The 57,671-nt window shown below is 48.9% G+C and carries 47 protein-coding genes and 1 pseudogene (2 of these 48 running past the window's edge); 31 read left to right on the top strand and 17 right to left on the bottom strand.

The window, feature by feature from the left end; all coding sequences use genetic code 11:
* The 6 genes from ACSR9A_RS15130 to ACSR9A_RS15105 form a co-directional block, all read left to right on the top strand.
* Positions 1 to 2,162, top strand: the 3' portion of a protein-coding gene (locus ACSR9A_RS15130) for a helix-turn-helix domain-containing protein (protein WP_473757973.1). Its footprint begins 100 nt before the window's first position; only the last 2,162 of its 2,262 coding nucleotides appear in the window; the start codon falls outside the window, past its left edge; the stop codon is at positions 2,160 to 2,162.
* 284 nt (positions 2,163 to 2,446) lie between these two features.
* A complete protein-coding gene (locus tag ACSR9A_RS15125; RefSeq protein ID WP_473757971.1) occupies positions 2,447 to 4,045 on the top strand; it encodes an extracellular solute-binding protein in 1,599 nt (532 codons plus the stop codon).
* 125 nt (positions 4,046 to 4,170) lie between these two features.
* Positions 4,171 to 5,073, top strand: a complete 903-nt coding sequence (locus tag ACSR9A_RS15120; RefSeq protein ID WP_473757969.1) for an ABC transporter permease — start codon at positions 4,171 to 4,173, stop codon at positions 5,071 to 5,073.
* Between the two features lie 26 nt (positions 5,074 to 5,099).
* Entirely contained in the window at positions 5,100 to 5,975 is an 876-nt protein-coding gene (locus ACSR9A_RS15115; protein ID WP_473757967.1) for a carbohydrate ABC transporter permease, read from the top strand.
* Between the two features lie 11 nt (positions 5,976 to 5,986).
* Positions 5,987 to 7,150 (top strand): MFS transporter, encoded by a 1,164-nt coding sequence (locus tag ACSR9A_RS15110; RefSeq protein ID WP_473757965.1) that lies wholly within the window; start codon positions 5,987 to 5,989, stop codon positions 7,148 to 7,150.
* Positions 7,151 to 7,204: 54 nt separating this feature from the next.
* On the top strand, positions 7,205 to 8,896 hold the full coding sequence (locus tag ACSR9A_RS15105) for a hypothetical protein (protein ID WP_473757963.1): 1,692 nt from the start codon (positions 7,205 to 7,207) through the stop codon (positions 8,894 to 8,896).
* A gap of 170 nt (positions 8,897 to 9,066) precedes the next feature.
* Here the strand turns inward: ACSR9A_RS15105 and ACSR9A_RS15100 are convergent, their stop codons facing one another.
* The 8 genes from ACSR9A_RS15100 to ACSR9A_RS15065 all read right to left on the bottom strand — a co-directional run bounded on the left by ACSR9A_RS15100 (position 9,067) and on the right by ACSR9A_RS15065 (position 17,871).
* A complete protein-coding gene (locus ACSR9A_RS15100) occupies positions 9,067 to 10,221 on the bottom strand; it encodes a PQQ-dependent sugar dehydrogenase (RefSeq protein WP_473757961.1) in 1,155 nt (384 codons plus the stop codon).
* 261 nt (positions 10,222 to 10,482) lie between these two features.
* On the bottom strand, positions 10,483 to 11,292 hold the full coding sequence (locus ACSR9A_RS15095) for an alpha/beta fold hydrolase (RefSeq protein WP_473757960.1): 810 nt from the start codon (positions 11,290 to 11,292) through the stop codon (positions 10,483 to 10,485).
* 206 nt (positions 11,293 to 11,498) lie between these two features.
* Complete coding sequence (locus ACSR9A_RS15090; RefSeq protein ID WP_473757958.1) at positions 11,499 to 12,902, bottom strand: discoidin domain-containing protein; 1,404 nt, start codon at positions 12,900 to 12,902, stop codon at positions 11,499 to 11,501.
* A 283-nt stretch (positions 12,903 to 13,185) separates the two neighbouring features.
* Positions 13,186 to 14,319: a hypothetical protein gene (locus ACSR9A_RS15085; protein ID WP_473757957.1), complete on the bottom strand. Its 1,134-nt coding sequence runs from the start codon at positions 14,317 to 14,319 to the stop codon at positions 13,186 to 13,188.
* 35 nt (positions 14,320 to 14,354) lie between these two features.
* Positions 14,355 to 15,644 (bottom strand): hypothetical protein, encoded by a 1,290-nt coding sequence (locus tag ACSR9A_RS15080; RefSeq protein WP_473757956.1) that lies wholly within the window; start codon positions 15,642 to 15,644, stop codon positions 14,355 to 14,357.
* Positions 15,641 to 16,522 (bottom strand): ABC transporter ATP-binding protein, encoded by an 882-nt coding sequence (locus tag ACSR9A_RS15075; protein WP_473757955.1) that lies wholly within the window; start codon positions 16,520 to 16,522, stop codon positions 15,641 to 15,643. Before ACSR9A_RS15075 ends, ACSR9A_RS15080 begins: the two co-directional genes overlap by 4 nt.
* A gap of 1 nt (position 16,523) precedes the next feature.
* Positions 16,524 to 17,288: a hypothetical protein gene (locus tag ACSR9A_RS15070; protein WP_473757954.1), complete on the bottom strand. Its 765-nt coding sequence runs from the start codon at positions 17,286 to 17,288 to the stop codon at positions 16,524 to 16,526.
* A complete protein-coding gene (locus ACSR9A_RS15065; protein WP_473757953.1) occupies positions 17,275 to 17,871 on the bottom strand; it encodes an RNA polymerase sigma factor in 597 nt (198 codons plus the stop codon). Before ACSR9A_RS15065 ends, ACSR9A_RS15070 begins: the two co-directional genes overlap by 14 nt.
* Positions 17,872 to 18,059: 188 nt before the next feature.
* Between ACSR9A_RS15065 and ACSR9A_RS15060 the strand changes: the two genes are divergently transcribed.
* The 8 genes from ACSR9A_RS15060 (at position 18,060) to ACSR9A_RS15025 (ending at position 26,047) form a co-directional block, all read left to right on the top strand.
* Entirely contained in the window at positions 18,060 to 18,707 is a 648-nt protein-coding gene (locus ACSR9A_RS15060; protein WP_473757952.1) for a hypothetical protein, read from the top strand.
* A 243-nt stretch (positions 18,708 to 18,950) separates the two neighbouring features.
* Positions 18,951 to 19,493, top strand: coding sequence for a glycerol-3-phosphate responsive antiterminator (locus ACSR9A_RS15055; RefSeq protein ID WP_473757951.1), 543 nt, complete (start codon positions 18,951 to 18,953; stop codon positions 19,491 to 19,493).
* Between the two features lie 50 nt (positions 19,494 to 19,543).
* The gene (gene glpK, locus ACSR9A_RS15050; RefSeq protein WP_473757949.1) at positions 19,544 to 21,034 is read left to right on the top strand and encodes a glycerol kinase GlpK; all 1,491 of its coding nucleotides are present in this window, start codon (positions 19,544 to 19,546) and stop codon (positions 21,032 to 21,034) included.
* A 550-nt stretch (positions 21,035 to 21,584) separates the two neighbouring features.
* A complete protein-coding gene (locus tag ACSR9A_RS15045; protein ID WP_473758026.1) occupies positions 21,585 to 21,956 on the top strand; it encodes an ArsR/SmtB family transcription factor in 372 nt (123 codons plus the stop codon).
* Positions 21,949 to 22,446 (top strand): SRPBCC family protein, encoded by a 498-nt coding sequence (locus ACSR9A_RS15040; RefSeq protein ID WP_473757948.1) that lies wholly within the window; start codon positions 21,949 to 21,951, stop codon positions 22,444 to 22,446. The genes ACSR9A_RS15045 and ACSR9A_RS15040 overlap by 8 nt, the downstream gene beginning before the upstream one ends.
* Positions 22,447 to 22,719: 273 nt before the next feature.
* Entirely contained in the window at positions 22,720 to 23,718 is a 999-nt protein-coding gene (gene bioB, locus ACSR9A_RS15035; RefSeq protein WP_473758024.1) for a biotin synthase BioB, read from the top strand.
* A gap of 195 nt (positions 23,719 to 23,913) precedes the next feature.
* Entirely contained in the window at positions 23,914 to 25,281 is a 1,368-nt protein-coding gene (locus ACSR9A_RS15030) for a hypothetical protein (protein WP_473757947.1), read from the top strand.
* 34 nt (positions 25,282 to 25,315) lie between these two features.
* Positions 25,316 to 26,047, top strand: a complete 732-nt coding sequence (locus ACSR9A_RS15025) for a spermidine synthase (RefSeq protein WP_473758022.1) — start codon at positions 25,316 to 25,318, stop codon at positions 26,045 to 26,047.
* 209 nt (positions 26,048 to 26,256) lie between these two features.
* On the opposite strand, the gene ACSR9A_RS15020 is transcribed toward ACSR9A_RS15025, so the two are convergent.
* Entirely contained in the window at positions 26,257 to 28,089 is a 1,833-nt protein-coding gene (locus ACSR9A_RS15020; RefSeq protein ID WP_473757945.1) for a UbiD family decarboxylase, read from the bottom strand.
* A 405-nt stretch (positions 28,090 to 28,494) separates the two neighbouring features.
* Here ACSR9A_RS15020 and ACSR9A_RS15015 point away from each other — a divergent pair, with 405 nt between their 5' ends.
* From ACSR9A_RS15015 to ACSR9A_RS14990, 6 genes are all read left to right on the top strand, one after another.
* Positions 28,495 to 29,652, top strand: a complete 1,158-nt coding sequence (locus tag ACSR9A_RS15015) for a glycosyltransferase family 2 protein (protein ID WP_056029856.1) — start codon at positions 28,495 to 28,497, stop codon at positions 29,650 to 29,652.
* 24 nt (positions 29,653 to 29,676) lie between these two features.
* Positions 29,677 to 30,948 (top strand): aminotransferase class III-fold pyridoxal phosphate-dependent enzyme, encoded by a 1,272-nt coding sequence (locus tag ACSR9A_RS15010; protein WP_473757943.1) that lies wholly within the window; start codon positions 29,677 to 29,679, stop codon positions 30,946 to 30,948.
* A gap of 35 nt (positions 30,949 to 30,983) precedes the next feature.
* The gene (locus ACSR9A_RS15005; RefSeq protein WP_341278577.1) at positions 30,984 to 32,015 is read left to right on the top strand and encodes a zinc-dependent alcohol dehydrogenase; all 1,032 of its coding nucleotides are present in this window, start codon (positions 30,984 to 30,986) and stop codon (positions 32,013 to 32,015) included.
* 96 nt (positions 32,016 to 32,111) lie between these two features.
* On the top strand, positions 32,112 to 33,356 hold the full coding sequence (locus tag ACSR9A_RS15000; RefSeq protein WP_341278576.1) for an MFS transporter: 1,245 nt from the start codon (positions 32,112 to 32,114) through the stop codon (positions 33,354 to 33,356).
* A gap of 278 nt (positions 33,357 to 33,634) precedes the next feature.
* Positions 33,635 to 34,228 carry a DUF1349 domain-containing protein gene (locus tag ACSR9A_RS14995; protein WP_473757941.1) on the top strand — a complete coding sequence of 198 codons (594 nt, stop codon included), beginning with the start codon at positions 33,635 to 33,637 and terminating at the stop codon, positions 34,226 to 34,228.
* Between the two features lie 66 nt (positions 34,229 to 34,294).
* On the top strand, positions 34,295 to 34,948 hold the full coding sequence (locus ACSR9A_RS14990) for an HAD family hydrolase (RefSeq protein WP_473757939.1): 654 nt from the start codon (positions 34,295 to 34,297) through the stop codon (positions 34,946 to 34,948).
* On the opposite strand, the gene ACSR9A_RS14985 is transcribed toward ACSR9A_RS14990, so the two are convergent.
* Positions 34,903 to 35,751 carry a helix-turn-helix transcriptional regulator gene (locus tag ACSR9A_RS14985; RefSeq protein ID WP_473758021.1) on the bottom strand — a complete coding sequence of 283 codons (849 nt, stop codon included), beginning with the start codon at positions 35,749 to 35,751 and terminating at the stop codon, positions 34,903 to 34,905. The two genes, ACSR9A_RS14990 and ACSR9A_RS14985, sit on opposite strands and share 46 nt — an antisense overlap.
* 335 nt (positions 35,752 to 36,086) lie before the next feature.
* Between ACSR9A_RS14985 and ACSR9A_RS14980 the strand changes: the two genes are divergently transcribed.
* Complete coding sequence (locus ACSR9A_RS14980) at positions 36,087 to 36,914, top strand: uroporphyrinogen-III synthase (protein ID WP_473757938.1); 828 nt, start codon at positions 36,087 to 36,089, stop codon at positions 36,912 to 36,914.
* A 102-nt stretch (positions 36,915 to 37,016) separates the two neighbouring features.
* On the top strand, positions 37,017 to 37,985 hold the full coding sequence (locus ACSR9A_RS14975; protein ID WP_473757937.1) for a hypothetical protein: 969 nt from the start codon (positions 37,017 to 37,019) through the stop codon (positions 37,983 to 37,985).
* 47 nt (positions 37,986 to 38,032) lie between these two features.
* Here ACSR9A_RS14975 and nagZ read toward each other — a convergent pair whose 3' ends face one another.
* Positions 38,033 to 39,349, bottom strand: coding sequence for a beta-N-acetylhexosaminidase (gene nagZ / locus ACSR9A_RS14970; protein WP_473757936.1), 1,317 nt, complete (start codon positions 39,347 to 39,349; stop codon positions 38,033 to 38,035).
* Between the two features lie 199 nt (positions 39,350 to 39,548).
* Here nagZ and ACSR9A_RS14965 point away from each other — a divergent pair, with 199 nt between their 5' ends.
* Positions 39,549 to 40,196 (top strand): GntR family transcriptional regulator, encoded by a 648-nt coding sequence (locus ACSR9A_RS14965; protein ID WP_473757935.1) that lies wholly within the window; start codon positions 39,549 to 39,551, stop codon positions 40,194 to 40,196.
* A gap of 63 nt (positions 40,197 to 40,259) precedes the next feature.
* The gene (locus tag ACSR9A_RS14960) at positions 40,260 to 41,435 is read left to right on the top strand and encodes a helix-turn-helix domain-containing protein (protein WP_473757934.1); all 1,176 of its coding nucleotides are present in this window, start codon (positions 40,260 to 40,262) and stop codon (positions 41,433 to 41,435) included.
* Between the two features lie 103 nt (positions 41,436 to 41,538).
* Here ACSR9A_RS14960 and ACSR9A_RS14955 read toward each other — a convergent pair.
* Positions 41,539 to 42,256, bottom strand: a pseudogene (locus ACSR9A_RS14955) (Rpn family recombination-promoting nuclease/putative transposase).
* Between the two features lie 390 nt (positions 42,257 to 42,646).
* Positions 42,647 to 43,552, bottom strand: coding sequence for an RraA family protein (locus ACSR9A_RS14950; RefSeq protein WP_473757932.1), 906 nt, complete (start codon positions 43,550 to 43,552; stop codon positions 42,647 to 42,649).
* A gap of 259 nt (positions 43,553 to 43,811) precedes the next feature.
* On the opposite strand from ACSR9A_RS14950, the gene ACSR9A_RS14945 reads away from it, so the two are divergent.
* Genes ACSR9A_RS14945 through ACSR9A_RS14930 form a run of 4 tightly spaced genes read left to right on the top strand, consistent with a single transcriptional unit; the run spans position 43,812 to position 48,022 of the window.
* On the top strand, positions 43,812 to 44,714 hold the full coding sequence (locus ACSR9A_RS14945; RefSeq protein ID WP_341278566.1) for a carbohydrate ABC transporter permease: 903 nt from the start codon (positions 43,812 to 43,814) through the stop codon (positions 44,712 to 44,714).
* Positions 44,711 to 45,541 (top strand): carbohydrate ABC transporter permease, encoded by an 831-nt coding sequence (locus ACSR9A_RS14940; RefSeq protein WP_341278565.1) that lies wholly within the window; start codon positions 44,711 to 44,713, stop codon positions 45,539 to 45,541. Before ACSR9A_RS14945 ends, ACSR9A_RS14940 begins: the two co-directional genes overlap by 4 nt.
* A 60-nt stretch (positions 45,542 to 45,601) precedes the next feature.
* Positions 45,602 to 46,951, top strand: coding sequence for an ABC transporter substrate-binding protein (locus ACSR9A_RS14935; RefSeq protein WP_473757930.1), 1,350 nt, complete (start codon positions 45,602 to 45,604; stop codon positions 46,949 to 46,951).
* A 48-nt stretch (positions 46,952 to 46,999) separates the two neighbouring features.
* Positions 47,000 to 48,022 carry a mannonate dehydratase gene (locus ACSR9A_RS14930; protein WP_473757929.1) on the top strand — a complete coding sequence of 341 codons (1,023 nt, stop codon included), beginning with the start codon at positions 47,000 to 47,002 and terminating at the stop codon, positions 48,020 to 48,022.
* Positions 48,023 to 48,168: 146 nt separating this feature from the next.
* On the opposite strand, the gene ACSR9A_RS14925 is transcribed toward ACSR9A_RS14930, so the two are convergent.
* The 4 genes from ACSR9A_RS14925 to ACSR9A_RS14910 form a co-directional block, all read right to left on the bottom strand.
* Complete coding sequence (locus ACSR9A_RS14925; RefSeq protein ID WP_473757927.1) at positions 48,169 to 49,044, bottom strand: aldose epimerase family protein; 876 nt, start codon at positions 49,042 to 49,044, stop codon at positions 48,169 to 48,171.
* 271 nt (positions 49,045 to 49,315) lie between these two features.
* Positions 49,316 to 50,704, bottom strand: a complete 1,389-nt coding sequence (locus ACSR9A_RS14920; protein WP_046230069.1) for a mandelate racemase/muconate lactonizing enzyme family protein — start codon at positions 50,702 to 50,704, stop codon at positions 49,316 to 49,318.
* A gap of 45 nt (positions 50,705 to 50,749) precedes the next feature.
* The gene (locus tag ACSR9A_RS14915; RefSeq protein WP_473757926.1) at positions 50,750 to 51,565 is read right to left on the bottom strand and encodes an SDR family NAD(P)-dependent oxidoreductase; all 816 of its coding nucleotides are present in this window, start codon (positions 51,563 to 51,565) and stop codon (positions 50,750 to 50,752) included.
* A gap of 2 nt (positions 51,566 to 51,567) precedes the next feature.
* Positions 51,568 to 52,380: an SDR family NAD(P)-dependent oxidoreductase gene (locus ACSR9A_RS14910; RefSeq protein ID WP_473757925.1), complete on the bottom strand. Its 813-nt coding sequence runs from the start codon at positions 52,378 to 52,380 to the stop codon at positions 51,568 to 51,570.
* A gap of 295 nt (positions 52,381 to 52,675) precedes the next feature.
* Here ACSR9A_RS14910 and ACSR9A_RS14905 point away from each other — a divergent pair, with 295 nt between their 5' ends.
* The 3 genes from ACSR9A_RS14905 to ACSR9A_RS14895 all read left to right on the top strand — a co-directional run.
* On the top strand, positions 52,676 to 53,704 hold the full coding sequence (locus ACSR9A_RS14905; RefSeq protein ID WP_473757923.1) for an AI-2E family transporter: 1,029 nt from the start codon (positions 52,676 to 52,678) through the stop codon (positions 53,702 to 53,704).
* 324 nt (positions 53,705 to 54,028) lie between these two features.
* On the top strand, positions 54,029 to 55,315 hold the full coding sequence (locus ACSR9A_RS14900) for an S-layer homology domain-containing protein (protein ID WP_473757921.1): 1,287 nt from the start codon (positions 54,029 to 54,031) through the stop codon (positions 55,313 to 55,315).
* Between the two features lie 12 nt (positions 55,316 to 55,327).
* Positions 55,328 to 57,671 carry the 5' portion of a DUF5704 domain-containing protein gene (locus tag ACSR9A_RS14895; protein ID WP_473757919.1) on the top strand. It continues 1,043 nt past the right edge of the window, so only the first 2,344 of its 3,387 coding nucleotides appear in the window; the start codon lies at positions 55,328 to 55,330; its stop codon lies off the right edge, out of view.

Genomic DNA, 57,671 nt, shown 5'->3' with positions numbered 1-57,671 from the left:
AGATTTCACGGAACGAAACGGAGAAGGCGAATCGCATTTCCACTTCCTATGTCGTCGATAGTCTCGACAGAGCGGTCAATCAAGTGGAGATGGAAATATTGCGCCAAATGGAAAATGACCCGGTTTACGGACAATTTCTCGCGGGTGATGTGGAGAAGGGAAGTCCCGAATTTTTGGAGCTCGCCAAAAAGCTGTGGGTCATGGAAAGCAATAATGAACTGCTGGATTCCATGTATATATACCGTCTGTCCGATCAGCGTATCGTTAGTAAATATGGGTTTACGACGCAGGAGGTGTTTGCTGATCGCGCTTATTTGGAGCAGGCGCTGGATGAGCCAGCTTTCCAGCGCTGGTCGCAAATCCGTTCCTTCAAGCTGCTGGAATCCGATAAGCCGGAGGAAGTGATCAGCATGCATAAGCGGCTGCCGCTTCCCTTCGGTCAGGAAGGCGTTTTAGTCATAAATCTCGGCGCCTATCCTCTAGGCCGAATGATAGATGATATGACGCGCAGCAACGTTTCCTTTCTTCATGTAACGGGCCAGAAAGGAGAAACTATTTTTCCTAAAGGTAATTTAGGGCTGGGTAGTATCGACGAGAAAGGCAATGTGTTAACGACGCTAGTGTCGCCAAAGCTGGGCTGGACGTTCAGCAGCGGTCTCCGCGCGGGTCAACTGTTCGCCTGGGTATCTGTCATTTCTTATGTATGGATTATTATTGGGCTGGCTACCTTGTTGTTAGCCGTCCTCTACATCATTTATATTACCCGCAAAAACTATAGGCCGATTCAAGTCATGATGAACCGAATTCAGGCGCTTCCCGTGCGCTCCTCCGATGTCACGACTAGAGATGAGCTGGCGTTAATCGATCATGCGCTGGAGCAGCTTATCCAGCAGACAGCAGATTATGAGCAGCAGCATCATGAGAATTTGCTTATACGCAGGCGGCAGTTTTTTATCGATTTAATCGATGGTCATGCTGAGGCTCAAGTGGAGAGGGCTAAAAAATGCCACTCCTTAGCCGTACTGCAAGCGTCGGAGCATGCTGTGCACGCCGCAGTCGTTATTGCGGAAATGCATGATTTTGAGGTCGCCTACGGCGACTTCTCTCATCAGGATCAGCAAACGTTCCGTTTGACGCTCATGAATCTTTTTCAGGAGCTGGCACGGGAAAGAGAACTGGACAGCTGGGCCGAATGGATAAGCAGCAGCCAGTTGGGCATTATTTTTACAAGTGGTGCCGCAGAGGAAGAAGTCGAAAATTTCAAAAAGAGGCTGCGCTTGGCCGTCAGGAGCTCTCACCAGTGGGCAGCAAGCCAATTTGAGCTGACGATGCAATTCGGTATTGGCATTGTGACGAATCTGGACGGCAGCTTAAAGGAATCCTACCAATCTGCTGGATCAGCGCTGCAATATGTTTTGTCTCTGGGTGAAAATGAAATGGTGTTTGGCTCAGATGTGCCGCTGCAGCCGAATATGGAGTCTTATAAATATTTCCCTATCATGGCTGGCATCGTCAAAATGTTTCGCTTGACCAATCAGGAATGGCGGGAGCAGGTGCACACGCTGTTTCAAAGGGTCGGCTCCGAGCTGCTTGCGGATCAGGACATCCGAATGCTTATTCATTGGCTGCGCCAAATGCTGGGCAGAGAGCTGATGGATCTCTCTGATAATCTGAAGGATTACTTTGTGGGCGAGCAGGCACAGCTGTGGCGGGCGGAGCTGGATAAGGCGCAGCGGCTGCCCGAGATGGAAGCCTTGCTGCTGGAAATGATGAACGAGGTTTACCGGGTGTATGTATCGACCAATGAAAATAAAAGCTACCGGGCGATGATTAGTGAGATGAAAGCTTACATTGAAGAGCATTACACGAATCCGGATCTGTCCCTTACGATATTGAGCGATCGGTTTCAAGTGTCTGCGAAATATGCGAGCCATTTGTTCAAGGAAGAGTTCAATACAAAATTCGTTGATTTTCTGGCGCAGCTGCGCGTTGTGCACGCCCAAAATTTACTGAGCCAAACCGACGAGGTTATCCAGCAAATCGCTTTGCAGGTCGGCTACGCCAATTCTGTTACCTTCGGACGGGTGTTTAAAAGAATAGTCGGTGTCACACCGGGAGACTATAGAAAATATGAAATGAAGCCAGAACCTGCAAGTGAATAAGCTGAAGCTAGAAGGTGGCTCCCGAACAAATTCGGGGGCTTTTTTGATGGCCAATTCAAGCGGATCGGAAAAAGGTATGTTTACAGGAATAGCGTCACATCAGCCGAAATACGGGGCTTGCGACGATTTTCCACCCGATTTTTGAGGTGGAATTCTGTTTATTGTCAGATTTCCTGTCATCGTGTCATACTTGGCTCATCTCCACAAGCGGCATCGTCAACAAGAGGTTAGGAAAGCTCACCTCAATAGACGAGGCAAACCAAACAAAAAGGGGCTGTGAACAAATGAAGCGTAGCAAAGGTAAAATGGCGGTCAGAAAATGGATGGCGGGTACGTTCGCATTAACTGTATTGGTTACGGGCTGTTCAAACGGAGGCGGAGAAACACCTGGCGCAAGCTCAAGCTCGAATGCAGGCGGCGCAGCGGCTTCTTCATTAAAAGTAGAGATTTTCGACCGCGGCAATACGCCGCAGGGCTACACGATTACAGACAGCTACTTAACCCGTTACGTGAAAGACAACTTCAGCAAAACGAGCAACATTGATGTTCAATTCGTGCCGATCCCCCGTTCAGAGGAAATTGCCAAGCTGAACGTACTGATGGCAAGCGGAGATGATGTGCCGGATATCGTATTTACGTATGATCAAGCGACATTCGAACGTTATGCGGAGCAAGGTGGTCTTACCGACTTGACGGACTTATTAAATGAGCATGGACAAAACCTTAAGACGTTTCTGGGCGACGATACATTGGAATATGGACAAGTCGAAGGCAAGCAATTTGCTGTTCCGGGCAAAAGAACGATAACGGCTAGATATTCCTCATGGATCCGCCAAGACTGGCTTGATGCGCTGGGCATGCCGATGCCGGCAACGACGGATGAACTCTACGAAACGCTTAAAGCGTTTAAAGAGAAGGATCCGGGTGAAACGGGAGGCAGCGTCATTCCGCTCGGCATGACCATTGAGCCTGGACAGCTGGAGCCATTGCTCTGGTCATTCGTTCAGCCGCAAAGCAGCCTGACGACGGACGAGCAGCTCGCCAACCGTGATTATTTGCCAGTACTGCCGGGCTTCAAGGAAGGCTTGCGCTTCATGAACAAGCTGTACAACGAAGGGCTGATGAGCAAGGATTTTGGGCTTGACCAAGATAAGAAGCAGCTGACCCAGGACATTCAAAGCGGTAAAATCGGCATGTTCAGCGATGACTACGACAACATCTATTATAACGATGCGGCCTATGAGAACTTGCAGGCCAATAATCCGAAAGCGGTTCTCTCTCCAATTGATACGTATACGAATGCGGAAGGACTGCATGCAAAACCTGAATATGCTTCCAACGGCCTTTACATCATGATTCCTAAATCAAGCAAGCACGCTGTAGAAGCGGTTAAATATTTGGATTGGATGTCCTCGACCAATGTGCTAATCGATATGCAAAACGGCGTTGTAGGCGAAAACTACGCGCTGAAGGATGGCATTCCAGTCGTACTGGAAAATGCGTCGCAGGAAGCGAAGGACCGAATTTATAACCTCGGCGATATTGTAATCGTAGCTAATGGCAGAATCGCAGGCGATGATGAGAAAAATAAAGAAGCCTTTATTTACGGGATGCCGACTAAATATCAAGAAGGTGTCCGCCAATCGATGGAATTTGCCGATACGGATACGATCGCACCGGTCAAATTTGCCCGTCCGATCAAGAGCAAGACGAAATATGGCACGTCACTCGAAGGCAAGCTGGATGAAATGATCGTGAAAACAACGATGGCGGCTACAGATAAATTCGACAGCACTTTCGATACGGCATTGGAAGATTATATGTCCCGTGGCGGCAAGGAAGTAATGGACGAGCGTACGAAAGCTTACACAGAGGCGAAGTAAAGCAGCATGCGTTTTGAATGATAGGCAGGTAAGTGGAAGGCAGTGGGACAGGGGGACACTGAACCGGTATAGGCGGGGCTCCCTCTGCGCCAACTGCATATGAAGGGAAGAAGGGGCGAACAACATTGAGCACAAACATTTATTTTCGCAGGTATTGGCAGCTATACGCGCTGATTTCACTCCCGCTCCTTTATTTTCTAGTGTTCAAATATGGACCGATGTGGGGCGTGCAAATCGCATTCAAGGATTTTAACCTGTTTCAAGGCATTTCGGGCAGTGAGTGGATTGGATTCGATGCTTTTGTTGAAGTTTTCAAAATGAAGGATTTTTATTTGACGCTTCGAAATACGTTAATGCTTAATATTTTGGATTTAATCGTATCCTTCCCGGCTCCATTGATTTTAGCGATCATGCTATATGAAGCGAAATGGGTTTGGTTCAAAAAAATATCGCAAACGATTTTGTATATTCCCCATTTTATCTCATGGGTCATTATAGGCGGCATTGTTTATCAAGTGTTTGGCACGCAATCCGGCATGATTAACAATGTATTAAGCTCGCTTGGCTTTGATGCGATCCCGTTTCTGACGGATAAAAAGGATTGGCTCGTTACGTATTTGGCAACTGGCGTGTGGCAAAGCGCAGGCTGGGGAACGATTTTATATTTGGCTGCATTGACGGGCATCAATCGCGAGCTGTTCGAAGCGGCGGAGGTTGATGGAGCGGGACGCTTTAAACGGATTTGGCATATTACACTCCCGGGCCTCAAAACGACAATTGTAACGCTGCTCATTATCAATCTTGGCAATATGATTACTATAGGCTTTGAACGGCCGTATATTATAGGTAATTTGGCGGTTCGCGAATATTCGGATGTGCTCAGCACCTTCGTGTACCGCGTCGGTATTCAGTCTGGCGAATATACGCTGGCGACAGTCGTCGGCTTGTTTCAGGCTATTGTAGGACTGATCTTCGTCCTCGGTGCCAATTATGCATCTAAAAAACTAACAGATGAGAGCATATTATAGCTCTTACGGAAAGGTGCGGAGGATCAATGAATGAACGTACGGCTAACCGCGTATTTGACACGGTAAATATGATTTTGCTTACATTGGCAGTTGTTGTTTGTATTTTGCCGTTTCTGCATATTATTGCGGTATCGCTCAGCTCCAACCTAGCGATTACATCGGGTAAGGTCACCCTCTTCCCGGTTGGGTTCAACTGGGATGCATATGGCAAGGTTTTTTCGGATATGACGATGATTCGCTCGTTAGGCTTTACTGTATTCCTGACGGCGCTGTGCGCAGCGCTATGCATGGTGATGACGATTGTTGCTGCCTATCCGCTAACGAAATCGCAGCTTAAAGGACGTAAGGTGTTTATGATTTTAATCGTCATTACGATGTTTTTCACAGGCGGCATCATTCCTGAATATATCCTCGTGCGTGACCTGAATTTGCTCAATACCGTGTGGGCGCTTGTGCTGCCGGGTCTGATTAGCCCATTTTATCTGATTATTCTGATTTCTTTCTTTAATGGCATTCCGCAAAGCTTGGAGGAAGCGGCTGAAATTGATGGCAGCTCGCATTTTGGAACGCTGATGCGCATCATATTGCCGCTGTCCCTGCCCGTTATGGCGACGCTTTGCCTCTTTTACGCCGTCGGGCGCTGGAATGGCTTTCAGGATACGCTCATGTATATTTCCAAGCCGGAGCTTTATCCGATTCAGCTGAAGCTGTATCAAATGATTCAAAACAATATGGTTTCCGAGCTGGCAAGCCTTGAAGGCAACAGCGGTGGACCGAAAATTACGCCAGAAAGCTTGAAATCAGCGAGTGTTATTTTTGCTACTGTTCCGATTTTGCTCGTATACCCATGGCTGCAGCGTTATTTTGTCAGCGGCGTCATGCTTGGAGCAGTGAAAGGATAATCAACCTCATCATGAATGACGCGAAAAAAATGCTGCTAAAGCTGCGAGCCTTGTACTTGTTTACAGGGCTCGCTGGCGGTTTATTCAACCCTTATTTAACGACGCTGCTCGTTCATCAAGGCATGTCGGCGGGGCAGGTAGGCATGATGATGTCGCTTGGCACGCTGCTGTCCATCATCGTTCAGCCGTTCTGGGGCTATATGGTGGACCGTTACCGCCAGACAAAGCTGGTACTCATATGCAGCATCGGCATGCCCGCTGTGCTTGCTTACTTTTACAATGTTCAACTATTTGCGCTGCTCGTCATCGTGTATACAACGTCGATTATTTTCAGCGTAACGCAAAGCCCGATTGCCGATTCCTATGCCGTTACCGCTGCCCGCGAAGGACACACCTCCTATGGCACGATTCGCAGCCTCGGGAGTTTAGGAACGGCGCTTGGCGGTTATGCGGGCGGCTTGTATTTATCTTTTTTTTACATTACCCAGCTATGGCTGCCGTTTTTTATATTCAGTGCGGCTGGAGTGGCAATGGTGCTGACGCTTTCGAATAAGTCGGATAGTTATCGAACGACGGTGAGCTTGACCGAAGGGTTCAAAAAAATGCTCAGCAATCGCAATTTCCTCTGGTTTCTCGTGGCCTGCTTTTTTGTCAATCAGACGCTGACCGCCTACAATTCCTTTTTTGTGCTTTCCTTTCAGGAGGCGGGTGGAAGCTTCTCCATGGTTGGCTTTGCGCTGCTGCTTGCTTCCATGACCAATGTGCCCTCGATGCTGCTTGCCGCTAAAATTATTGCCAAGCTTGGCAGGGAACGAACGCTCGTCATTGCCGCTTTTGCTTATGCTCTGCGCTGGGCTGTGCAATGGCTGTTTCCGTACCCGCCTGTCATGATCGGCATCCAAGCATTGCATGGCCTGTCGTTCGGACTCTTTTATGTCGCAGCGGTCGAGTATGTAGCGAACGTGTCGGGCAAGGAAATGCAGGCAACCGGACAAAGTGTATTTAATATGGTTTTTGTCGGGCTGGGAGGCATTATTGGCAACCTGCTTAATGGATTTTTGTACAATGCGGGTGGCGCACAATTGATGTATCTGGCATGCACGGTCAGTGCTATAATGGGCTTGTTGCTGTTATATGGCGTGAATAAAAGAAGCCGTTCTGTGCCTGGGCATTAATTTAGGTATGGAAGCAGGGCAGTAAATGGCGGAACTTCTAGGGGGAGAAAGGGCATGGCATTGAATGAGTGGAGCCAGTTGTCGGAGGAGCGCCGTTATTTGGTCGATCAAGCGCTGGCATATATGGATGCAAAGTATGATGAGAAGGCTAAGCTGATTGGCGACAGCGAGGAGCACGGCAAGCATGGCACGAGGGGCAGCGGACATTACGCGCTTGGACTGCTGCTGCGAGGCGAGCCGGGCGACGTAGAGCGGGCTTGCGAAGTGCTCCATAAAATTATCGATTTGCAGCTTGATGCGCCAGATGAAATTTACCATGGCACCTTCAAAAGCGCCCTGCAGTCGATCGACCCGCCAGCCGGCAACTATCCTTGGAAAAGCTTAGGGCCGGGCCATGCTTATTTTTTGGCGCAAACCTTTGAAAAAATAACGCAGCGCTTGGTAAGCGGCATAGAAGGCGAGCAAGCGAAGAAGGAATGGACGGACCGGCTTGTGACGGCTATAGATGAAGTGCTGCCTCCTGTCTGGAAAAGCTACGATCCGAACTGGCGGGAGTTCATCAGCTGTATTTTTGCGGTCATCCTGGAGCATTTCGAAGGCAAGCTGCCGCAGCCGCTGCTTGGGCGCATGGAGCAGTCGATGATCAAGGCTGTTACCGGCTCTATTGAGCGCCGATTGTCGGATGTCGTTCCGATGAATTCCAATATTGAGCTGATGCATACGTTTATTACCCATTACTACGGAACGCGCTTGCAGCGCAGCGATTGGATGGAGCATGCCGACCGCGAGGCGGAGAAGCTTCACGCCCGTTATGCGGAGTTTGGTTCCCTATCCGAATTCAATACGACAACCTATTACGGCGTCGATCTGACAGTGCTTGGTTTATGGCGGCAATATGGCAAGACGGCAGCCTTCCAGCAGCTCGGCCATGCAATGGAGAAGGGGCTTTGGTCCAACATCGCCGACTTTTATAATCCTTATATCGAAAATCTTTCCGGCCCGTTTGCCCGTGCCTACGAAATGGAAATGACCGCTCACAGCTCGCTGGGCGTTATGCTGTATTTGGCACTCGGCAAAGGCTATGAGCAATTTACCGCGATAAATTGCGAGACGGAGCATGATATTATGATCGCCCTTGTCGGCGTAGACGTGCCGAAGGAATGGCTTCCACACCTTGCCGAGCATCAGCGCGACCGGCTTGTGGAGCAGTCGTTCCGGGAGTTGTGTGAGCGGGATCAGCCGGATGTAAATACAAATTTATGTACAGCGAGAGCCTGGATTGAGAAAGAGATCATGATGGGTGCCATGTCAGGCAGTAAAAATACGAACGGCCAGCTGCATCCCGCCACGATTCATTGGAAAACGGCGGATGGGCATAAATACGATCTCCGGCTCATTCGGCGCGAAGTTGGCAAGCATTGGAACACCCATTTGCGAGGTGTCTATTATGAAGCGGCAGTGAACGAACGCCAGCTTGAGATAGAGGTTCAGAGCAGCGCCGCCGTCGACATTGAATTTTATTTTGAAATTACGGGGCAAGGGGTAGACGCGCGCGGTATTTCAGCCAATCGCTGGATGCTGCCGGGGCTAACGCTTGGAGTGGAGGCGGATGCTCCGGTTCCTGTTGTACAAGCTTTTGACAATCGTCTGGAAATCATCTATTTGGCACAGGCGAAGCATGCAACAGCGACTCCGGCGACTCCAGCTACTCCTACTACGATGAAATTTTTGCTCAGCCGAATGTAACGGTAGTAAAATGATTTTTCTTAGTCTAATTCTATATTTAGCACAGTCCCCCCGTTCAGTTAGAAACGGGGGGACTGTGCTTCGTCCGCCAAGCGGCGGGTTATTGCTGACAGTTCTGCTGCGTCACTTCAGCTATTCTCTCCGCCCGAGCAAAAAGCAGCTCTGTACGTTTACTTAATTCCGTTCACGATCAGCAAGCGATCATCTGTATTTGAAGGATTTCCTCTGCCATCGGTATTATTGGTGATGACATATACGAGGCCATCCTTCATCTTTACATCGCGGAGTCGTCCCTCTCCATCAAAGACGACAGACATATCCTTTGTCGCCGGGTCATAGCGATACAGCGCACTGCCCACGAGCGTAGCAATCAGCATCCGATTCTGGCCGTCGATTGCCGCACCGGAAGGGGCGATAGCCGGCTCGCCGGTATGATAGACAGGCGGAATCAAACCGCTCCCCGTCTGATTGCCGTATACATTCGGCCATCCATAATTGCCGCCAGGCTCAATGACGTTAATTTCATCATGTCCACCAGGCGAGCCCGATGGGCCATGCTCCGTAACAAGCATGACGCCTTTATCTGTCCAGGCCAGTCCCTGCGGATTGCGGTGCCCATACGAATAAACGTAGGAGTCCGGGAATGGATTGTCTGCCGGTACTTTGCCATCGAGCGTCATGCGCAGTATTTTGCCTGCCAGACTGCCTTTATCCTGTGATAGCTCAGGCTGTTGAGCATCGCCTGTCGTAATATACAGCAGCTTGTCCGGTCCATAGGCCATTCTTCCGCCATCATGATTATAGGCGCCTGGAATACCCTCCAGCAATGCATATGTCTCATCCCAGCTCTCGCCCGTAAACTTCAGCTGCACGACGCGGTTAAGCATTTTTCCATCTTCCTCATAAGTATGGTAAGCATAAGCCTGCTGCGACTGTTCGAAATCCGGCGCAAGCAAGAAGCCCAGAAATCCGCTCTCGCCGCCCCCCTGAACCGATTTAGTCAAATTAACGGTTTGTCTCGTTTTTTGCTCGCCATCGATTTGGACGACATTGCCTTCCCGCTCACTAACGTAAATAACGTCACCGGAAAACGCAATGACCCATGGCGCTCGCAGCTCCTCTGCAACAACCTCATACGCTTCTGTTGATTCAGCGTTTGCTTCCGGTGCAGCCGTTGCCTCAGTTGCAGCTGTATCCGACGTCGCTTCTGGTGATGCAGTCGTGGAGGGCGGTAATGCCCCCGGATCTTCATTTTGCCCACAGGCCGTGAGCAATCCTATGCATACGCTCAGCGTAAGCACAGTCGATATTCGTTTCAAGCTCAAAATAGGCTCCCCCTTTTGTTCAAATATAAGAATTTATAAGTTTCACACTTATAAATTCTTATATTTCTCGGAATGAAACGAGCCGCTCCGCCAGAGGACGGCGACAGCCGTTTCACCTTGGTCTATCACCTATTATTACGCCTCGGACACATCGCCGAAACATCAAAGGGGATACTTCAAATCATACGTAATGGAAAGTTGCATAGTTGCAGTCTTTCTTCGCTGATTTCTTTGCAGCATGAGCATTGGAAAGTCTCATGCTCAACACGATATAGACGTGATAAAACGCTCCAATATGCGATTAAACGACTCTGGCGCATCAAGCTGGGCGCAATGGCCAGCACCGGGCAGCAGCACGAGCTGCGAAAGGGTTTCTGCCATGTGCCAATTGCGTGCGTTATCCAAAAGCACCTTCAAATCTTTATCCCCGTATACGATTAGCATTTGGTAGGGTACGGGCGACTCTTTCTTCGTGAAAAAATCGCCCAGACCCGTCATCGCTGCGAAAGAGCGCCGATTAAACAGCTTCGCGCCTTGGGCAAATATATCTCGGCCATAGCCGCTGGCGCAGGAAAAGCTAGTCACATGGCGGCGAAACCGCCCCATGGAAAATAAAAAATAAAACAGCCAACGCAGCCCCTCACGCTTCTGCTCCTTCCAAATTTCTGCATGTTCGCGATGAATGGAGTAGCCTCCGACGATTGTAACAGAATGCACCCGCTCGTTATAACGTTCTGCGAAAGCTTGGGCTGCTAGTGAGCCGAGGGAAACGCCGACCACATGGCAGGCGGCAATGTTATGCTTAGCTAAAACCCCAGCTGCAATGTGCGGCATGTCTTTTAACGTCACTTTGGTGCCTTGAACTTGGCTGCGTCCATGCCCTGGCATATCAACAGCTATCACCTGGTAGCCGGACTTGAAATAGCTTATCTGCCTGCAAAAGACCCGATGATCCGCGAACGCTGGATGGAGAAACAGCAGCGTTTGTTTGGCGGGGTTGGGCATGAATTGATAAAAAATGCTGCTATTGCGATACCGCAGGCGACGGTCAATTACTAGGAGCTCGTTCATTGAATAGGCCTCCACATTAGGATGCTTATCAGTATATTCGATCGATTAAGCCGTCATGTCAATAGCATGCAAGATGGAGGGGAGGTTAGCAGCTCTTTTAGAAGGCGACGATTATAGAAGGTAAAAAAGAACGCCGAAAGGAGGATAGTCTCCTTTGGCGTTCCTTTTATACTAATGCTGTTTTGCTTAGTATGCAGTGTATAATGCTAGCTGGAAGCTTTGACCTTCCACTCTAAAATGCCGGTGGATGCCGGGTTTTTAGATACCATTTCGATTCGCAGCGATGTCGTTGTTACGGGAGTAAACGTTGTTGTGTTGTATTGGTTGATGCTCGTTCCGAGGCCAACGGCGTTTTGGACGTCTACCCAGGCGCTGCCAGTCCAATATTTAATTTTATATGAGCTTGGCACGTCGATGCCGCCATTGTCCTTGAACCAGTAAACATCGGATTGTGTAACAGTGTAGCTTTTATTAAATGTATATTGGACCCATTGCGTACCCGTTTCCGGCCAGTTTCCATAAACAGCATGGTTGCGGTCGTTGGAATGAATGGGATCAAAGCCGTCATTTAGCGCACTAATGCTTTCCCAAGGAGACACATAAGAGGACGTAACGGACGCGTTTAGCGCAATGTTGCTCAAATTTGTATTGCCATTATCGGTCGTAGCCGGGAAGCGGGAAGCATCCTTTTTAATTTGGCTCCACGTATATCGCAGCATCCAAATGTCCCAGCTCGTAATCGTTGGTGAATTTCCTGCCCACATAATCGTTGGCACTGGGAAGCCGCCTGGAGGACGCTCGTTCGCTTCATAAAAGTCTGTTAAACCGAAGCCATGGCCGATTTCATGCTCTGTAATTTGAATTTCATTGGAGTTGACGGTGCTCAAAATGTAATCGTCGGACATACGCTGTCCCCAATCGCCGCCTGCTCCGCCGCCAAAGCCTGACGTTGCCCACAAATACATATCAAAGCGCTTGTCGAGTCCGCCCGGATAAACATAGTTGGGGTTCGTAAAATGATCAAAGCGCGACAAGGCGCTCGGTGCGACAGGAAGCTTCGATGGAATAGCAGGATTAGAGGTGCTCAGTTGGTCCGTTATATAGTCTGTATAGATGATTTCATCTGCTTGCTTGTCTAAAATTTGTGCGGAATTGGCTACGGCCCAGCCAACGATTTTCACTTGAATGTCTCCGTATGGCCAGCCGTCATAATCTTTCAAATGCTTCGTCCAGTTATTCATCTGGCGCTGCAGCATGGCGGCAAGGTCCTTGCGCTGCTGGAGCGTCAAGTTTTTGCCTGATTGCCAGCGCACGACGTAATTAATCGTGCCTTTTCCAGCAAATATTTGATCGAAAATCAAGTTTTTGCGAGTCGTCGAGCCTTCCGTTACCATGCGATTGGTCCATACCCATTCAATGGAGCTTTTGAGATTGGCAGGCATATCGGCAAGCGTAATGCCGCTGACCGCCGCGGCTGAAGCTTGATAAGCAACCGCTGGCGACATCGTTGGAGCTGCTGAGGCTGCGCCTGCTGTGACTGTAAGACTGCTTGCAAGCAGGGAAGTCGAGAGCAAGAAGGAAGTCAAGGTGAGGCTGGTTTTCTTTAACATTTGTATTCCTCCATATTCTGAAATTAGATTTGCTTTAAAACGCTAGTTGATCCTCCCCCCCCTCGTATACTTTGATTTTGAAATTATGGATACATCTAGGAAAATATCATTTCGTCTATCATTTTACAATAGATTAAAAAAATGGGAAAGTATTATTTTGTAAATTACTGCTGGAAATTGTGGATAACTGTCGAATGGTGCTCCTAGCGGAAATAATAAAAGGCTTGGCTTCCTGGAAGACAGGAGCCAAGCCTTTGTTGCTGTTCGATCCTTAAAACATGTATTATAGGAGCAAATCTCCTTTTCGTTCCCGATGCCACCGGTACGCGAGCAAGCAAGCGACGATGGCGAAAAACAACCCATAAGCGAGTGGCTGTACGTACTTTGGTCTATACAACATAATGAGCTCCTCAATCAGCACGCGGGAAAGTGGTTGCGTAATGAGGTAAATATAAGGGATTTGCAGCGCAACGAGCGCCATGTAATTTGCCGAGATGCTGGAGAAGAAAGCTGCCGCCAGAGCGGTAATCAAGCCTAGTAGATAGAGGACGGCAACCGTCAGCATCATAAACTGGACAAACGTAAGATCATACCAGAAGTAGGGGAAATTAAAGGCCGAATTAATGGGCGCATCATAAAATAAATCAATGTCTGGCTGCTGACTGTACAATAGAAAAAAGCAGCCGAGCTGTAAGGAAATAATGAGCACAGCAGACAGCATTGCCGCAATCAGCTTACTGCGGAATAGGCTGCGCCCGATACGCGAGGCGTGCTGGAGATGAACGACCCGGCTGCGCCTGTCGCGCAAAAAAATCGGAGATACGATTAGCAAAATGCTGATTATGCTTATCGCATAAACATAAAACATCACATTTTTAAAATTGATATAGATCATCGATGGAAAAATCGTATTCAGCGTGCCAGACGCCACCATTTCATCCATCCGCTGTAGAGTCGCCGCATCCTCATTTGAAAGATTTGCATAGGGTCGCTCCAGCCTGCGTTCATAATTCTCGATTAAATACGCTCTGCCTTGCAGCTCCCAGAACAGATCGATGCCGGGGTTGAACATGGCGTAGCTGTTCAATTCATTCCATTCCTTATTGCCGCTGAACACGTCCATTGCACGAAAAGCCTCATAAGTAGAAATGCCGGCCTTCTTAAACTGTGGGTCATTAAGCATAAGCTGCTCGGCTTCCTGAACCCTTTCGCGATAGCTCAGCTTGAACTGTTCGAACTCCGCTTCATCAAGCTCCAGCCCATATTGCTGCTGCATCTCAATGACAACCTTATACGTATCTTTATCGGGCCTGCCGTTCGGGAAATATTCAAAATAAAACTGGATGTACATCAAATAAAAAAGGACGTTCAGCACACTGACTAAAACGATCATTTTCAGGCTAAAAAGCTTTTTCATCTCGTGAAGGACGATCCTCACAGCTGCACCTCCGATTAATGAATATTTTGGCGTTTAAATTGCTTTAGGCATATGCAGCAGAGGGCAGCAAGCATGGCGGCCCAGCCGCCGGCTGTCATCCATTCCCAATCCCGGATCATATTGAACGCACCGCCTGCGGTGAACCAGATATGTGGATTGAGCATGAGGTGAAATGGAGTAAAGCTCGCATAAAATAAAAGCTCCGAGCTCGCGGGTACGACTCTCCCTAGCAGCAGCAGGCTGCCGAATAGCACGGCAAAGCTTCCATATACAAGGTAGCTGCTGCGGATAAAAGAGCCGAGTACAAAGGCCAAGGCAGCGAAAATCAGCTGAAGCCCATACATAAGTGCTACAGCGCAGCCAAAATACTCGCCGAACGTAAGATTGCGCCAGGTCAGAAACGGAAAGAGCATGCCGGGCTCCCAGGTGAAAAAGCTGCTAATCGGCACCTCCCACAGTCCCTTGTAGCTGAATGTGAGAAAGTAGGCGGAAAGGGTAACCCCAGCCACTATAGTTGTGAATACTGCTGTAGAAGCAAGCGCGGCAAGCAGCTTGTCCAATTGCAGCTTTCGCCCATGCTTGGTTGCATAAAATAATAAATGCGTATGCTGCTCAAATTCATTTTTACTCAAAAAGACGGAAAGGAGCACCGCTATAATCATAAGCTCGAACAGCAGCGTTCGAAACAGGCTTTTAAACAGCATAGAATGCGTGCCATACACCTGGCCATCGAAAAATAAATGCTTATGTTCGCCGCTTGCCTCGAGCTGCTGCAGCCGTGTGTCCATCTTGGCATATCGCGCTATCAAGGCATCAGCCGCTTGCCCGCTAAGGCCGTACAATTGAATTTGGCCTTCAGCCAACTGGCTCGTATCCAGCTTGGCATAAGCTTCATTGATGCTCTGCATTCTCGCAGCATAATGCTGAACAAGGCTCAGCCGATGAAAGCGGGCAATTTCCTGCTCCAGAAATAGGCCCGGCTGCTCATAAACGACCTCGTTGAAATTATCATAGATGAAGAAATCATCGGCCTGTGCATATATTTTTCCCGCACGTTCCTTGGTCAGCGCGTTCATTTCCGCGAGCTGCGACTGATCAAAACGCTCAAGCTTGGCCTGCATCTGATCGGTTATCTGTACGCCGAACTGCTCTACCATTGCATTCAACACGGTCATATCTGGTCGTTTATGAAGCTGCTGGACAATGAGCAGCAAATTGAATGCGATGAAGAGAGCTAGCAGCGCTAAAAGGACGGGGGACAGCAGCGCTTTTCTTAGCTCATATCGCCAGATGACTGACCTCATGGTGTTTCATCCGCCTGCGCCTCATCCTGGTAAATATAAATAAACACGTCCTCCAAATTGGGAATAGCTATCGTCCAATCCGGCTGCGGCTCGCCGCTGCTGATAAAACGGATTTTTAGCCTTCCTTGCTCCTGCCGCTCCGAGATGGACAAATATTTGCCGCGAAAGTGATCAGCTTCCTCATAATCGACAGTCGTTTCGTATACCATTCCCGCAAGCAAGCGGCAAATGTCCGCGATCGGGCGTTTGTGCAGCACACGCTTGTCCTTGATCATAATAATTTCATCGGCAATCGATTCCACATCAGAGACGATATGGGTCGATAAAATGACGATGCGATTGCGCGCCAGCTGCGCCAGCATATTGCGGAAACGGACGCGCTCCTTCGGATCAAGCCCCGCGGTTGGCTCGTCAAGGATGAGAATGCGCGGATCATTCAGCATCGCCTGTGCAATGCCCACGCGCTGTATCATGCCACCGGAAAACTTGCGCATCTTTTTATCCATGACATCCTCCAGCGCAACGAGCTTCAGCAGCTCGGCAATTCGCGGTTTGGCGTCTGCTGTGCGCATGCCTTTCAGGGCAGCGATATACAGCAAATAGTTGCGCGGGCTGTAGTGCTTGTAATAGCCGAATTGCTGCGGAAGATAGCCGAGCTGCTCGCGATAGCGCTCATCCGCTTTAATAATATTTTCACCGTTGTATAAAATTTCGCCTTCGCTTGGAAACAGCAGTGTGACGAGCATTTTAATGAGCGTTGTTTTGCCAGCGCCATTTGGAGCAAGCAGCCCATATACGCCATTGGTAAATTCGAGATTAATGTCCTCCAGCGCGCTAAAGCTGCCGAAGCGTTTGGAAACCTGCTGTACAGTCAGCATCTTAAATCGCTCCTTCCGGATTTTGCAATTTTCGCAATTGGTTTAGGCTTTTGATATATAACGCCCCGCAGACAGCTGTTAAAAGCAAATAAACGGAGACAGGTATCGTTTGAAGCAGCTGCATATAACCTGTGCTGTACAAAGCTTTCAAGCCGATATTGCCAGCGAACCAGAGCGAAATCAGCACATATTTCATCATGTCCGAGCGAATGCGGAGAACGATATAGAGAAAAAAAACGGAAAACAGAAACAGCGACGAGGCTGACAGCGCCAGTGCAAACAGCAATTGAATTTGCTGAAACATGGCGGAAGCGGCAAGCACGAGCGCTGCATTTAGCGCCAGACAGATTATGCTAAAAGCCAGCATCCGCAGCGAAGCAAGCTGATACACATTGTATTTGCACACCATTTCCGTCTCATACGTTTCGCTATGCTTAGGGCGGATGAAGAAGAGGGTGGATACAAGGAGGTAGAGGACGGGCGACCCCATAAAGATAGCTGCATAAACATCCTCAATCATGACCTGTGAATGGCTTGATTTCACATATAGGGCGAATAGCATAAGCAGGGAGCCGGCAGCGAGCGCAAAGACAATTTCCGACCAGTCATGAAATATATAGCGAAAGCCAAGACGAGCGTGCATCAAGCGCAAATAGGCTAAAAAGGTTTGCTTCGGCACAAGTCCGCGTGCCACAATTCTATTCACTTGCTGCTCCATTTCCAGCTCGCTTGGCAGCTCAATCGGCTCCCTTTTATCGGTTTTCATCGTAATCGTCTCCCAACCTGTATTTCAGCTTTCTGAGCATGGCGTAATATTTCGTTTTGACGGTCGACTCCGGCATATGCAGCAGCGGCGCAATATCGGCAAACGTATATTCGGCGAAAAATTTGAGTCGGAAAATATGCTGAGCGGCAGCATCCATCTCGTTGACAAGCTGCAAAACGGCTTCGACCTGTTCTTTTTGCTCGAATTCCAGTGTGAAATCCTCATCCCCGGCGAGCTCTGTATCCATCGCTGTCGTCCGTTGATCGTAGCGATAATAACGCGAACGGTAATAGTCGACGATCCGGTTCGTTGCAAGCTTGTACAGCCATGAGCGGAAGGACCCCTTGCCTCCATCATAGCGTCCAATCGCCTGCAGCATATGGATAAAGATGTCCTGTGTGAGATCCATGGACAGCTGTTTATTTGTCGTCTGTCTATACACATAGCTGTACATTTCTTTGTAATAATGGCGGACCAGCGCATTCGCTGCCGCCTCGCTTGATTGCTTTTGAATTTGCTTAATCCATGCTGCTTCCGTCTCCATGCGCCCTCTCTTTTCCTCAAACGTTAAATTGCCAGTCATTTTTCGCCGCTTATGTATATATTCGTAGTGTAGCGTAAAATAGTTTGGCAGAAAAAAACTTTTTCCAGCCCAATCGAAATAATGCTGCCAGTATCCGCATTTCGGAGCGGGCGGTTCGTCGGGTGCTTTTGCTGTATAATGGGAAATATACAGCCTAAATAGGATCACCGAGAAAGAGGTAGATACGAATGATAATATGGGAGAAGCCGCGGTTGCCGGCACCGGAGCAGTTGGAGAAGCAGATGCGCATACTCGCTGCGCTGGATTTGATTATGTGTGAGGAAGACTGGCTTCGCGTTCATCACTATGATTCCACATGGTCGGATGATGAAACGATGGGCAGCTTGAACAATGGCTCGGGCGATGTTGTATTTGTTGTTTTTGCACCGGAAGGGACCATTATTAAAGGCTTTGATCATGAATCCCCGTACAGTCCGCATGCGCAGGAGGAATACGGTATTTGGCCGGGTATTTATAATGAGGTGCCGGAAGCGCTGCTGCATCGTATACAGGATGTGGCATTCACCCATGAGGATGTCACCTTTTGCATTTGGCGGGAAAATGGCGATTCCGCGTGGCACACTAGCGAATTTGAGCAGCCAGAGGGCTGGGAAAATGGAGCAGATTTTCTGCTGGGTTATTTGTGTGATTCCCCTGAAAGCTATCAGGAATGGGCGCAGGACTATTTCGAGGAGAAGCTGGAATTGGCAGCCGTGCGTTCGGTTTTTGAAGGCGCCGAAATCACACAAGAACTCATTGCCAGCCTGAATCCGCAGCGGGACGCTGAGGAAGCGCTTGAGGAACTGGAAGAGCTTGGCCTTCTTAAGCTTTCTTAAGGAATGAGTGGGTTTACAGCTTGACCTTAGTATATTATAATCGTCACTGACAAGTAAATAAAACTCGCTGTGAGACTAATGAGAACAGCCGCTGGATTGAGTATATAAATTCCGAATATGGGGTGTATACATTCTTTCTGTCGGCTTTTTTTAATTGATAGCCGTTGAAATCGTTTACAGCTTTACAGCCAAAGCAGTGATTTTAGCAGCCGTGAATGGTTGCGAGGTTTGGAGGGAACAAGCATGCAGCCGAATACGGTTATTCCGGCGATTCGGAATTTCAAGGAATTAGAGCAGGCGCTGGCCTCGCCGCAGCAGATCTTATTTTTGCTCGAGGGCGAGCTTATACAATTGCAGGGCATTGCGGATGCGGTGAGAAGTGCGGGCAAAAAGCTGTTTTTGCATCTGGATATGGTCAAGGGCATTAAGGACGATGAGGCCTCCATTCATTATTTAGCCAAGGCAATCAAGATTGATGGCGTCATCAGCACAAGAACATCCAGCCTTCTGCTTGCCAAGAAACATAAGCTGGCAGCGATCCAACGCGGATTTCTCATTGATTCGCATTCGGTCAAGACGATTATTAATACGGCGGCGCATGTGAAGCCCGATTTCATCGAGCTGCTGCCAAGCTTCGCCCACTCCATGGTCGGCAAAATCAGGCAGGAGACGAATACGGAAATTATTTTGGGCGGCTTTGTGCATACGCGCGAGGATTTGCCCGCCTTGTTCGGCTCCGGGGCCATCGCTGTTTCATCCAGCAATGCGGCGCTTTGGAAATTATAAATCGATGATTACGATTAGGCATAACGTGTAAATCAGGAGGTTTTAATCGAATGGAAAAATATATATTGGCGCTCGATCAAGGCACGACAAGCTCACGAGCTATTCTTTTTAATAAAAAAGGAGAAAAGGTTCATACAGCCCAGCAGGAGTTTAAGCAGTATTTTCCAAAATCAGGTTGGGTCGAGCACAATGCCAATGAAATTTGGGGCTCTATTTTGGCTGTCATTGCCGCGTGCCTGTCTGAGTCGGGCATTAAAACACAGCAGATTGCTGGAATCGGCATTACGAACCAGCGTGAAACGGCAATTGTGTGGGATCGCGAGACAGGGGTTCCGATTTACAATGCAGTCGTCTGGCAATCACGCCAAACGGCAGAAATTTGCGAGCAGCTTAAAGCGGGCGGTCACGAGCCTTTGTTCCGCAGCAAGACAGGCTTGCTTATTGATGCTTATTTTTCCGGTACGAAGGTAAAATGGATTCTTGATCATGTGGAGGGTGCGCGTGAAAAGGCTGAACGTGGCGAGCTTATGTTTGGAACGGTTGATACATGGCTGATCTGGCGTCTGTCTGGACGCAAAGTCCATGTGACGGATTATTCCAATGCATCACGGACACTAATGTATAACATTAACGAGCTAAAATGGGATGAAGAGCTGCTGGAGCTGCTCACCATACCAGCTAATATGCTTCCAGAGGTACGTCCTTCCTCCGAAGTTTACGGCTATACCGATGAATATCATTTCTTCGGCTGTAAAATTCCGATCTCCGGTATTGCAGGCGACCAGCAAGCAGCCTTGTTCGGTCAAGCCTGCTATCAGGAAGGCATGGCTAAAAATACTTACGGAACCGGCTGCTTCATGCTGATGAACACCGGGGAAAAAGCTGTTGTTTCCGAGCATGGCTTGCTGACCACCATCGCTTGGGGGATAGATGGAAAAGTTGAATATGCACTGGAGGGCAGTATTTTTGTTGCGGGCTCTGCTATTCAATGGCTGCGGGATGGTCTTCGTATGCTGCAAAATGCGACCGACAGCGAGCAGTACGCAGCACGAGTCGATTCAACGGAAGGCGTTTATGTCGTTCCAGCGTTTGTTGGACTCGGTACGCCTTATTGGGACAGCGACGTGCGCGGTGCGGTATTCGGACTGACACGCGGCACGACCAAGGAGCATTTTATTAGAGCGACGCTGGAGGCGCTTGCTTATCAGGCGCGCGATGTGCTTGCCGCTATGGAGGCTGATTCAGGGCTGACGCTCAAAACGCTGCGCGTCGATGGCGGAGCCGTGAAAAATGACTTCCTGATGCAATTCCAAAGCGATATTCTCGGCGTTCCGGTTGAACGGCCGGTTAATGCAGAAACGACGGCACTTGGCGCAGCCTATTTAGCTGGACTCGCCGTAGGCTTCTGGACCAGCCGCGAGGAAATTATGGAGCAGTGGCACAAGGAGCGGGCGTTCCAGCCTGCCATGGAGGAAGAGCTTAAAGAAAAGCTCTATACCGGCTGGAAAAAAGCAGTGAATGCTGCAAGGGCGTTTAAATAAGGCGTGGCTATTTGAAACCGCAAGGCAGTGATGGGCTGCTTTGCGGTTTTTTTTATGTGCAAAAGGATAATGCCGCCGCAAAGGACGGCAATGACGTCAAGTTTAAATTGCAAGCGGCATGAGCCCGTGGATTCGTCTATCCTTACACGCGATCCGCCGCTTTCTTCTTGCCCTGCTCGTTTTATTTGCTTTGCGTTGTTATCCCCTTAGCTCAGAAACGAAATGCATGCAAGGATGGGCTTAATGTTTGACTGAACGTTCACCTGAAAGTCACAGGAATAATCCCTTCCCTATAGTTGGAGAAGATGTGGGTGATTGTGTTAATGGTTTTAGCAACCAGCCTCAATCATTTTTTCTGAGCTAAAGGGATAACCTATGTAAAGCCTTCAAAACGGAAGTGGCAAAGGAGGCGTGCGGCGGCGGCTCGGCATGCTATAATGAGGAAGCTAGCAGGAATATAAAATTAAAATTGAAATAAATATGCGTTTACAGGAATATTCCTTTTGGAGTATACTTTAATGGATAACAAGTCTGGAGTAGATTTATGATGATGAAAGCGATGACCTTCAGCGCTTTAGCCGAGCCGAACCGCCTAAGTATCGTGGAGCTTCTGCGTGACGGGCCGCTGCCCGTAGGCGCTATTGCCCAGCAGCTGGAACTGAACCAGCCCCAGACGTCGAAGCATCTTCGCGTGCTCAGTGACGCGGGACTGGTGGAGGTGCAGCCGGCTGCCAATAAGCGAATTTACAAGCTGCGACCGCAATCTTTACAGCAATTAAATGAATGGTCGGAGACGTTCCGCAGTATGTGGGAGCAGCGCTTCGACAATTTGGATGCTTATTTGAAGGAGCTTCAGAAGCAAGAGGCAGCACAAGCACAGCAGCCGATGACTAAGCTAAAGACGGAGGATGAACATGACTGAGCAATTGGAAATTACAAGGGAACTGCATGCGCCGCGCGAGCTTGTATTTAAAGTATGGTCTGAGGTAGAGCATTTGAAAAAATGGTGGGGACCAACCGGGCTTGAAATTAGCTATGCCAAGCTGGATTTTAGACCGGGCGGCATGTTCCATTACAAGATGACGGCGCCGGATGGTGCTGAAATGTGGGGCAGATTCGTGTTTGGAGAAATTGTAGAACCGGAAAAAATCGTTTTCGTTAACTCTTTTTCGGACAAGGATGGCAATGCCGTACGTGCCCCTTTCAGCGAAACGTTTCCGATTGAAATTTCCAATACGTTAACATTCACCGAGCAGGATGGCAAAACGATTCTGACCTTGCGCGGAGGACCGATTAATGCGACGGAGGAAGAACGCCAATTTTTCATTGGCATGTTCGATTCCATGAGACAAGGCTTTGGCGGAACATTCGACCAGCTTGAAGCTTATTTGAAAGAGGTTCAGGCAGGCTAAGTTTAATTAACCTAGTCGTTTTGCAAGCTTTAATCAACACCCGAAGGCTATTCCTTTTGCAGTGCAAGCTGCCAAGGGAATAGTCTATTTGTTATGCATTGCTCAGGCAAGAAATGAAGGCGGTCTTTACAGAGAGGGCGTGGTTTGCTAGAATAACAAAAGTTAATTGTTAACTTAAATTTATTTATTTAGGTTAACAATTAATCGGACTTATAAATAAGAGGGTATGTCCAGAGTTGTTTTTTATTAGGTGGGGAGGAAGGCTGTAAGATGATGGAGCAACATTTCAGTTGGAGCAAGTGGGAGGCAATGGCGCAAAAGGCGCTTGCTGGGGAACGTCTAAAGTTAGCGGAGGGGCTGTCTATTCTTGGGGCGAAGCAGGAGGAACTGCTGCCTCTTTTGCAGGCGGCATTTCGGGTGCGGCAGCATTTTTTTGGCAGGAAGGTAAAGCTTAATATGCTCATTAATGCGAAAAGCGGGCTCTGTCCCGAAGACTGCGGCTACTGCTCGCAATCGATTGTGTCCACTGCTTCCATTCCCAAATATACCATGCTTAATAAAACGACGCTGCTAGCTGGCGCACGCGAAGCATTGGCCCGCAAGGCGGGAACTTACTGCATCGTTGCAGCAGGCCGGGGGCCGACAGACAAGGAACTCAGTCAAGTGGTGGAAGCAGTGCGGGAAATTCGCGCGACGATGCCGCTGAAAATTTGTGCCTGTCTCGGGCTGTTGAAAGAGGAGCACGCGAAGCGTTTAGCTGATGCAGGCGTTCATCGATACAATCATAATTTGAATACGAGCCCAAAGCATTATCCATCCATTACAACGACACATACTTATGAACAGCGTGTACATACGGTACAAACCGCTAAACTCCACGGTCTCTCTCCGTGCTCTGGCGTTATTATCGGAATGGGGGAGGCAGACGAGGAAATCGTAGAAATGGCATTTGCCCTTCGCGAGCTTGAAGCGGACTCCATCCCCATTAACTTTCTTCATGCGATAAAAGGCACGCCGCTTGCAGATGCGGGCTGCGTACCGCCCTTGCAAGCTTTAAAGGTGCTGGCCTTGTTTCGTTTAATCTGCCCTTCGCGGGAAATCCGCGTAGCTGGCGGACGAGAGCGCAGTCTGCAATCGCTCCAGCCTTTAGCGTTATATGCGGCAAATTCGCTGTTTGTCGGCGATTATTTGACGACTGAGGGTCAGGATATTTCGATTGACCATCAAATGATTCAAGACTTGGGCTTTGAAATTGAGGGGAATGCGCTCTAAGCGGACGATTGCCCCATTCAAGCTTCCGCCTTGGTTGTTCAACCTACAAGATGACGGCGAATATTTTTAGTGAATCACGTTTTCTTCTCATTCATTTATTTGAAAATTAAGGAAGGAGCCACAGGAAATTTGTCGAATTTTAGAGGTGGTGATCTATAAAAATGAGGGAGCTAGTGATGTAACATGAGGGAAAACATGCGACAAACACTCAACTACACCGCAGCAGCAGGGATACTGGCAATCGTAGTCGCACTTACGGGCTGCTCGTCCAATAAGATCGAGGACAAAGCAACTGCTGTAGCAGTGGTTCATACGGAAAATGAAGGGGATCAGAACTCGATTCAACAAGGAAATAAGAATACAGATAAGGACATAGAGCCTGTTGAGCCGGCAGTCGTGAAGGAAGAAGAGGAATGGGCTGAGGACCAAAATATGGAGAAAGCACTCACTCAATTGCAAGACGAGGGATTTGTTATTATAGAAGATCAATCCTTTGAGGTAGAGCTTCAGGATTGGGGAAGGATACATTTTGTAAGCGGGTATTCTAACGTTAATCATAAAGGGGAGCAGCAATTTTATCTTATTAATGAAGAGGGAAAAGCGGTATACAGGCTACCGGACAACAGCGCATCCAGCTACGATCTTGAGAATATTGCAGCGGTGGGTTTTCGTGATATAAATAATGACGGGGAAAAAGACATAATCATTATCGGGAATTACGCGAGCATTGAAGAAAAGAATAGACAAGGCGGCTCCGTCATGCAGGTTTCGGCTTATTTTAAAAACGAAGATCATCATGTTTCTCTCCCATGGTATGATGATCTTTTGAGTCGCTCCAGCAGTAGTAAAACCATCAATAGCGTGGAGAAAGCGGCGGCATCCATCTATAATCAAATTGTCCAGACAGGGAAGGATGCGCCTGAAGCTGTAATGGAGCGTATGGCGGCCCTGATTTGCAGTGATAAGCTGCTGGAAACGGGAGATGTGGATTATGCAGCAGCCTATTACTCTTTTCCGATGTTTACTGGAGTTTACGGCAACAATGAAAGGGAATTGCTGGATCAGATAGGGCGTTGTATCGCAAAGGATAGCCAGCGTATCGTATCTGGACAGACTGGACTTGCCGCTAAAGTAAAGCAATATGATGAGGTTGTTGGCAATATGGTCGGCAGCATGGTTAATTACAATTATATTGAATCGGGGAAAGGCACGATGTGGAATGATATAGCAGCCTATTACGCCTTTGAACACCAAGTAGTCATCCATCAATATGTTGTGCAGAGCATCAGCAAAGCTGCTGGCCAATATGATACTGACTTGAGTGAGGTTAAGGAAAGCTGGAAGCAAGTGCGAAGCGGGATGCTTGATTTTGAGAAACAGGCTATTGCTGAAAAAGATGACTCATTCATGTGGTCGCAGGAGGATTTTAATGAGATTCCCGTGCTGGTAGAGCAGCTGGATACGAGCCTCGACACATTCGTAAAGCTGGCTGAGAAGGACAAAGCCGCAGGGGTATTGATTGATTTTATAAAGGATGTTGTGGATATGAAGCTAGGTGAATAATGAAACGAATCAGATAGGGAATAAAAAAGGATGCGTGTGGTTTGAAGAGAAGACTGCTCATCACGAAATTGCCGTCTACGACACGACAGAGCTGGACGGTGAAAAAGGGAGCTTTCGCGTCCTGCAATTTTCTGGAGATGCGACGCAAGGGGCGCTTGATCTGGAACGCCCGGAGCGTATATTGTTCGAATATCCACGGGCGATCATTCATCTGATGGAAAGCAATCAAGCTGCTTTTGAAAAGGTTTTTCTCATCGGTCATGGCATCGGTACGATCGCACGATATTTTGCAGATAAGACGTTCAAGGTAGCCGAGCTAGATGAGACAGTCGTAGAGCTGAGCCGGACATACTTTAGCTATAATCAGGATAATGTCGTCATTGGAGATGGGCGTGCTTTGCTGGAAGGGGAAGCAGATTACGCTTACGATTATGTTATTGTTGATGCCTTCACTAGACAGGGGACGCCGAAGCAGCTTGTGTCGCTGGCGTTTTTTCACTTGATTCGAAGCAAGCTGAGCGAGGGTGGCGCAGTCCTTTTGAATCTCATGGGCAGAGGGGAGAGAGACAGGCTCATTCATGCCATTCAATCGACGCTTGGGGAAGTTTTTGCTTATACGAAAGCGTTCATTTTGCCAGCAGATGGATCAGCTGATTTGCAAAATATCGTCCTCATGGGCAGCGATCGTCCCGTCGCCTTTCAAGCTCGCCACATGGCTGGATTCGCGGAGCTTGAGCCCGGCCAAGGCTATATTATTCGAGATTAAAGTACTCAGCAGCGGAAAAATAAAGCGGCGGCCGCGAGCGCATTCCATGCGACGAGGCCAGGGGAGGTGCATTGCTTAATTTTATACAATCGCATCTTAAGCATAGTTCGAACGAATCAACGCATCATGAACAAAACAAAGGAGTACAGGCGCATGAGCCTGTACTCCTTTGTTTGTCTATTGATAATTCGGCAGTCAACCAGTCTAGTCTAAAGCTTAAGTCCGCCAAGGCTTGCGCTGGCTGCGAACAGGCGCTCAATTCGCTTCTCCACCGCTGGATCGGCGATGAGCGGCGGAGCTTGATGCGGCTTCGTCCGCGCATCAATAATAACGTTATCGCAGGCCCAGTGCTTATGTTCGTAGCCGCTATTTACCCCGTAAATATCATGGGATGGGTTGCTGCGGGTAAACGTTGCCCACAGGAAGTTGTCCACCTTCGCGCTTAAAAACGTGCTGTCGTCGCATAAAATAATCATGGGGCAGGACGGCAGCGGCCCCTTCTCGGCAATTGCTTCGCTCAAGCTCTGCAATAGGACCTTCGCGTCGGCATAGCTTGTGAAAGCTGGCCCTTGAATCGCTACGATGCCAGGCATAACGAGACGTGCATTCTCAAATCCGCGCAGTTCCTTCAGCGCCTCCGGCGTTTCGCGGCACAGCTCGCGAATCTTCTCTCCGTAGGCGGCAAAAACGACCTTGCTGCCTTCATTAAGCCCCGTCCCCGAATAATCGAGCGTATCAATCGTCGTATTCGTATAAAAATGAATATCGCGGCGCAGCTCCAGCCGTTCCAGCACATAGGTGAGAAATTCCGCCTCATGATGCGTCGTTACAGGCTGCTTGTCCTCCGCCGTAATAAATAAATATTTGGCCAGGCTAAGCTGCCCCGTGCCCAAAATCCGGTTCGCCAGCGTCAAAATTTCCGTTGGCCGCTTGACCTGCTGATACGGTGTATACCGCTCGCTGCCAATCGCGAACAGCAGCGGATGCACGCCTGCTGCATCGACGGCGTGGACTTCCTTCACGCCGGGAATTTCCTGCTTGATCGCATCTCCCGTAAGCTCATGGATAAGCGCTCCGAAGGCGGTATCCTCCTGCGGTGGCCTGCCGACAACGGTAAACGGCCAGATTGCATGGGGCTTTGCATACACTTTATGCACCTTCATTAGCGGAAACGGATGCGTCAGACTGTAATAGCCCAGATGGTCGCCAAACGGACCTTCCGGCTTCGTCTCGCCGGGATGAATTTCCCCAGTAATGACGAAATCTGCGTCATTGCTAAGCACGAAGCCGTCCCGGTAGCTGTAGCGGAAACGGCGTCCCGCCAGCAAGCCGGCAAAGGTCATCTCGCTTAAGCCTTCTGGCAGCGGCATAACAGCCGCCAGCGTATGGGCTGGCGGACCGCCAATGAAAATGCTGACCTTCAGCGGCTTGCCCAGCTTATTCGCCATATCCTGATGAATGCCGATACCACGATGAATCTGGTAATGGACGCCAATTTCCTTATTCAGCTCATAATCATTACCGCTAAGCTGAACGCGGTACATGCCAAGATTCGCCTTCATGAGTCCCGGCTTGCCCGGCTCCTCCGTAAACACCTGAGGCAGCGTCACGAAAGCGCCGCCGTCATCCGGCCAATGCTTAATGAGCGGCAGGTCGGAAATTTGAATTTCCTGCGCCGCTACTGGCACGCTGCCCGAGCTTTGCTTCGGCAGCGCTTTCCATGCCGCGAGACCCGTTCCGATATGTCCAAACGGGTTTTTCATCGCTTTCATGGGGTCGCCGCGCAAATCCATGACGCGTTCGACGGATTCCCATGTATGGCGGAACATAAATTTGCTCCGCTCAACCGTTCCGAACAAATTCGATACGGCTCGAAATTTGGAGCCCTTTACATTTTCAAACAATAGGGCGGGACCGCCAGCTTCAAATACCTTCATATGAATCGCCGCCATTTCCAAATGGGGGTCGACCTCTTCCTTTATCCGGACGAGATGTCCGTTCTGCTCCAAATCGAGTACACATTGTTCCAAGTGGCGATACATGTTGAAATAGCTCCGATCTATATGAATTTTGCGAAATGATTCTCAGCCAAGGTGAAAAGGCTTTCGCCGTCCTTTGGCGGCGCGGCGCGTTTCAATCCGAGAAATATAAGCCGTTTTATAAGTGTGAAACTTATAAATTCTTATATTAAAAAAACCGTTATCTCTAGTTAAAACGAATTAAAACCCCTTGTCAAATTTACCGACCAATCTAGTGAACAGGTTCAAAATTTAATAGAGTTCAGATGTTGAGATTTACACAGTTAGGTGCATAAACATACACTGTAACCAGATTCTATTCCAGTCACACGTCATAAATTCCAAAATTAGATAGAGTCGAGTCGGGATAAAGGGAGGGCAGCTGGCGTCGAACGAAATTGAAACTATAAATCACGTGGAGGAGATTACATGCTACACACAGTTATTGTGCCAGTAAACCAGGATTATAACATTTTGAACTTATTTACGGATTCATTGCTGCGGACAGTAAGCCCATCCACCCAGATTATCTTCATCAATGACGGTTCCGGCACAGCAGTCAGACAGCATTTGGATAAGCTTCAGTCAGAGTGCAAGGAAGGCGTGACGGTGGAGATTTTGCAGCACGACTATCCGCTTGGATGCGCCGTTTCGATTAATAGCGCGCTAAAAATTGCACAGGGGCAATATATTTATTTTCTCGATTCCGACACGATCTTGAATCACAATTGGCAGCAGCTGATGAGCGAAACGCTGGACAGCAGCGACGAAATCGGCATGGCAGGCGGCGTGCTGCTGTATCCGCAAACAGGCGGCGTTCAGCATTGCGGCATCGCCTTTGCGGATACGATTGGCCGTCATCTCTTCCTGAACGCTTCCCCTATGGATATTCCGAAGCAGACGTTTTCCGTACAGCTCGTCATATTCGCGATGTTTGGCATGAAACGCGAAGTGTATGAGAAGGTGGGGCTGCTCGATGAGAAGTTTTTCAACGGCTACGAGGATTTCGATTATCAGATGAGAGCGCGGGCAGCCGGCTATGACATCGTTATTAACCCGGAAGTTTTGGCCTATCACTGGGAGCGCAGCAGCGGCATTCACCGCAGCTTCAATCGCAAAAACAATCTGGCCCGCTTCTGGAAAAAATGGGGCAGCGACATTAAGGCCGATATTTGGCCGTTCATGTTTGACCATTTGAAGTCGCATCTGGAGCAGCAGGACGCAGCATCTGCATCGCTGCCGATGATTGGCGTCGATCTGGCTGAGGTGCGCAGCGATGCGGACATGTTCTGGAGCCAGCTTCGCGAGGCAGAGTTCGCTACGCTCACCGAAGTGTATGACTATTCGAACCGTTTCAACTCGAATGGGGCGATTTGGCTGCCGCAGGTGCTGGGCAAGGAGCTCATTCAGAGCCGGAGCCGTCTATTGTTCCTCGTAGACAACTTCACGCGGCTGCTGGAAAATCGCTACTGGATTGAAATGCGCCATGCCCACCGGGCACAGGATTTGATCATTGACCTCTACGGCAATGTCATCTCCATCGACCGGATTTACGAAAGCTGCTGGCCAGGAACAAAGGTGCGCTAGAACGCGCTAAATGGAGGAGAAACCATGAAGACGAGAGAGGAGCAGGCGGTATTTACCCAAAGCCTGCAATGGTTGGAGCGCGTGCAGCAATTGATTCCGAGCGGATGCAGCACGCTGGCGAAGACGCCAGAGCGCTTATTCCCCGGCGAAACGGCCATCTGCTGCGTAGAAGCCAAACAATCCAGATTTATCGATATCGATGGCAATGAGTGGCTCGATTGCGAGATGGCGATGGGCACCGCCTCATGGGGACATGCCCGCGAGGAAGTGCAGGCGGCGATTGTAAAGCAGCTCGCCAAAGGGACAAGCTTCTCGGTACCCGCTGATGTGGAGCTGACGGCAGCGGAGCTTATACTCGCCCGCTTCGAGCAGCGTTATGCAGCACTGCGCTTCTGCAAGGGCGGAGCCGATGCAGTTAGCGGCGCAGTCCGGCTGGCAAGAGCTTACACCCGCAGGCCGAAGGTGATGTCGACGGCTTACCATGGCTGGAGCGATTGGTCGGCCTATGGCTATTACGGCGGAGACGCGGAAGCGATGGGGATTCCGGCGGAAATTCGCAGCAGTACCGTTTGGGTGCCGCATGCAAGCCTGCGGCGAATCGAAGACGAGGTGCGCCGGCATGGCGACCAGTTGGCCTGCATCGTGTTATGCCCGAGCGAGTGGCAGCGCGAGGAGCTGGCCAAGGTGATGGAGCTGGCCGCACGACACAGCATTCTAATCGTGTTCGACGAGGTAACGTCGGGCGCAAGAATGGGCAAGCAGGCGACCGCGGGCGAATACGGGCTGTGGCCGGATATTCTTTGCTTGTCGAAGGGGTTGGCCAATGGCCTGCCGCTGGGCGTCGTATTGGGATCAGAGCCGATTATGCGGCTATGTGGGCAGGTCAAGTTCAGCAGCGCCCATTCGAGCGAGACGATTGCGCTGGCAGCGCTTATTGCCTGCGAGAAGCTGATGCAGGCGGCACCGAGCTGGCCAAGCTGGCGCGGCGGTACGGAGAAGCTGATGGCAGAGCTACAGGCTCAGCTGGATGCGCTGGGGCTGACAGAGGAGCTCGCACTGCACGGTACCTATGCGAGCTTCTGCCTGAGGTCGCGGGCGGAGCAGGACTTTTACCGCGATCCGTTCCGCGCTTATATGATGAAGCGGCTCGCTCAGCAGGGCATTTTTACGAAAGGCTTCTTCGTCTTCTCAGATGCGCATACGGAGGCGGAGCTGCTGCTCGTACAAGAGTCGCTTAAGGAAGTTTTGCTGGAGTGGAGCAAACAAGAACATAGGCCTAGCAAGTCGGCTGTTTAATCTAATATTCACAAATAGAAAGAGGAGGCAATTTAATGAAAGCATTAGTATATCAGGATTATCGCAAGGTGGAACTTCTGGAGATGGAGGAGCCGACCATCGTGTCGCCGACAGGCGTCAAGGTTAAAATTTTTGGATCAGGTATTTGCGGAACAGACCTTAACATTGTAAAAGGAAAAATTCCGGCCAATTCTGGCACGATTATCGGCCATGAAGGGGTTGGAACCGTCGTTGAGGTTGGTCCTAAAGTAAGAAGCGTTAAAGTAGGCGACCGTGTGCTCATCGATCCGACCCAATCATGCGGCATTTGCTCCTATTGCCGTGAGGGGCTGCACTGCTATTGCGAAAATTTCGAGGATCATCAGGTTGGCATGACCATCCATGGCACTTTCGCGGAATATTACGCGGGCGAAGAAAGATATGTGTTCAAAATTCCTGACACGATGAGCTGGGAAGCGGCAATGATGGTCGAGCCGCTTGGCTGCGTGCTCAACAGCTTCTTGAAAGCTCGCGTTAAACCTAGCGATTCGGTGCTTGTGCTTGGCTCCGGCGCAATCGGTTCCTTGTGCCAGCTCGTTGGCAAGCGGCTGGGCCGCCTGACCGTTGGTACAGAGGTGGATGAATATCGTAAAAGCTTCGCTGCGAACATTGCAGATTATGTGTTCCATCCTCAGGAGCTGACGCTTGAGAAAGTGCTCGAAATTAACAATGGCCATAAATTCGATATTATTATTGATGCGGTCGGCAATCAGCTGCATGTTGCTCTTGAGCTGATCGGCAAAGGCGGCAGAATTATCCCAATGGGCTATGACGACAGCTATGAAGTATCGTTTAAGCCGACTGATTTTATTAATAACGGTGTCAATGTCATTGGCGATGTTGCGGTTCATCAAATGATCAGCACGGCGCTCAAGTTTGCTCAGAGCATGCCGGAGCTCGAAAACATGGTCACTTCAACCAAAAAGCTGCAGGACTACGAAGGCGCTTTTAATGAAACGATTGGTTATGACATGAGTACAGGCGCGCCAAGAGCGATGACCTCCGTGAAGACAGCACTTATTTCATAATGTAGGGCAAGGCAAGGGCGTTATGGCTGCGCGGCGAAAGGCTTACGGGGCGCCGCGCAGCAATGACGCATGAAGAAGAGGGGATGAGCCTTAAAGATGAAGCTGCTTGCCGATTTGCCAAAAAATCCGCGGTATTCGATTTTTCTGGAGCCGCTCTGGGCGATTCCTGGAACGATCGTTTTGTTTTATGCGCCGCTCTATATGAAGGATGCCGGACTAAGCGATATTGAAATTGGACTGATTAATTCCATTAACCTGTATTTTGCTTTTGTATTTCAGTTGTTTGCCGGATCGATTACGAATAAGCTGGGCCGAAAACGCACCTCGCTCATTTTTGATATTGTAGCCTGGAGCGTTCCGATGTTTATTTGGGCGTTCTCGCAAAGCTTCTGGCTGTTTATGATTGCCTATCTATTAAATGCGACATCCAAGTTCGTCACCGTGTCGTTCAATTTGCTCATTATTGAAGATGTGGAGGAGCGAAAGCGACCGAAAGTATTTGGCATCATGAATATGATTATTACCGCAGCTGGAGTGCTTACGCCGCTAGCGGGTTTTGTCATCGCCGATTTTGGTATCGGGAAAACGCTCGCCGTCATTTATTTTGCCGGAGGCGTAATGATGACGATAATGTTTATTGTAAGGAACCGGCTGACGGAGGAGACGGAGGCGGGCAAAGAGCTCATTGCGGTACATAGCCAAACCAAGGTGCTGAAAAGCTTGGGAGCCAGCCTGCGGCTATTCGGCAAAGCGTTTTATACTCGCCGGCTGTTCCCGATTATTTTAATCACGGTGCTGTCCAATTTTATTTTGCAGCTGAATTTTTTCCAGGTCGTGTTTTTTAAAGAGGAGCTGCATTTCGGTGATTGGACGATTTCCTACATTCCAGTCGTCACTGCGGTAACGGTCATGGTGCTGTATTTGGTCGTCATTCCTCGGCTGAAACAGCGCTCGGATGAAAAATACGTGAGTCTGTCGATCACCTTATGCACCGCGGGCTCCTTGCTGCTGCTCTTTATTCCTTCCGGCAATGTGCCGCTGCTCATGCTGACGATTGTTATATTGGCGGCAGGTACGTTTATTTTGCAAACGTACCGGGATGCGCTGCTGATGAATCGCCTCGGCACGCATGAGAAAGCAGATATGTTTTCGGCCGTACAGACGGTCATGACACTGATTGCTATACCTTCTGGTTATTTGACGGGACTCATCTATAACTATAGTCCAAAGCTGCTGTTCACCGTCATTGTTGCGCTTTATATGGTGCTCATGGCTGTCGTATTTTTCCTCCCGCTTCCTTCCCGGCAACAGCAGGTTATGGAAGCGAACCATCATGTCTAATAACCATTTGCAAGCAAAAACGACTTCGTCGTCCTTCCAGGACGTAAAGAGCTTTGTCGGAGAAATATAAGCCTATTTGAAGTGCAAAACTTATAAATTCTTATATTGCAAGCAAAAACGGCCGAAAGCCGTCCTCCGGCGGTGCTGCGCGTTTCAGTCCGAGAAATATAAGCCCATTTATAAGGGGAAACTTATAAATTCTTATATTTTTACAAAAGAAGGTTTTTCGCCAATTAGGTCGAATGGTTATACAGAAAATGGCTACGGAGGGATAATTAATGATTAATGTATTAAACCATGAAACACGCGATAAACTGGCATGGATTAACGAACCATCTCAGTGGCAGTTCACAGAGCAGGGCGGCGTTATTATTGAGGCACCACCGGAGGCGGATTTTTTCTGCGATCCATCAGGCAAGCATTTTGCCAGCTCCGCTCCATTCTTGTATGCTCCGGTCAAGCGCTCCTTCGAATTGACGGCAAGGCTAACGGTGGAGATGAAGCAGCAGTATGACTCGGGATGCCTAATGCTGTACGTCGATAAAGACAATTGGTGCAAATTATGCTTTGAATTTAATGGGCGGGCTGCCTCAATCGTCTCGGTCGTCACTAAGGATGGCTGGTCAGATGATTGCAACTCGGAAGAGATCCAGTCGGACAATCCTTATTTGCGAATCAATAAAGTCGAGGACTGCGTGTCCTTCTATTATTCGCCTGATGGTGAGGAATGGAAGCTGATTCGTTATTTCGGCATGCGTACGCCGGATGAAGTGAAAGTTGGCATCGTTGCGCAATCGCCAAAAGGCAGCGGCAGCACGAGCGAGTTTAGCTTTGTTCATCTCACCGAGGCGAACGAGGAAAGCCGATTTTAGCAGCGGCAGCTGCAAGCTAAGAGTCGGCTCCAGGTAAGCTGCAAGTAAAAGCAGGAAAGGAAGCTGATGACAGCGATGAGTCTGAAAGCAATCATTTTTGATTTCGACGGCTTGATTATGGATACGGAGACCCCTTGGTATTATGCTTTTCGGGACATTTATCAGGAGCATGGCGTAGAGCTGTCGCTAAGCCTATGGTCCCGCAATGTGGGTACAAACTTCGACGAATTCAATCCTTTCCATTATTTGGAGGAAGCGCTGCAAACGCCGATTGACCATGACCATATTAAAGAGCTCTCTGAGCAAAAATATGCGGTTTATATTGGCGAAGCCGGGCTATTGCCTGGTGTTGCGGAGCTGCTGGCGAGCGTGAAGCAGCGAAATCTGCGCCTTGCGGTTGCTTCGAGCTCTACAAGGGACTGGGTTCATAGTTATTTGAAGAAGCTCGGCATCTTTGAAGCCTTTGATGTCATCCACACCTCTGAAGATGTGGGGCGGGTAAAGCCCGATCCGGAGCTGTATGAGCTGACGCTGGCACGGCTTGGCATTGATGCCTCAGAAGCCATCGTCTTTGAAGACTCGCCAAATGGTTTGAAAGCTGCGAAGGCGGCTGGCATCCGCTGTATCGTGGTGCCGAATGAAGTGACGAGGGATTTGGAATTTTTGAATTTTGATCAGCGGCTTGCCTCAATCGCCGAATTTGATTTAGAAGCTTTGTAGCTTTTGCGCAGCACCATCGGTGAGCAGCCTTCATGCTTTTTGAAAACGGAGCCAAAATAACTCGCACTATTAAAACCGACCGCCTTGGCAATGTCATGAGCTGTCATGGAATCGTCATGAATGAGCATTTCTTTTGCCTTGAGCAGTCGGTAGCGGGTTAAAAAATCGAGCGGGGTCATCGCATATTCTTTTTTGAACATGCGATTCAAATGCTGCTCGGTTATGTAGAGCTGCCCGGCCAGCATAGATAGGGAAATGTCGAGATGATAGTTTTGCTTAATATAGGTCAGGATGCTGGACAGCTTCGGTGTATGCTCCTTGCGTTCAGGAACAAGGTAAAGGTCCTTGGAGAGCTTCAGCTTGATAAGCAGCATATACAAGAGCGCTGATCCAGTGAAAATACGCTCCTGACGGGTGGATTGCTGGCTTAAAATAATTTCGTCGATGAGCATTTGCGGAGCGGGATCCAGCCGAAATACGGAAAGGTTGGCGATATGTAACGCCTGCAGAAATGCTGGCAGCAAATAACCGGTAAAGGTTAAATATTTGATGCTGAGCGTTTCACTAATTTCGCAGGAAATAGAAGCGGTGTGGGAAAAATAAAGAATGGCGACGCCTTCCTTCAGCTGAATTTCCCGTTCTTGAAAAACAAGGCGGCCTGTACCTCCTACGCAGTTTACGATTTTGTAATCAGGGCTGCCTCCAGGGCAACGGTCGGGCTCAGTGACGGTAACGCTTCCAGATCCGGTAATCAATAGGGGGAGCTCGTTGTAGATGCTGCCTGTGTCTATTGCTTCCTGCATCAACTTCCTCTTTTCTCCTAAAAGTGGAATTAAAATGTGATCAAAAATGTGGACGCCTGATTGACAATTGGAATTATAACATACATAAAGAAATATATGTTATATCTAGTTTTCGATGTTTTTCTCTGTTTTTCGCTATTTATCGTTATTTTGGAACAATTTATTGATGTTAAGAAATCGCCGTTCTTGGCTTAGAGAACGGTTTTTTTATATGTGTGCCGCAGTTATTAAAGGGTAAAACAAGTTTTGCCTACCTTGAAATGGCGACAGCTGTTTCCGCTTGTGTTAAGATATATGACAAACACATTTGGAGAAAGCATGGTGACGGGGCAAGCATGGGAATGGGTGCATTGAAGGGGAAAAGATTGGTCATAGCAGGATCTCGCAAGACAGAGGAAATGAGCGCCATCATTGAAAAACAGGGCGGGACATCGGTCGTGCGTTCGCTTCAGGGAATGACATTGCTCGATGAGGAAACGTTGGAGGCGCCACTGCGACAGTTTGCAGTCGAGGGTGCTGATTGGGTTATTTTAACGACGGGTATTGGCTCGGAGACGCTTGCCAGCAATGCGGAAAAGCTGAATATACAGGAGCCGTTTTTGGAGCAGCTGTCGCAGGCATCGATTGCTTCCAGAGGTTATAAGACGACTGCTTATCTTAAGCGGGCAGGCTTGAAAGCCGTTGTGGCGGATGATGATGGCACGGTGCAAAATTTAATCGACAAGCTGGAGGAATTTGATTTTGCCGGGCAGCGTATCGTCATTCAGCTGCATGGCGAGCCTTCGCCCGAGCTGGAACGTTTTTTTGCTGCGAAAAAAGCGGGTGAGGTTATTTCGCTGCTGCCCTACAAACATGTTCCGCCCGAGGTGAGCGTACTTACTCAGCTCATGGAAGAGCTGACGGCAGGCGAGGTTGACGTGGTCTGCTTTACAACTGCCGTTCAAGTGCAGTATTTATTCCGCTATGCAAGAAAAATAGGTCTTGAGCAGCAGCTTCTGGAAATATTCGCTGGGCAGGTCCTAGCAGCAGCTGTGGGCAAAGTAACCGCCGAGGCGCTGCAATTGAACGGGGTACAACGTTATATCGTGCCGGATATTGAACGAATGGGTGCAATGATCATTGAAGTGGCCCATTATTACGAAGCGCAAGGCCAAACCAAATAAACGAAATCTAAAACCGACTGCTTACGGACTGCACCTTTTTGAATAGCTGCTTCGTCTTAAGTTTGTAGACGTTGCATCATTTGTTTAAAGGGGTAGATTAGGATGAGAAAAAGCAGTTTGTTGATCATTTCACTCATATTGACGATATGTTTAGGCGCATGCTCTTCAGAGCTTAAGCCATCTGGAGAAGCATCGGCCTCCACGAGCGGGGGATTGGAGACGCCAGCGGTCACGATTCCAGCAGATGGAGGAGGTAGTGGTGGAGAGGCGACGAAGGGGCCCGTCGCTGGGTCGGCAGCTGATCCAACAGCCGCACCGCTGCTGGATACCGCCGTGCTTGGCAAAGGAGCATTTGGCTTTGCCGATGAAGCGGGCAAACAGCTGCTTGTCAGCCCGACTGAAGGGGGCGGCGAGCAGTGGTCGAGCTTCAATCTCGCGGTTGGCCACAATGGGCAATTGCTCAAAATTAAATACAAAACAGAGCAAACGGCCTCCGAAGCCGATAACGGCAGGCAAACGGCGCAAAATTTTGCAAACCAGCAGGGCCAGCTGTTTGAGGTCGTGGAGGGCAAGGCGGAGCCGAATGAAACGTATTTTCTAATCGATGATCAGTCGGTAAAGCCGGAAATGCTGCTGTCCGTAACTGGAAAGCGAAACGGGCAGGCAGCAGATGAGGTGTTGTCGGCAATCGCCAAGAGCAAGAACCGCAGCGTGGAGAAGCTATGGCCGCTTGAGGAAATAGGGGACGAGGGGAATATCTTGTATCTGGTGCAGTTCGAGCGTCAGGGCAAGGATATGCTGGCGAGCCTGGCGCTGCAGACTACAGACGGCTTCGTTTTCCAAGACTATCCGGCTGTGTTTAATGAAAGCTCGACTTGGCGTGTGGATGATGGCGGGGAGGTCGTGCCGGAAATGTTTTCCTTCTTATTCGCTGCGAAGACGGCTGATGGTATCGTTCTTGGGGTTAAATGGATGGGGGCGGAAGGGGAAAATGTGTCGTTCCTTTCGGAGAAGGATGGCAAGTTTTCCGAGCTCGATCTCAGCTATGGCCGTTATATGTCGCCAGTGTAATCTATGCCAGGCATTTATTTGAACAACGAAAAAAGCGCTGACTGCTTCTATTTAGAAGCGTTCAGCGCTTTTTTAATTTGACGGTTGACCGCATCGACGTTGACGCGGGTGATGAGCTCATCTTTTAGTGTAAAGGCGCTTTTGAGATGAATGATCCGATAAACGCTGTCATCGAGCGCTTGCATAGAGATGTCGCCTGCTTTGACCGCTTTTTTTAGCGCCTTCAGCACGGCGATCTGCTGCTTGGCATCATGTCCAACAAGAATAATATCGTTGCCCGCTTGAACGGCTTTGACCGCCGCATCCTGAATGCCAAAATGCTTCGTAATGCCAAGCATCGTCATATCATCCGTAATCACAACACCCGTAAACCCGAGCTTGTCCCGTAAAAGCTCAGTAATGATCGTCTTGGACAAGGAAGCAGGGTATTGCTTGTCGATAGCCGGAATAAGCAAATGTCCGATCATGACAGCAGGAGCTTGCTGCTTAATCGCTTCCTTAAAGGGAAGAAGCTCGAACTGCTCTAATTGCTTCAAGCTTTTGTCTACCACCGGCAAATCCAGATGCGAATCGACCGACGTATCCCCATGGCCGGGAAAATGCTTAACGACAGGCACGACATGTCCCGCCTGTATGCCCTTCATCGTCTCAATGCCGCTCGTTATGACGCTTTCCGCTGTGGAGCCAAACGCCCGGTTGCCAATGACCGGATTGTCCGGGTTGCTGTTAATATCGAGCACAGGGGCAAAATCCATATTAAACCCTATGGAATACAGCTCGGCGCCAATAGCTTCACCTATTCCGTAGGCGTATTGTGGTTTGTTTTTGCTGCCAATAGACTGTGCGGAAGGAATTTTTACGAAATCCTGGGGCATCCGGCTCACCGTTCCCCCTTCCTGATCGATGCTCAGCCACAGCGGGACGGGATTTTTTTTATTTTGTTTTTTAAGCTCGTTCAGCAGGGCCAGCGTCTGCGAAGCGTCCGTAATATTTCTTTTGTACAAAATAAAGCCGCCTACATGATAGGTATTCATCATTTCGATAGCATCAGCTTGTATGGTCGTGCCTTCAAGGCCAACGAGCACGAGCTGTCCGATTTTCTCATCGACCGACATGCTGGCCATTTCTTGTTTAATAGGGTCCGTCGCTGCCGTCGCCGTTGGCGTAGGCGTAGGCGCTATAGTTGGAATGGCTGCTGCTGCCGATTCTGTGGCGGAAGGGGTTGGCGTCGAGGCAGTGGCTGGTTGATTAGAGCCGGAATGGCTGCCGTTCCCGCTGTTGGTACGATCGACCGTGCTGCCGCAGGAACTCGCACTTATAACGAGAAACGAAGCAAGGATCAATGAAGTGATTTTTTTAAGCATGTGGGAAGTTCCTCCTTTTCTTGCAATATCCCCTTTAGGCCAGCTTCTCATACTTTAGGGGAAGTTAGAAGTAAAAGCTATTGCAAAGGCTGTTTCGGTCTTATTTCCAAAATTGGGTTGTGAAGCTGGAAATGAGCCGATATAATGGGAAGTGTATAGATTAACGATAATCGATAATTTGAAACAGGGACGTGTTTATGTGTCAGAAAATCCAGCAATCGTGCCCATTCATTCTATAAGTACACATGTATATATGAAGCTGAAGAAAGAGATTTTGGCTGGCGAGCTTCAACCGGGTGCCCGCCTTATTGTACTGGAAATCGCCGGACAATTCCAGATCAGCCAGGCTCCTGTAAGAGAGGCGCTTGAACGGCTCAAGCAAGAAGGGCTCATTATTGGTGTTCCGAACAAAGGCTCGGTGGTCTCCAACATAACGGCGAAGGAAATCAAGGATTTGTTCGTGCTGCGGGAAATGATTGAAGGCTTCGCGGTTAGGCAGTCAATGCCGCTGCTTACGGAGCAGGATTTCTCCGAGCTGGCTGGCATTATTGAGCAGATGGACCAAGCGGTTAAGCAAAACGATATACTTAGCATATTGGAGCTGGACATGGATTTTCATGGTTTTTTCTACCGCAAATGTGATAATGGGGCTATTTTGACGTTATGGAAGGATATGAAGACGAAGCTTATGCGGTTTATGGCGATTTCCAATCGGCATTACACGACTCTAGGGCTGGCAGATTACCATACTGTACTAATTGACGTGCTGCGCAAAGGGGATGTTGCAGCGGCTGAGCGGGCGTTTATCGATCATATGCACGCTTACAAAATCATTCATCTGGACTAGGCCGTGACTTAAGACGAGGGGCAGCTTGCTTGTTAACCTTTCAATTTAAAGGGGAAATGGAGCATGGTGAAAGAAGAAAAATGGCTGAAGGACGATTATATGCTGACCTGGATGAGGGATCGTTTGCTGCAGGAGCTGGTGTTGGACAGAGTCAGCGGCAGTGGAAAGGCGAATGTGAAGGAGCAGCTGGTGAAGCTGAATGTAAATCCATATTTTACGTATCCGGCTGTAGCCATGCTTGCACCAGCGGCCTATTTTCATCAGGAGCATGACCGGCTCGGCTATATGGAGAAAATAAGGGAATATTTGCAGCCGCGCATTCCGGCGGGAAGTGTTCTTTTTTTAGATGAGGAGCATCGGCTCGTGCTGCTGTTTTCCTGGGTGTCGAAGAAGATGCTCGATAATGTGCAGGCGATGCTGGGTGAGCAGTTTTCCGATCCGATTACGATTGGTGTAGGGAAGCCCTGTGGCTATTTGCACGAAGTAAAGCATTCCTATGAACAGGCGGGGCAGGCGCTCCAGCATCAATTTTATCAGGGCATTGGCGAAATCATTTATTTTAGCGAGCTTCGCGCTTATGTGCTGCTTCAGGAATATCCGGAGCATATGGAGAAGGAGCTGTTTGATGGCTGCAAGGCGGCGACGTCGGAGGGGCAGCTTGAAGAGGCGGTAAAGGCGTTTTATCGCAGTGTGATGAGGGGCGGGCCGATTGATATTTCACATATGTATGAGCTGACGCTGCGTTTGCTCGTGGGGATGGAGCGAAGAGTGCTAGCTGATACGGATACCGCTGCAGCTAATAAACCTTATGAAATTTTATCCATTTTGAAAATGAAAACGCTTCATGAATTGGTTCGCTGTGTCAGCGAGTTTGTCACAGGCTTGTGGAAAGCGGTAGCGCCCTACCAGGGTGAGAGCCATCGCAGCATCATTAAAAAAACGATGTATTATATGGAGCAGGAATGCCAGCATGTTTCGCTGCAAAGCGTGGCGGAGAAGGTGTACATGACGCCAACCTATTTGAGCCTGCTGTTCAAGACCAATACTGGCAAAACGTTCATCGAGCATTTGACCGATATCCGAATCGACAAGGCGAAAGCGATGCTCAAGTCGACGCATTTTAAAAACTACGAGGTGGCGGAAAAGGTCGGCTATCAGGATTCGCGCTATTTTAGCCAAATTTTCAAAAAGCGGGTCGGCTTGTCTCCAAGCGAGTACCGCGAGTCAGCGGGGCATTAGATCGGATGCATAAAGGAAGAGGGAGCCCACGCAATGGCGGGCTCCCTCTGTGCTATGGACAGTCTAGCAGCATGATTATTTACTGAATGATAGACAGCTCCAGCTATAACGCTTTAACTTCCGTTTCAGACAGGCCGCTTGCTTTGGCGATGAGCGGAATTTCGATGCCCAAGGCCAGCATGTTTTTGGCGATTTCAATCGCTTTTTGGCGTTCGCCTTGTTTCATACCCTTTTCCGTAGCCCATTCAATCATGGAAGCCTCATCGTGCAAAAATTTCTGCCGCTCCTCATACAAACGGCGAGCCTCCCCATCCTGACTTAGAAATTCCAAGGTATCCATCGCTTTGCCTAGTGTCGGTTCATTCATCTTTAGCACCTCCCAATTTGATTTATCGGCACCTTTCAGAAATAACAGCCAATTGATTAAGCCGCCCTTATGAGGCAGTAATTGATCATTTAGCTTGGAAAGCTCCATAAAGTGAACTTCAATATCATCCGTTAAGGCGAGACCGGTATGGTCTTCCCGCAAATGGAACACGTTATGATAACGATCATTAGACAGGAAGGAATAATTCAATATATTAATAGTCACACATCAGCTTACCCTCAGATGTTTTGGCCCAGATATCAAAAATAGACTGTTTGTCCAATGGGGCATCCTTATCCGTATAGGGGTTCAAAAGTACAATTTCAGTTAGCGGAGGTTCGTTTGACTCTGCAAAAGTGCGATTCAAAAAGGCAAGCAATACATCTTTATTTTCTTCACTGCCAAAAATGCGCTTAAAGACGAAATCATTACGAGGATCAAGCAACTCGTTCATCCCAAATCAGCTCCATTCAACATGATTATACCATGCAAAATAAGAAACCGGAATTTGCTAAACGAAAGTATCGTTCTCATTTATATCTCAGAAGGCTGCGCCAATTATCCTAATGGTTGTCCGGTGAAAATAGAAAATTGATAAAAATGTAGAAAATTGTCAGTATTTGTTTATGACAAAATACTATATTGCATACAAAAATGAGCGATTTGGAGAAGCAATGTCAAAGGATGAGGCTATTAAAATGTACTTCGAATTGAAGGGAGAATTCAAAGATTTATGCGTTCTGGTCTACGACAACAATGATAGACTGATTAAACGGATTCCTAAAAAGGGTTAATTGAAAAATGCGAAAAGGTCAGGAAAATTTTCCTAACCTCCTTTTGCGTTCTACAGACGCACATCGCTCCGCGGCCCATCATGCTCTCTCTTCTTCGCATCCTCAAGCTCATCGTCCCAGCGCAAATGCCGATATTCCGCTGCGGCGTCATCGCTATTGAACCAGTCGATGAAATCCTGCCATAGGGCCGTATTCCACGCAGCATCTATTTGTGCCGTTGAATACACCTGCTGCTTAAGGCGAATGAAGCCGAATACGTCGCGCACCTGCGACTTCTCCGCCTGCACAACGGTCAGCTCAGCCAAATGCGGCGGAATAAAAATAACCCCCGCAGGCGTGCCTAGCACGACATCCCCAGGCATACAGATCGCCTTGCCAATGCGTGTCGGCACATTCATTCCAACCATCGTCACATCGGCAATCGCCGTCGGATCGCTGCCCCGATAATAGACGTTAATGCCGCCGATTTCCTTCACCTGCTGATTATCGCGGATACCGCCCCAGATCACGGCGCCGCCGCGCTTCGTGCGAGTGGCAATCGCCGTAGATAAATTGCCGCCAACGTAAGTGCCGCTATGAATTTTATCAAACATATCGACGACGACCACATCGTCCTCCACTAGCGAATCAATGACCCATTGGTTGAAAAAGCCGTGGCGATCCTCCTGCTCATGTCCGTAATCAAGCAACGTTTCATGCAGGTCAGGCCGCTTGGGCACCATGACCGCAGTAACCGCACGCCCGACCATCACCTGCTCGGGATGCATGATTTTGAACTCTCCTTCGAATTGAAACGTATAGCCGCGATTCCACAGCGGGCCCCATGCTTCCTCCAGCGTTATTTTTCGCATGCGGCGCAATATATCTTCATCTACTTTAGGGCGGCCATTCTCAAAGCGCTCACCCTCCCAAAGCGGGGTCAATTGTCTTATATCTTCCGGATTATCGAACTTCATCTTGCAGCACCTCTTCCGCTACTGTAATTAGTTCAAATTAGAGCTGTTCAAGCTATAGTTTTATTGTTGCAGGCAGCGGCAAATTTGTCGATGCGACGTTTTTAAGGTTTTACACAGCGGACTCTAAAAAAAACCAACCATTTCATAAAATTGTCTCCTTCATTTATGAAAGCGTTTTCGTATAAAGTAAGGCTAGACAAAAAGCAACTGACTCAGGCAAGCATTTGACTCGAATAAGCAAAGGGAGGGGAGAAATGGGGTGAAGCGTAAAGATAACCGGATTACACATTTGGCTGGTTACGTGTTTATTTCGCCATGGCTGCTAGGGTTTTTACTGCTGACATTGTGGCCGATTGCCCAGTCATTTTATTTATCCTTTACGGAGTATTCGCTGCTTGAAGCGCCCGAGTGGACCGGGATGGACAACTATGTCAACATTTTTACGAATGATTCCACATTCACCACGTCGTTAAAAGTTACATTTATGTTCGTGCTGTTCTCCGTGCCGCTCAAGCTGTTTTTCTCGCTTATGGTAGCAATGGCGCTGAATAAAAGCTTGCGCGGCATGAATATTTATCGCACCGCGATTTATTTTCCGTCGCTCATCGGCGGCAGTATTGCAGTAGCGGCATTGTGGCGCAACATGTTCAGCCTAGACGGGTATGTGAATCAGGTGCTTGGCTGGTTTGGCATTCAAGGCGTCGCCTGGATATCCAATCCCGATACGTCGCTGGCTACGCTCATCCTGCTCAATACGTGGCAGTTCGGCTCCACCATGGTTATCTTCCTGGCCGGGCTTAAGCAAATTCCGCAGGAGCTGTACGAATCCGCCTCGGTCGACGGAGCGGGCAAAACGCGAAAATTTATTAGCATTACACTCCCCATGCTCTCTCCCGTTATGTTTTTCAACCTGGTGCTTGGCATTATTGGTTCCTTTCAAACGTTTACGTCAGCCTACATTATTACGAAGGGCGGGCCGATCAACTCAACCTACATGTACGCCATGTTCCTCTATGAAAAAGCGTTCAAGCATTACCAGATGGGCTATGCCTCTGCACTGGCCTGGATTCTGCTCGTTATCGTAGCGCTGCTGACCATTATTAACTTTGCCGCTTCCCGCTATTGGGTATTTTACGAGTCGGATGGAGGGAAAGCGAAATGAGAAGGCTGGGTGCAAAAGGTTTCGATCATATCTTTCTGGCGCTGTTTTCCTTCATCATGATTTATCCCGTCATTTGGTGGGTGGGCGCTTCGCTCAAAAAAACGTCCGAGCTGAGCCTGCCGACGATCTGGCCCTCCATTCCGATGTGGGAAAATTACAGCAAGGGCTGGCGTTTCTCCGGCGAATATACATTTGCTCACTTTTTCGGCAATACGCTGCTGATGGAACTTGGCAATGTGGCAGGCGGCGTCTTGACGGCGGCGATTGTAGCTTATGGCTTTGGCCGCTTGTACTTCGGGCTTAAAGGCTTCTGGTTTTCGATTTTGCTGCTGACGATGATGCTGCCGGGCCAGGTAACGGTCGTGCCGCAATACATTTTGTTCAATAAGCTGGGGCTGGTCGACAGCTACGTTCCACTTGTGCTGCCGCATTTTTTCGGGGGCGGCGCCTTCTTTATTTTTTTGCTGGTGCAGTTTATTCGTGGTATCCCGCGTGATCTTGATGAGGCGGCCAAAATCGACGGAGCTTCCGTCTACGGCATTTTTCTGCGAATTATTTTTCCGCTCATTAAGCCAGCGCTGGTGACCGTGGGGATTTTCACCTTTATTTGGAGCTGGGACGATTTTTTTGCGCAGGTGCTGTATTTAAGCTCGGTTGAGAAGTTCACGGTCGGCCTTGCGCTGCGCATGTTCATCGACCAGTTTGATATTCAATGGGGGCAGCTGCTTGCGATGTCGCTGCTGTCAATTATGCCTTCCGTTCTCATCTTTTTTCTGGCCCAAAAGCACTTTGTAGAAGGTATTGCTACAACAGGACTCAAAGGGTAACGGCTTTTGTGAAAATCGCTTATAGAAAAAGATATTTCATTTGAAGGGGATGAGCTGATAATGGGAAAAAGGTGGCTGAAAAGCAAAGGCTGGGCGGTGCTGACGCTCGCTGTGGTGCTGACAATGACCGCATGCAGCGGCAATAGCGGGAGCGGTGGAGGCAATCAGGGCGCGGAGCCAAGCTCGGCAACGGAGACAGCGGCGGCTGGGGAAGCAGGCGGGGCAGCGACGACGCTCAGCATTATGTGGTGGGGCTCGGATGCCCGTCATGAAGCAACGAAAAAAGCGCTGGACATCTATTCTCAGCAATTTACAAACGTGAAATTCAAGCCGGAATTTATGGCCTGGGATGCTTATTGGCAGAAGCTTCCGACACTGGCAGCCTCCAAGTCGATTACCGACGTGCTGCAAATGGATGCGGCTTACATTCAGGAATACGTGTCCAGAGGCCAACTGGAGGATTTATCCGACATTGACCTCAGCGGGATAGTGGACCCGAATGTGCTGAAAAATTTGCAAATAGACGGCAAGCTGTATGGAATCCCGCTCAGCCAGAACGCGCAAGGCTTCGCCTACAACAAAACAGAGCTGGAGCAGCTCGGCATCCCGCTGCCGCATAAGGATTGGACATATGATGCGTTTTTTCAGTGGGCGAGGGATGCTCGTGCCAAGCTGCCGGAGGGCAAATATCCGATTGGTGATACATCGACCTGGGATGGCTTCAACTATTACCAGACGGCGATGGGCAAACCGCCCATTATGTCGGACGGCGGCAAAACGTTCACGCTCGACAAGGAGCTGTTCATGACTTTTTATGGCATTTATGACGATTTCCGCAAAAATAAAATCGTTCCACCAGCAGAGCTAGCCGCTTCTTTCCTGGAAAATGACCCGCAAGCCGACCCTATGGCTTCAGGCGTAGTGCTGACGCGAGGCGCGACGACTGGCTCCGTAAGCGCACTGGAGCAGCTGATGCCTGGCAAGCTGGGCGTTGTCAATTTGCAGACGGGACCAGTTGGCGGCGGCTGGGCGCAATCGACGATTTTTCTCAGCGTAAGCGCCAATTCAAAAAACAAGGAGGAAGCGAAGAAGTTTGTGAAATGGTTTATAACGGATCAGGAGGCGGGCAAAGCACTTGGCTTGACGCGCGGACTGCCGATTAATCCGGAAATATTCAAGGCGCTTGAGCCGACGCTTGAAGCCAAGGATTTGCTGGGCAAGGAGATTTATGATATGTCGGTGGATAAAGCGCTGCCGTTTTATTCACCTGCTGCTGGATTTTCGGAATGGGTGGATACGTACAAAAAAGAAATGGATGCCGTCTCCTTCGGCCAGCAATCGATTGAAGACGCCTTTAATAAAATCGACAAGCTGGGCAAGGAGCTGGCCGCCAAAGCTGGAAAATCTTAATTCACGTGATGGTTGCAGAGCTTGTAAACGAAATAGGAGGAATTTTTAATGCAGCTAGCAGAATTTTTCTCGCCGCGGCCTGACCGCCTGTGGCAGCTTGCGAAGCAAATGGATGTCAATTACGCGGTAAGCGGTCTGGCATGGGATGAAAAAAATGAAAAGCCATGGGATCTAATGCCGCTGATCCGCATGAAGCAGCGGTTTGCCGACAGCGGCATCAACCTGGCTGTTATTGAATCGATGCCGCCAAGCAATGAAATTAAGCTTGGCACAGCAGGGCGCGATGCGGAAATTGAAACATTTCAGCAATTTATAGTTCATATGGGGAGGGCGGGTATCCCTGTGCTATGCTACAATTTTATGGCGCAGTTCAATTGGTTCCGCACCTCAACGACGACTCGTACGCGGGGCGGGGCGCTCGTCTCCAGCTATGATCACAGCTTGATGCAGGATGCGCCGCATACCGAAGCGGGCATCGTTTCCGAGCAGCAGCTGTGGGAAAATCTGCATTATTTTATGGAGCAGATTGTGCCTGTGGCGGAGGAAGCGAAGGTCAAGCTGGCGCTGCATCCCGATGATCCACCGATTACCCCTATTCGCGGAGTGTCGCGTATTTTGCGCAGTGCCGATGCCTTGCAGCGAGCCATTGATCTTGTGCCAAGCGCTTATAATGGCATTACGCTATGCCAAGGTACGCTGGCGACGGCGGGGGAGCATATCCCAAGCGTCATTCGCCATTTTGGCGGACAGGACAAAATGTTTTTTGTTCATTTTAGAGATGTGCGCGGCACAGCGGAAAAGTTTGAGGAAACGTTCCACGATGATGGCATTACCGACATGCTGGAGGCGATGTACACCTACTATGATGTTGGCTTTGCTGGACCGGCAAGGCCCGACCATGTGCCGACGATGGAAGGCGAGACGAATGATAACCCCGGCTATGAGCTGCTGGGACGATTGTTCGGGGTAGGCTACATTAAAGGATTGATGGAGGCAGCGTCCAGACGGCAAGTGGAAGGCGCGCAAACCAGCACAAACACGGCAGAAGCACAAAAAATAGCTGTAGAATAAGCTGCGGGTAAAATAAAGGTACTGTCCACGGCTGGCATGTTGACATGCTGGCCAAGAGCAGTACCTTTTTTAAAATATAGGATCGGAATGAAACGCGCTGCGCCGCCAAAGGACGGCGACAGCCGTTTCACCTAGTTGCAGTTAAATTAAGCCTCCAAGGCTATCGTGATGCTGGCTTCCAAAGCTTGGCCTGGCTCGACCATTACAAGCCCTTTTTTGTCGTTCAGCGCCTCATTCGGAGCAGTCCAAGGCTCCACGCATACAAAAGGCTTGCCTTCTACCGACCAAATGACGGTTGTACCGAACACTTCGCTGTAGCTTAATTTAATATGCTGATCACCGAAAGGAAATGAAATTTCCGGTGTAGTCGCATCCAGCAAAGCCACGGATTCAACGAGACCGTTCAAATCCAGCGGGCCTGCAAACGGCTTCACCTGATTGTCGTTGTAATCCAGCGCTTGCTGCGCGTCAGAGCGATAATTCAGATTCTTTTCGGCAATTGCAAAATAAGGATGGAAGCCGGCATGTACAGGCATGCTAGTCTCGGACAAGTTGCTGTATACTTGCTCAATGTCCAGTTTGCCGTCCTTCAAGCGATAGGTGAATGTCAGCTTAAAGCTGAACGGATACGCAGCCTGTGTCTGTGCGCTGCTTTCCAAAGAAAGCGTAAGCGAGGCTCCATTTTCAGCAGACTGCCCTTCAACGTTCCAGGAAGCTTGGCGGGCTACGCCATGATTGCGCATATTATATCTTACGCCATCCCATTCGTAGGCACCGTTTCGCACTTGCCCGCAAATGGGAAACAAAACCGGAATGCCGCCGCGAATGTTGGCAGCCGGATCAATAAAGGTATCGCGATCGAGGTACAGCAGCTCTTGGCCTTGCAGCTGGCAGCTAATTACGATGCCGCCGCGTTCAGGGCAGATGAGGACGCGGGAATTTGTTGCGTGTTCCTTTAGCTCAAAGATCTGATACGTATCGATATAGCTGGTTACTTCATAGCCTGCTTGGTTTGCAGTCATTTCTCTACCTCCAATAGGTGCACTCCTGTTTTTATCTTGCAGTTAACACTTCCTGTCCATTATAACAAGTTCAGCGGCCATAAAGGAATGATTATCAAATTTGTTCCTCGTCATGAACGGCGGGGAGCTCATCAACAAGCTATCCTCAAAAAGGGAACTGCAAGAGCAAACAAGCTGCTTCACAAATCCCTTTAGGACATGTGAAGCAGCTTGTTTGCTATACACACTTATCTTTACTAAAATGATGGTTCCTTCGTATTCTGCCGTTTGACTAACTCCACAAACGGTCATTCGACAGCAGCTTGTTCCACGAGTCGGTAGACTCCCAGATGCCGGGAATATCGGGATGCAGGTGCTCGGCAAGCACCTCGTCATTCAAATCATCAATGCCAAGTCCAGGCGCATCACTGATCGTAATGAAGCCATCCTGCACCAGCTTGTTTGGCAGCTTGCTGCTAATTATAATATCATCCCACCAAGGCACCTCGCAGGAATGGTATTCGAGGGCGAGGAAATTTTCCGTTGCGGCTGCAACATGCGCGGCCGCCAAGCAGGCAATCGGGCTCTCCGCCATATGGATGGCCATCGCCGCCCCGTAATCCTGAGCCATATCACCGATTTTTTTCGTCTCCAATATCCCCCCGGTCGTCAGCACATCCGGATGAATGACGGATACGCCGCCCGCTTCTAGCAAAGGCTTGAAGTTTTCCTTCAAATAGATGTCCTCGCCTGTACAAATCGGCGTGGCCACTGCCCGTGCAAGCTTAGCGTATTGCTCGGTATACTGCCACGGCAGCATATCCTCCATCCAAGCGAGGTTGAACTTCTCGACGCGGCGGCCAAGCTTGATACAGCTTTCCAGCCCGATATGTCCAAAGTGGTCAATAGCGAGCGGCACTTGATAGCCGATGACGGAACGGACATCCGCTACATATTGCTCAAGCAGATCGAGCCCTTTTTCAGTCACCTGAATGGCGGTAAACGGGTGAGCAATATTATAAATATCATAATGGCGGTTCGTTATTTCGCGAAGCTGTTCATCTGACATGCCGTCAAAATTTTGATTGTAGCGGTTGCGCGATTTTTCCCGCATTTCCTCGAGAAAGCCGAGCGGCGCGCTTAAGGTGCCCGGTTCATGGATGATTTGGCCAATACCGAGATCCATTTTTAGAAAAGTAAAGCCTTCGTCCATACGCTTCTTCAAGGCTTCGCCCATTGCTTTACCGGTGTCTTTGCCTACGACTTCCGTGTCGCAGTACATGCGTATGCGGTCGCGAAAGCGTCCGCCTAACATTTGATAGACGGGAACGCCATACGCTTTTCCAGCCAAATCCCATAGGGCAATTTCAAGGCCGCTTACCCCGCCGCCTTGACGGGCGTGGCCGCCAAACTGCTTGATGCGGCGGAACAGCTTATCGACATGGCAAGGGTTTTCACCCAGCAGCCGTGCCTTCAGCATTTGTGCATACACCTTATCGGCTCCGTCACGAACTTCGCCAAACCCGACCAATCCCTGATTTGTATACACTTTAATGAGGCTGCTGTGGAAAGGTCCGCCTACAATGTCAGTAAACCGGATATCGGTAATGCGAAGCTGTGTCGGATTGGAGCTTGTTCGCACATGGGCTAGCGTTTCCTCATACGTTTCTTTATTAATCACAACCGTCACTCCTCTATTATCGTTATCGTAAGGATCACCCATCAGCTACAGCAGCATGCTGCCGCCATCCAATCGGATGGCGGAGCCGGTCATAAACTCGCTTTCATCAGATGCGATAAAGCAGACGAGCCGAGCGACATCAAGCGGCTTGCCGACGCGTCCGAGCGGAAACTTTTTGCGGATATCCCGCTTTGGGCGTATGGGCTTTGCTCCGTTAGTGTCTGAGGCAGCAGGTCCAATGGGCCGAGATTCTCTTGCAGACTGCACGCCAACGTTGATTTGCCCAGGCTCTATTGTATTAACGGTAATGCCATACTTAGCTAGCTCGATCGCCGCTTCCCGCCCCAGCATGCGGATGCCGCCCTTGGTCATGGAATAAACGGCGTCGAAATCAGTTGGACGCTTGCTATGAACCGAGGAGATGAGAATAATGCGGCCTCCAGCAGCGTTATTTTTCATATAAGGAATAGCTGCTTGCATACACTGCCAATAAGCCTTCAAATTAATGTTCATCATGCGGTCAAAGGACGTCTCGTCATGGTCAAATAGCCCATAATTAAGCTGCAAAGCGGCATTGTTGACTAAAATATCGATTGTGCCTCCAGACTCCGATGCAGGAAAGGCATGTGCGGCTTGCTCCATCAACCGTTCGATTTCTGCTTTGCTGGCAACATCGGCTTGCACTATAACGGCCTCTCCACCGGCTGCCTGAATTTGCGCTAGTGTTTCTTTTGCTCCGGCATCGCTGCGATTATAATGAATGATGACTTTCGCGCCACATTGTGCGAGCTGGACGGCAACACCTTGGCCGATACCTGTTCCGGCACCCGTTACGAGGGCCACCTTGCCTGTCAGGTCCATGCTCATCCTCCTTGACTGTCCAGTAGTGGGGGACGCTTCATTTTGAAATCCATATAATGCTGCAAAAATCCGCCATCCAGCCGAATGTCAGCGCCATTCACGTATTGCGCCTCGCCAGAGGCTAAGAACAGCGAAAGCTGAGCCAAATCATCATAGCTGCCGAGTACTGCATTTGGCACTTTGTACGCGTAATCCTCGTATAGCGTGGATAGCTCACTCGCGAACCGTTCATCATCGCCTTCGATGGGGCCAAGCTCAATCGTATTGACGGTTACGCCGCTGCGTCCAAGTACGAGAGCCGCTTCTTTCGCCAGCATGCTGACCGCGCCTTTGGACGCGCTGTAGGCGAAGGAGGAGCCGGTCGGCTTCTGCGCATGAATTGAGGAGACGTAGATAATCGAACCTGACCCAGCCTCAGCCATTTGCCGGCCGATTACCTTCGTACATATAAAAGCGGATTTAGCATTCGTATTCAGTAGATCCAGAAACAAATCCTCCTCGCCATATTCAATAGAGGTTGGTTTCATGAGATCATTATTATGAATAAGCACATCTACTCGGCCAAGTTTGAGCGTTGCTTGCTCTAGCACCGCATGCAGGCCACTGCTGCTGCAAAGATCTGCAGTGCTCACGAAGACATTAAGCCCCAAGGTACTGGCCCGCTTAAGCTCCTCGTTAATATGGGCACCATCAGACATGCTATTTAAAATAAAATGCGCGCCCTGCTCGGCAAAAAGGCGAAAAAGCGCTCTTCCAGATCCGCTGTCCGCATCGGTAATAAAGACGACTTTATCTTTAAGCTTCATCGTAGTCATAGATCCCCTCCAAAGGGCGGATTGCTTAAATCAGCTGATGTTCCATCCTCCTTTATCTTAAAGGTTTGGCCGGGCTGGTTGCGATGCCGTAAATTTATGATTTTGTTTGAATTTTATATGAAGGATAAAAGCGCGGCGATTGCTTGTGTCTCGCTTAGGTATCAGGTACTATTAGTGATGAACACGTTGCTTTAAGTCCGTAGCCTTCTACAAAAAAAGTGAAACATGTACAGGCTTGCGCCGTATAAGGTGAAAGGGTTCAAGAGACGAGACTAGATAAAAATGAGGGAAGTCTATGGAAGCGATGCGCACATTTTTTGCCCATTCAGTTGTTAGAAGAATATTGTTTATTATGTTGGTTGTGCTGTTATTCTACAGCCTACACAATATGCTTAATTTACTGCTGCTGCTCTTTCTTGTAACGTTCGTTATGGGACGGCTTGAAGGGTTTGTAACGAAAAAGCTTAGCAAGCTGTTTCCTATATCGCCCGTCTTGGTGACGGTTGTGTTGTACATATTGCTGGTGACCGGATTAGTTTTCGGGATATCAAATTATTTGCCTAAGATGATCAATCAAGTTGTGGATATGATTAATAATATTACGAGGTTTTTAGATACCTCTCAAGACAACCAGGTTGTTGGAGTACTGGTCGATGCCTTGGAGAAGGTGGACTACCAGAAGTATTTGGGCAGTGCTGTTGATTATATTATGAAGCTGGGAAAATGGCTGGAAATTATTTTGTTCGTTATTCTGCTCAGCTTTTTCTACCTTTTGCAAAAAAACAAGGTCGATCAATTTACCGAGAAATTCCGTTATAGCAAAATTTCCTGGGCCTATCGGGAGTTTCATTATTTCGGCAGCAAATTTGCTTCTTCCTTCGGGAAGGTGATAGAGGTTCAACTGCTAATCGCCCTGTTTAATACAGCGCTGACGATGATTGGCCTCTGGATACTCGGTTTCCCGTATTTAATCGCTCTGACGATTATGGTATTCCTGCTCAGTCTGATTCCGGTAGCAGGCGTGATCATTTCGTTCATCCCGATTGGTATTATCGGCTACCAGATTGGCGGGCTGCCGATGGTATTGTGGGCGATCGGCATTATTTTGTTCATTCACGCAGTGGAGACGTATTTCTTGAATCCAAGGCTGTATGCACATAAAACAAAGCTTCCGATGTTTTACACCTTTATCATCCTCATCTTCTCCCAGCATTATATGGGTATATGGGGACTCATTATCGGTATCCCTATCTTCATGTTCCTTATGGATGTGCTGGATGTGGAGAAGCCGGAGAATGGGGAATTGAATAAAAAAACTTCATAAACCGTTGTTTAAGCTGTCGAGGAAATCTCGACAGCTTTTTTTGTATGCTTTTTAGCAAAGAGACTGCTTGTGTGCTCTTATATTGAAGATATCTCCAAATAATCAATTGTATTTGATTCGTCATTTACGTACTACAAAAGTCATGTTTTAGGATGATTACGGGGTGAAATGTAGATATATATTTAAAAACCATTACTATTTTCATATAAAATGTATTGCAAATTGGTTCGTTAGATGCAATTATGAGTGGATAGGAATTAATACACGGTAATCCATTTTTAAACAGAGCTTTTTATCCTTTCAAGCGATGAGGAGAGTTGAACAATGAGAAGAAGTACTAAAGCCATAGTAGCATTTGTTGTATCTGCTAATTTTTTAATGACTAGCAGTGTCGTAATGGGGAAGGAAGCGGTGACAGCAAGGGAAGATCTGTCAAGTGTGAGAGAAGCTTATGCAAGTACAAGTGCTGCTCCCGTTTTCACAGATATAAAAGGCCACTGGGCAGAATCAACCATTAAGAAAGCAGTATCGGATGGATATTTAAAGGGCTATTCGAATGATACATTTAAGCCGAATGGTTTGATTACACGAGCAGAACTCGCAAGTGTGCTGGTTCGAATAACCAAAAATAAAAATGACGGAAGCAAAGCAAGCTTTACGGATGTGCCGGGAAGCTATTGGGCGGCCAGCGCGATTAATGGAGCAGTTGGAACGGGCTTCATTAAATCAGGAGATGCACCAGGAGCAAAATTTAACCCCAATCAGGCGATGACTAGATACGATATGGCGAAGTGGTTTTCACAAGGTCTTGTGCGAAGTGAGCCCAGCTTTGCAACTTCTATAAAAGAAGTTGAGGGGACACTGCTGCCATTTACAGAAACATACAATACAGGAATTAGCAAAACTCAAACGCCATACATAGCAATAGCTAGAGGAACAGGGCTGATGAAGGGTAAACCGGATAATAGCTTCGGACTAAAGGATACGACTACGCGTGCAGAAGTGGCTGTCATGATCTACCGTTATTTGAAAATTGAAGGAAGCAAAGCGGAGAATTATACAGGATTAAATGAATTGCGAGAAGTGGGCTTATATGGAACAAATGTAATGAGTTTTGGCAAGGCAAGGGACATAAAAGGTGTAGATGGGAAACCTAGAAATATTCATAGTGTGATGGGAAAGACATTTAATCTGGCCTATGGCTTTGGGAGCTTCACGTTAGATCGAGTCATTGTTGTAAATTTATCTGAAAAAATCGGCAGCGAAGAACGAGGAATTTATGGAGAAATGTTTTATGATGACATATTTGAGGGCTGGTCAGCATATACCGAGCAAACCGTAACAGCAAGCAGAGAAATGGACAACAAATCTCGTTATATTAATGGCTATCCAACTCTAACAGGAGGCCCGCTTCCAGGTGACCTGTCTGAAAAATATGGTTATGAAACCTTGCCTACACACTCTGGAAAGGGAGCTAAATATGAAGCATTTTCGGATTTTGTAAGCTTAGGCAAGCCCAAAACGTTTTGGACCGGAATAAGTGCCTTTAGAACGCCTACTTTTCTAACAGCAGCAGATGGCACGGAGGCCACTGTGTATATGTACTGGTAGGATAGAGAGAAAATGAATACAAAGAGAGTTTTTCTTTTGCTAATGGTGCTAGGAACATTAATGGCCTTTCTACTATCGAGTGGAAATGACAAATCCGTAAGGGCTGCTGAGGCGGTAGCTCCCCTAGCCTACGATATTAGATTTAATCCACTTTCTGCAAATTATACAGGAAGTAAACAGCATAAATATTATCCAGTTATAGCTCAATCAATTGCTACCCCTAAAATCATGTGGTACCAAATAGACAATGGGAATTTTTGGGCGGATTCTGCAGATTCTATTGGAGAAGGGTATCCCGGAAGGGCTGAAGCGGACAATGGAAATACAAATCCCGCTACTCGAGATACGGCCCCGTATCCTGTACCGACCACATTTATTGGGGTTACACGTATGGCTTTGTATGCACCAGGAACATTTAAGGATGCTAAAGGTCAAGAGCATACTCTAACTCAGGATAAATATGGTTTGTCATCGACTCCGTCGGAACATGCTTTTATTAATGAGTCAGTATGGAATGGAGCACAAGGGGTGTGGTTAAACCCTGGCAGAACAAATAATAAATTTCTGGTGTATAAGGTTACCACGGGTGGTCCGAATAAAACGGATTGGTATGCAACTGGAAATAAAAGACCTGGCGGACAAGACAAGTTTATCGTTGAGTATTGGTTTGAGACACGGCTTACGTGGCGAGGAGAAGATGAGCAAATTAAGGAAATACGAATACAGGGAGCTTCTCCCAGCGCAGTGGGAGCAACTTCTCAGTTAACTGCCCAAATAAAAACGGAGGGGTTTGAGGCGAGAGATTGGCAAAATACAGCTACAAATGTAATTTGGAAAAGTGATCGCTCGGCTGTCATTTCCGTTGATGAGCGAACAGGTCTAGTGACCGCACATAGCCGAGGCTCGGCTGTTATCACGGCGAACTGGAAAGATGACGGGGCAGATGGGTATAACATCACGGCGAGAATCACGCTGACTGTGGGAGCTACCACGTGTACAGGAGCAAGCTGCGAGCCTTCGGACATGTGCGTTCCGCAGCCAGGCCTAAGCCGTAGCCAAACCTCCATAACGCCGGATGCCCGAGGCGAGATTCGGGCTGATGCGCGAGGGGCAGAGCAGTTCGATGTGAGCAAGGGGATTCCAAGCAGTGACGCGCTGTATGCCAATGTATTCGGCAAAGCGTATCTCTTTGACTATACATTTGATCAAGAGGAAGGAAATTGTACGTTTAAAATTCCGGTGTCTAAAACGTATACGTTGAAATGGCAGACCGAGGAATCAGATGGGACCGATTCGGATGGCAACCCGAGAACGAGAATGGTCCGTCATCAGGAAACCGAAACGGTGACGACGATATATGACGTGGAACGTCCGTTTTCCTACTGGGAAATCACGACGTTCGATGCATGGGGACTGAAACAAGCGACGCTGAACCAATATGCACTGCCCTATGGGGCGATTACGCTGCTGCCAAATGGCTATACTGCGCCGGATGTGCAAGGAGGCGTGACGGCCGAGCATATGGAGAAGCCGCCATACAGTGCGAAAGTGTTGGCGGGTGAAACACTTGATGGCGGTAGCGAGCGTCCGAGCGTGCCGTCGGAGGACTGGACCGAAGAAGCAGAAGGACAGGTTGGGCGCATCAAGGTATGGAATGATCGTCTGGATTTTGACGGCTCCGTCATCATGGACGACGTGCAGCAGGACGATGAAACGCCAGAGCCGATCGACATCTTAGAAGCCGAGGAGATAGGGGAAGATGTGCTCTACGAGAGCGGCTTGGTCATTCCTGGGACCCGGGCGAACAGCCGGGATGAGCCGAGTGATGGCATCCTGTCGTACGAGAGCCTGCTGAGCATCAATGGCGAAGGGGATGTTCAAACGTTCCCGATTGAAGGGCTCAATACAGTGACTGTCCATACCCCAGTGGTCAATGATTCTGAAGCACCGGATGAAAACCGCGGCTTTGACCAGAGCGTTATTCCGAATATGGCGCGAACGGTGCTTGTACTGGGGCGGGAGTTTTCCGTCGACTTTGACGAGACGGCGCCGCATTTGAACCAACTCGGATACGGTAACCGGGACTATGCGAGATATACGCGAAACAAACGGATTGTATTCCCGTTTGATGTGTACCGCGGCAGCACCTTCTATCCCGCCCAAACGTGGATTGATTATCCCGTCGGAGCAGCGAAGCAAACGTACCGGATTCCGGTGTGGGTACCAGAAGGGAACTACGATGCGGTGACGCAGGCATGGGCGATTAATACGCCGGATGGCTCATCGGCGTATCAGACGGACTTTAATGGGGATCTCGCGAACTATGGAGCGAGCCGGACGCTGCTCTTTACGGTGC

Source organism: Paenibacillus sp. R-74696 (assembly GCF_055814915.1).
The sequence above is the reverse complement of the archived record's forward strand: the minus strand, read 5'-3'. Positions and strand labels throughout refer to the sequence as shown.

Coding starts and splice junctions, on each gene's coding strand:
- ACSR9A_RS15125 (WP_473757971.1), top strand. CDS start 2,447: ATGAAGCGTAGCAAAGGTAAAATGGCGGTCAGAAAATGGATGGCGGGT.
- ACSR9A_RS15115 (WP_473757967.1), top strand. CDS start 5,100: ATGAATGAACGTACGGCTAACCGCGTATTTGACACGGTAAATATGATT.
- ACSR9A_RS15110 (WP_473757965.1), top strand. CDS start 5,987: ATGAATGACGCGAAAAAAATGCTGCTAAAGCTGCGAGCCTTGTACTTG.
- ACSR9A_RS15105 (WP_473757963.1), top strand. CDS start 7,205: ATGGCATTGAATGAGTGGAGCCAGTTGTCGGAGGAGCGCCGTTATTTG.
- ACSR9A_RS15095 (WP_473757960.1), bottom strand. CDS start 11,292: ATGAACGAGCTCCTAGTAATTGACCGTCGCCTGCGGTATCGCAATAGC.
- ACSR9A_RS15090 (WP_473757958.1), bottom strand. CDS start 12,902: ATGTTAAAGAAAACCAGCCTCACCTTGACTTCCTTCTTGCTCTCGACT.
- ACSR9A_RS15085 (WP_473757957.1), bottom strand. CDS start 14,319: ATGAAAAAGCTTTTTAGCCTGAAAATGATCGTTTTAGTCAGTGTGCTG.
- ACSR9A_RS15080 (WP_473757956.1), bottom strand. CDS start 15,644: ATGAGGTCAGTCATCTGGCGATATGAGCTAAGAAAAGCGCTGCTGTCC.
- ACSR9A_RS15075 (WP_473757955.1), bottom strand. CDS start 16,522: ATGCTGACTGTACAGCAGGTTTCCAAACGCTTCGGCAGCTTTAGCGCG.
- ACSR9A_RS15070 (WP_473757954.1), bottom strand. CDS start 17,288: ATGAAAACCGATAAAAGGGAGCCGATTGAGCTGCCAAGCGAGCTGGAA.
- ACSR9A_RS15065 (WP_473757953.1), bottom strand. CDS start 17,871: ATGACTGGCAATTTAACGTTTGAGGAAAAGAGAGGGCGCATGGAGACG.
- ACSR9A_RS15060 (WP_473757952.1), top strand. CDS start 18,060: ATGATAATATGGGAGAAGCCGCGGTTGCCGGCACCGGAGCAGTTGGAG.
- ACSR9A_RS15055 (WP_473757951.1), top strand. CDS start 18,951: ATGCAGCCGAATACGGTTATTCCGGCGATTCGGAATTTCAAGGAATTA.
- glpK (WP_473757949.1), top strand. CDS start 19,544: ATGGAAAAATATATATTGGCGCTCGATCAAGGCACGACAAGCTCACGA.
- ACSR9A_RS15045 (WP_473758026.1), top strand. CDS start 21,585: ATGAAAGCGATGACCTTCAGCGCTTTAGCCGAGCCGAACCGCCTAAGT.
- ACSR9A_RS15040 (WP_473757948.1), top strand. CDS start 21,949: ATGACTGAGCAATTGGAAATTACAAGGGAACTGCATGCGCCGCGCGAG.
- bioB (WP_473758024.1), top strand. CDS start 22,720: ATGGAGCAACATTTCAGTTGGAGCAAGTGGGAGGCAATGGCGCAAAAG.
- ACSR9A_RS15030 (WP_473757947.1), top strand. CDS start 23,914: ATGCGACAAACACTCAACTACACCGCAGCAGCAGGGATACTGGCAATC.
- ACSR9A_RS15020 (WP_473757945.1), bottom strand. CDS start 28,089: ATGTATCGCCACTTGGAACAATGTGTACTCGATTTGGAGCAGAACGGA.
- ACSR9A_RS15015 (WP_056029856.1), top strand. CDS start 28,495: ATGCTACACACAGTTATTGTGCCAGTAAACCAGGATTATAACATTTTG.
- ACSR9A_RS15010 (WP_473757943.1), top strand. CDS start 29,677: ATGAAGACGAGAGAGGAGCAGGCGGTATTTACCCAAAGCCTGCAATGG.
- ACSR9A_RS15005 (WP_341278577.1), top strand. CDS start 30,984: ATGAAAGCATTAGTATATCAGGATTATCGCAAGGTGGAACTTCTGGAG.
- ACSR9A_RS15000 (WP_341278576.1), top strand. CDS start 32,112: ATGAAGCTGCTTGCCGATTTGCCAAAAAATCCGCGGTATTCGATTTTT.
- ACSR9A_RS14995 (WP_473757941.1), top strand. CDS start 33,635: ATGATTAATGTATTAAACCATGAAACACGCGATAAACTGGCATGGATT.
- ACSR9A_RS14990 (WP_473757939.1), top strand. CDS start 34,295: ATGACAGCGATGAGTCTGAAAGCAATCATTTTTGATTTCGACGGCTTG.
- ACSR9A_RS14985 (WP_473758021.1), bottom strand. CDS start 35,751: ATGCAGGAAGCAATAGACACAGGCAGCATCTACAACGAGCTCCCCCTA.
- ACSR9A_RS14980 (WP_473757938.1), top strand. CDS start 36,087: ATGGGAATGGGTGCATTGAAGGGGAAAAGATTGGTCATAGCAGGATCT.
- ACSR9A_RS14975 (WP_473757937.1), top strand. CDS start 37,017: ATGAGAAAAAGCAGTTTGTTGATCATTTCACTCATATTGACGATATGT.
- nagZ (WP_473757936.1), bottom strand. CDS start 39,349: ATGCTTAAAAAAATCACTTCATTGATCCTTGCTTCGTTTCTCGTTATA.
- ACSR9A_RS14960 (WP_473757934.1), top strand. CDS start 40,260: ATGGTGAAAGAAGAAAAATGGCTGAAGGACGATTATATGCTGACCTGG.
- ACSR9A_RS14950 (WP_473757932.1), bottom strand. CDS start 43,552: ATGAAGTTCGATAATCCGGAAGATATAAGACAATTGACCCCGCTTTGG.
- ACSR9A_RS14940 (WP_341278565.1), top strand. CDS start 44,711: ATGAGAAGGCTGGGTGCAAAAGGTTTCGATCATATCTTTCTGGCGCTG.
- ACSR9A_RS14935 (WP_473757930.1), top strand. CDS start 45,602: ATGGGAAAAAGGTGGCTGAAAAGCAAAGGCTGGGCGGTGCTGACGCTC.
- ACSR9A_RS14930 (WP_473757929.1), top strand. CDS start 47,000: ATGCAGCTAGCAGAATTTTTCTCGCCGCGGCCTGACCGCCTGTGGCAG.
- ACSR9A_RS14925 (WP_473757927.1), bottom strand. CDS start 49,044: ATGACTGCAAACCAAGCAGGCTATGAAGTAACCAGCTATATCGATACG.
- ACSR9A_RS14915 (WP_473757926.1), bottom strand. CDS start 51,565: ATGGACCTGACAGGCAAGGTGGCCCTCGTAACGGGTGCCGGAACAGGT.
- ACSR9A_RS14910 (WP_473757925.1), bottom strand. CDS start 52,380: ATGACTACGATGAAGCTTAAAGATAAAGTCGTCTTTATTACCGATGCG.
- ACSR9A_RS14905 (WP_473757923.1), top strand. CDS start 52,676: ATGGAAGCGATGCGCACATTTTTTGCCCATTCAGTTGTTAGAAGAATA.
- ACSR9A_RS14900 (WP_473757921.1), top strand. CDS start 54,029: ATGAGAAGAAGTACTAAAGCCATAGTAGCATTTGTTGTATCTGCTAAT.